50 protein-coding genes (2 of these 50 only partly in view) are annotated in these 57,671 nt (G+C 42.6%); 29 read left to right on the plus strand and 21 right to left on the minus strand.

Going from position 1 to position 57,671, the window contains the following annotated elements; translation table 11 throughout:
- Both DABAL43B_RS10760 and DABAL43B_RS10765 read right to left on the minus strand, forming a co-directional pair.
- Positions 1–654, minus strand: partial view of a porin gene (locus tag DABAL43B_RS10760; RefSeq protein ID WP_079692363.1) — the 5' portion only. It extends 411 nt beyond the left edge of the window; only the first 654 of its 1,065 coding nucleotides appear in the window; its start codon is at positions 652–654; its stop codon lies off the left edge, out of view.
- Between the two features lie 542 nt (positions 655–1,196).
- On the minus strand, positions 1,197–3,401 hold the full coding sequence (locus DABAL43B_RS10765) for a malate synthase G (RefSeq protein WP_079692364.1): 2,205 nt from the start codon (positions 3,399–3,401) through the stop codon (positions 1,197–1,199).
- 802 nt (positions 3,402–4,203) lie between these two features.
- Between DABAL43B_RS10765 and DABAL43B_RS10770 the strand changes: the two genes are divergently transcribed.
- Positions 4,204–4,971, plus strand: coding sequence for a tRNA-(ms[2]io[6]A)-hydroxylase (locus DABAL43B_RS10770; RefSeq protein ID WP_145952534.1), 768 nt, complete (start codon positions 4,204–4,206; stop codon positions 4,969–4,971).
- Between the two features lie 121 nt (positions 4,972–5,092).
- Here DABAL43B_RS10770 and DABAL43B_RS10775 read toward each other — a convergent pair whose 3' ends face one another.
- From DABAL43B_RS10775 to mtgA, 6 genes are all read right to left on the minus strand, one after another.
- Positions 5,093–5,299, minus strand: coding sequence for a hypothetical protein (locus DABAL43B_RS10775; RefSeq protein ID WP_079692365.1), 207 nt, complete (start codon positions 5,297–5,299; stop codon positions 5,093–5,095).
- Between the two features lie 93 nt (positions 5,300–5,392).
- On the minus strand, positions 5,393–5,941 hold the full coding sequence (locus DABAL43B_RS10780; RefSeq protein ID WP_227516679.1) for a hypothetical protein: 549 nt from the start codon (positions 5,939–5,941) through the stop codon (positions 5,393–5,395).
- A 115-nt stretch (positions 5,942–6,056) separates the two neighbouring features.
- Positions 6,057–6,338, minus strand: coding sequence for a hypothetical protein (locus DABAL43B_RS10785; protein WP_079692366.1), 282 nt, complete (start codon positions 6,336–6,338; stop codon positions 6,057–6,059).
- An 84-nt stretch (positions 6,339–6,422) separates the two neighbouring features.
- The gene (locus DABAL43B_RS14270; protein WP_171996348.1) at positions 6,423–6,593 is read right to left on the minus strand and encodes a hypothetical protein; all 171 of its coding nucleotides are present in this window, start codon (positions 6,591–6,593) and stop codon (positions 6,423–6,425) included.
- 328 nt (positions 6,594–6,921) lie between these two features.
- Entirely contained in the window at positions 6,922–9,177 is a 2,256-nt protein-coding gene (ppk1, locus tag DABAL43B_RS10790; protein ID WP_413771844.1) for a polyphosphate kinase 1, read from the minus strand.
- Positions 9,178–9,336: 159 nt separating this feature from the next.
- Positions 9,337–10,023, minus strand: a complete 687-nt coding sequence (gene mtgA / locus DABAL43B_RS10795) for a monofunctional biosynthetic peptidoglycan transglycosylase (protein ID WP_079692367.1) — start codon at positions 10,021–10,023, stop codon at positions 9,337–9,339.
- A 269-nt stretch (positions 10,024–10,292) separates the two neighbouring features.
- On the opposite strand from mtgA, the gene DABAL43B_RS10800 reads away from it, so the two are divergent.
- The 8 genes from DABAL43B_RS10800 (at position 10,293) to DABAL43B_RS10835 (ending at position 20,037) form a co-directional block, all read left to right on the plus strand.
- The gene (locus DABAL43B_RS10800; RefSeq protein ID WP_079692368.1) at positions 10,293–10,601 is read left to right on the plus strand and encodes a glutaredoxin family protein; all 309 of its coding nucleotides are present in this window, start codon (positions 10,293–10,295) and stop codon (positions 10,599–10,601) included.
- 200 nt (positions 10,602–10,801) lie between these two features.
- Positions 10,802–12,280 carry an FAD-linked oxidase C-terminal domain-containing protein gene (locus tag DABAL43B_RS10805; protein WP_079692369.1) on the plus strand — a complete coding sequence of 493 codons (1,479 nt, stop codon included), beginning with the start codon at positions 10,802–10,804 and terminating at the stop codon, positions 12,278–12,280.
- Entirely contained in the window at positions 12,277–13,335 is a 1,059-nt protein-coding gene (glcE, locus tag DABAL43B_RS10810; RefSeq protein WP_079692370.1) for a glycolate oxidase subunit GlcE, read from the plus strand. Before DABAL43B_RS10805 ends, glcE begins: the two co-directional genes overlap by 4 nt.
- Before the next feature lie 26 nt (positions 13,336–13,361).
- Entirely contained in the window at positions 13,362–14,570 is a 1,209-nt protein-coding gene (gene glcF / locus DABAL43B_RS10815; protein ID WP_079692371.1) for a glycolate oxidase subunit GlcF, read from the plus strand.
- 246 nt (positions 14,571–14,816) lie between these two features.
- Positions 14,817–16,574, plus strand: coding sequence for an L-lactate permease (locus DABAL43B_RS10820; RefSeq protein ID WP_079692372.1), 1,758 nt, complete (start codon positions 14,817–14,819; stop codon positions 16,572–16,574).
- Positions 16,575–16,776: 202 nt separating this feature from the next.
- A complete protein-coding gene (locus tag DABAL43B_RS10825; protein WP_079692373.1) occupies positions 16,777–17,985 on the plus strand; it encodes an alpha-hydroxy acid oxidase in 1,209 nt (402 codons plus the stop codon).
- 97 nt (positions 17,986–18,082) lie between these two features.
- Positions 18,083–19,096 (plus strand): rhomboid family intramembrane serine protease, encoded by a 1,014-nt coding sequence (locus DABAL43B_RS10830; protein ID WP_079692374.1) that lies wholly within the window; start codon positions 18,083–18,085, stop codon positions 19,094–19,096.
- 128 nt (positions 19,097–19,224) lie between these two features.
- Positions 19,225–20,037 (plus strand): MipA/OmpV family protein, encoded by an 813-nt coding sequence (locus DABAL43B_RS10835; RefSeq protein ID WP_079692375.1) that lies wholly within the window; start codon positions 19,225–19,227, stop codon positions 20,035–20,037.
- A 154-nt stretch (positions 20,038–20,191) separates the two neighbouring features.
- Here the strand turns inward: DABAL43B_RS10835 and DABAL43B_RS10840 are convergent, their stop codons facing one another.
- Positions 20,192–20,629, minus strand: coding sequence for a hypothetical protein (locus DABAL43B_RS10840; protein ID WP_079692376.1), 438 nt, complete (start codon positions 20,627–20,629; stop codon positions 20,192–20,194).
- Positions 20,630–20,930: 301 nt separating this feature from the next.
- Positions 20,931–22,334 (minus strand): class II fumarate hydratase, encoded by a 1,404-nt coding sequence (fumC, locus tag DABAL43B_RS10845; RefSeq protein WP_079692377.1) that lies wholly within the window; start codon positions 22,332–22,334, stop codon positions 20,931–20,933.
- Between the two features lie 197 nt (positions 22,335–22,531).
- On the opposite strand from fumC, the gene DABAL43B_RS10850 reads away from it, so the two are divergent.
- Positions 22,532–23,167, plus strand: a complete 636-nt coding sequence (locus DABAL43B_RS10850; RefSeq protein WP_227516680.1) for a 5-formyltetrahydrofolate cyclo-ligase — start codon at positions 22,532–22,534, stop codon at positions 23,165–23,167.
- Positions 23,167–23,400 (plus strand): hypothetical protein, encoded by a 234-nt coding sequence (locus tag DABAL43B_RS10855; protein WP_079692378.1) that lies wholly within the window; start codon positions 23,167–23,169, stop codon positions 23,398–23,400. Before DABAL43B_RS10850 ends, DABAL43B_RS10855 begins: the two co-directional genes overlap by 1 nt.
- Before the next feature lies 1 nt (position 23,401).
- On the opposite strand, the gene DABAL43B_RS10860 is transcribed toward DABAL43B_RS10855, so the two are convergent.
- Positions 23,402–23,698 carry a hypothetical protein gene (locus tag DABAL43B_RS10860; protein ID WP_079692379.1) on the minus strand — a complete coding sequence of 99 codons (297 nt, stop codon included), beginning with the start codon at positions 23,696–23,698 and terminating at the stop codon, positions 23,402–23,404.
- A gap of 106 nt (positions 23,699–23,804) precedes the next feature.
- The gene (locus DABAL43B_RS10865; protein ID WP_079692380.1) at positions 23,805–25,166 is read right to left on the minus strand and encodes a Na+/H+ antiporter family protein; all 1,362 of its coding nucleotides are present in this window, start codon (positions 25,164–25,166) and stop codon (positions 23,805–23,807) included.
- A 550-nt stretch (positions 25,167–25,716) separates the two neighbouring features.
- Between DABAL43B_RS10865 and lon the strand changes: the two genes are divergently transcribed.
- The 3 genes from lon to DABAL43B_RS10880 all read left to right on the plus strand — a co-directional run bounded on the left by lon (position 25,717) and on the right by DABAL43B_RS10880 (position 30,605).
- Positions 25,717–28,113, plus strand: a complete 2,397-nt coding sequence (lon, locus tag DABAL43B_RS10870) for an endopeptidase La (RefSeq protein ID WP_413771845.1) — start codon at positions 25,717–25,719, stop codon at positions 28,111–28,113.
- 133 nt (positions 28,114–28,246) lie between these two features.
- Positions 28,247–29,383 carry a hypothetical protein gene (locus tag DABAL43B_RS10875; protein WP_079692382.1) on the plus strand — a complete coding sequence of 379 codons (1,137 nt, stop codon included), beginning with the start codon at positions 28,247–28,249 and terminating at the stop codon, positions 29,381–29,383.
- Positions 29,384–29,438: 55 nt separating this feature from the next.
- Entirely contained in the window at positions 29,439–30,605 is a 1,167-nt protein-coding gene (locus DABAL43B_RS10880; RefSeq protein WP_145952535.1) for an META domain-containing protein, read from the plus strand.
- Positions 30,606–30,680: 75 nt separating this feature from the next.
- Here DABAL43B_RS10880 and DABAL43B_RS10885 read toward each other — a convergent pair whose 3' ends face one another.
- Entirely contained in the window at positions 30,681–31,103 is a 423-nt protein-coding gene (locus tag DABAL43B_RS10885) for a hypothetical protein (RefSeq protein WP_079692384.1), read from the minus strand.
- Positions 31,104–31,399: 296 nt separating this feature from the next.
- Between DABAL43B_RS10885 and DABAL43B_RS10890 the strand changes: the two genes are divergently transcribed.
- Complete coding sequence (locus tag DABAL43B_RS10890; protein WP_079692385.1) at positions 31,400–31,957, plus strand: superoxide dismutase family protein; 558 nt, start codon at positions 31,400–31,402, stop codon at positions 31,955–31,957.
- Between the two features lie 102 nt (positions 31,958–32,059).
- On the opposite strand, the gene topA is transcribed toward DABAL43B_RS10890, so the two are convergent.
- The gene (gene topA / locus DABAL43B_RS10895) at positions 32,060–34,738 is read right to left on the minus strand and encodes a type I DNA topoisomerase (protein ID WP_079693105.1); all 2,679 of its coding nucleotides are present in this window, start codon (positions 34,736–34,738) and stop codon (positions 32,060–32,062) included.
- Between the two features lie 279 nt (positions 34,739–35,017).
- Positions 35,018–35,614, minus strand: a complete 597-nt coding sequence (locus DABAL43B_RS10900; RefSeq protein ID WP_079692386.1) for a hypothetical protein — start codon at positions 35,612–35,614, stop codon at positions 35,018–35,020.
- A 422-nt stretch (positions 35,615–36,036) separates the two neighbouring features.
- Between DABAL43B_RS10900 and DABAL43B_RS10905 the strand changes: the two genes are divergently transcribed.
- On the plus strand, positions 36,037–36,576 hold the full coding sequence (locus tag DABAL43B_RS10905; protein ID WP_227516681.1) for a DUF2799 domain-containing protein: 540 nt from the start codon (positions 36,037–36,039) through the stop codon (positions 36,574–36,576).
- Positions 36,577–36,831: 255 nt separating this feature from the next.
- On the opposite strand, the gene DABAL43B_RS10910 is transcribed toward DABAL43B_RS10905, so the two are convergent.
- The 3 genes from DABAL43B_RS10910 to DABAL43B_RS10920 form a co-directional block, all read right to left on the minus strand.
- Positions 36,832–37,233 carry an ExbD/TolR family protein gene (locus DABAL43B_RS10910; protein WP_079692387.1) on the minus strand — a complete coding sequence of 134 codons (402 nt, stop codon included), beginning with the start codon at positions 37,231–37,233 and terminating at the stop codon, positions 36,832–36,834.
- Positions 37,234–37,336: 103 nt separating this feature from the next.
- On the minus strand, positions 37,337–38,026 hold the full coding sequence (locus DABAL43B_RS10915; protein ID WP_079692388.1) for a MotA/TolQ/ExbB proton channel family protein: 690 nt from the start codon (positions 38,024–38,026) through the stop codon (positions 37,337–37,339).
- Positions 38,027–38,134: 108 nt separating this feature from the next.
- On the minus strand, positions 38,135–38,989 hold the full coding sequence (locus DABAL43B_RS10920) for a TonB family protein (protein WP_171996350.1): 855 nt from the start codon (positions 38,987–38,989) through the stop codon (positions 38,135–38,137).
- A 495-nt stretch (positions 38,990–39,484) separates the two neighbouring features.
- On the opposite strand from DABAL43B_RS10920, the gene DABAL43B_RS10925 reads away from it, so the two are divergent.
- The 4 genes from DABAL43B_RS10925 to DABAL43B_RS10940 all read left to right on the plus strand — a co-directional run bounded on the left by DABAL43B_RS10925 (position 39,485) and on the right by DABAL43B_RS10940 (position 43,712).
- Positions 39,485–40,537 carry a siderophore ABC transporter substrate-binding protein gene (locus DABAL43B_RS10925; RefSeq protein ID WP_079692390.1) on the plus strand — a complete coding sequence of 351 codons (1,053 nt, stop codon included), beginning with the start codon at positions 39,485–39,487 and terminating at the stop codon, positions 40,535–40,537.
- A gap of 70 nt (positions 40,538–40,607) precedes the next feature.
- A complete protein-coding gene (locus DABAL43B_RS10930; protein ID WP_264753820.1) occupies positions 40,608–41,705 on the plus strand; it encodes an ABC transporter permease in 1,098 nt (365 codons plus the stop codon).
- A gap of 97 nt (positions 41,706–41,802) precedes the next feature.
- Positions 41,803–42,858, plus strand: coding sequence for an iron chelate uptake ABC transporter family permease subunit (locus DABAL43B_RS10935; RefSeq protein ID WP_079692391.1), 1,056 nt, complete (start codon positions 41,803–41,805; stop codon positions 42,856–42,858).
- Between the two features lie 95 nt (positions 42,859–42,953).
- Positions 42,954–43,712 (plus strand): ABC transporter ATP-binding protein, encoded by a 759-nt coding sequence (locus DABAL43B_RS10940; RefSeq protein ID WP_079692392.1) that lies wholly within the window; start codon positions 42,954–42,956, stop codon positions 43,710–43,712.
- Positions 43,713–43,736: 24 nt separating this feature from the next.
- Here DABAL43B_RS10940 and DABAL43B_RS10945 read toward each other — a convergent pair whose 3' ends face one another.
- Both DABAL43B_RS10945 and DABAL43B_RS10950 read right to left on the minus strand, forming a co-directional pair.
- Positions 43,737–45,107 carry a PepSY-associated TM helix domain-containing protein gene (locus DABAL43B_RS10945; protein ID WP_079692393.1) on the minus strand — a complete coding sequence of 457 codons (1,371 nt, stop codon included), beginning with the start codon at positions 45,105–45,107 and terminating at the stop codon, positions 43,737–43,739.
- Between the two features lie 154 nt (positions 45,108–45,261).
- On the minus strand, positions 45,262–47,328 hold the full coding sequence (locus DABAL43B_RS10950; RefSeq protein WP_079692394.1) for a TonB-dependent receptor domain-containing protein: 2,067 nt from the start codon (positions 47,326–47,328) through the stop codon (positions 45,262–45,264).
- Between the two features lie 679 nt (positions 47,329–48,007).
- Between DABAL43B_RS10950 and DABAL43B_RS10955 the strand changes: the two genes are divergently transcribed.
- The gene (locus DABAL43B_RS10955) at positions 48,008–49,420 is read left to right on the plus strand and encodes a uracil-xanthine permease family protein (protein WP_079692395.1); all 1,413 of its coding nucleotides are present in this window, start codon (positions 48,008–48,010) and stop codon (positions 49,418–49,420) included.
- 156 nt (positions 49,421–49,576) lie between these two features.
- Here DABAL43B_RS10955 and DABAL43B_RS10960 read toward each other — a convergent pair whose 3' ends face one another.
- Positions 49,577–50,242: a TetR/AcrR family transcriptional regulator gene (locus tag DABAL43B_RS10960; protein ID WP_079692396.1), complete on the minus strand. Its 666-nt coding sequence runs from the start codon at positions 50,240–50,242 to the stop codon at positions 49,577–49,579.
- A gap of 313 nt (positions 50,243–50,555) precedes the next feature.
- Between DABAL43B_RS10960 and uraD the strand changes: the two genes are divergently transcribed.
- From uraD to DABAL43B_RS11000, 8 genes are all read left to right on the plus strand, one after another.
- Positions 50,556–51,077 (plus strand): 2-oxo-4-hydroxy-4-carboxy-5-ureidoimidazoline decarboxylase, encoded by a 522-nt coding sequence (uraD, locus tag DABAL43B_RS10965; protein ID WP_079692397.1) that lies wholly within the window; start codon positions 50,556–50,558, stop codon positions 51,075–51,077.
- Positions 51,078–51,117: 40 nt separating this feature from the next.
- Complete coding sequence (gene uraH / locus DABAL43B_RS10970) at positions 51,118–51,486, plus strand: hydroxyisourate hydrolase (RefSeq protein WP_079692398.1); 369 nt, start codon at positions 51,118–51,120, stop codon at positions 51,484–51,486.
- Positions 51,487–51,692: 206 nt separating this feature from the next.
- Positions 51,693–53,027, plus strand: a complete 1,335-nt coding sequence (locus DABAL43B_RS10975; RefSeq protein ID WP_079692399.1) for a urate hydroxylase PuuD — start codon at positions 51,693–51,695, stop codon at positions 53,025–53,027.
- 218 nt (positions 53,028–53,245) lie between these two features.
- Positions 53,246–54,226, plus strand: a complete 981-nt coding sequence (gene puuE / locus DABAL43B_RS10980; protein ID WP_079692400.1) for an allantoinase PuuE — start codon at positions 53,246–53,248, stop codon at positions 54,224–54,226.
- 396 nt (positions 54,227–54,622) lie between these two features.
- The gene (locus tag DABAL43B_RS10985) at positions 54,623–55,183 is read left to right on the plus strand and encodes an ureidoglycolate lyase (RefSeq protein ID WP_079692401.1); all 561 of its coding nucleotides are present in this window, start codon (positions 54,623–54,625) and stop codon (positions 55,181–55,183) included.
- A 196-nt stretch (positions 55,184–55,379) separates the two neighbouring features.
- A complete protein-coding gene (locus DABAL43B_RS10990) occupies positions 55,380–56,216 on the plus strand; it encodes a bifunctional allantoicase/(S)-ureidoglycine aminohydrolase (RefSeq protein WP_079692402.1) in 837 nt (278 codons plus the stop codon).
- A 288-nt stretch (positions 56,217–56,504) separates the two neighbouring features.
- Positions 56,505–56,783 carry a Trp family transcriptional regulator gene (locus DABAL43B_RS10995; RefSeq protein ID WP_079692403.1) on the plus strand — a complete coding sequence of 93 codons (279 nt, stop codon included), beginning with the start codon at positions 56,505–56,507 and terminating at the stop codon, positions 56,781–56,783.
- A 54-nt stretch (positions 56,784–56,837) separates the two neighbouring features.
- A protein-coding gene (locus tag DABAL43B_RS11000) for an NADP-dependent oxidoreductase (RefSeq protein WP_079692404.1) crosses the window boundary here: on the plus strand, positions 56,838–57,671 show its 5' portion. It continues 78 nt past the right edge of the window; the window shows 834 of its 912 coding nt (coding positions 1–834); its start codon is at positions 56,838–56,840; its stop codon lies off the right edge, out of view.

A 57,671-nucleotide genomic window follows, 5' to 3' on the forward strand; every position in this document is an offset into this window, starting at 1 on the left:
TGTTTCGTATTTACCACCAAGACCGAATGCATCACGACCTAGTGTATCAGTACCGTTATCTTCGTCCATTGCGTACATTGCCATGAACTGCATGCCATTGATGCTAGGAGTAAAGTAGTTGAAAGTATTGTTAGTACGTGGGCCGTCAAAGCTAGCAAGTACAGCATCGCCACCTAGTACGCCACCTTGGGTAACGTTAGCAAAGTTAACGTAGTCATCAATCGCAGTCAAACGACCAGCAAGTAAAGTACCATATTGTGCATTTTTCACACCAAGGTAAGTATCACGAGAATAAAACTGATCTGATTTTTCCATACGGCCGCCACCGGCTGCATCTACAAAACGATCGCCAGCATCTATATCGATACCATATTCAAGTTGGTAAAGAAGATCGGTATTAGCGGTTAAAGCTTCTGAGCCTTTTAAGCCAATACGTGAAGCATTTGAGTTTAACTGGCTACGACCGTCTGCGTCTTCTGAACTTTTGACAACATTATTAACACTTCCATCAACGTTATAAGTCGTTGTCGTTGTATCAACGTCGCCAGTATTCAAATCTAAAGTTAAAAAACCTTTACCATAAATAGTAGGAGCTGCGTTGGCTGCAGATACAGATAGAGCAGCAATTGCTGTAGCTAGAAGTAGTTTTTTCATGGGTATATCTCCACTTTACAATTTTAGTAATGAACGAGCTATGATTAGCTGGTGCTCACAATGGTATCGTCACAAATCCTCAAAGATATAATGTGTAACTGGCTACCGATATTAGTCAGAAACAAGTGTGGCGAATTTTTGTTACCGTAAGATGAAAAAGCTATGGCTTACATAATTGCGATTAAAAAGTAACTGCCATGTAAACTTAGGTCTTTTTCACTCTATTGTGTAACATCCGTTACCAAACTCATACTTCAGCTACAAGCATAACAACTTTGACATAATTTGCAACATATTTTTCTATTTTTAATTACGATAATTGCTGAAGACCTTAGCTAATATAAGATTTAATCTGACTTTAAGTATAGACAAAAAAATACCCCTACTTACCATAGGCAAATAAGGGTGAGCTTATAAATATAAGTAATGGAATTTTAAATATTCCGTCATAAGGCGCGCTAAGCTTATAGATAACGCATTGCTGATCAATCAGCAACGCCAATCACCGTCAACGCTCGATTAGCACCGAATATAAGCATTATTTAGCAAGTAGTACTGGCTTTTAAATCAAGGCGTGCTTGATGCAGTAATGGCTCAGTGTAACCATTTGGTTGTTCGCGACCTTTAAACACCAAGTCACAGGCGGCTTTGAAGGCATAAGAGTTATCGAAGTCATTAGCCATTGGCTGATAGCTATCATCACCCGCATTTTGCTCGTCGACGACTTTTGCCATACGCTTCATAGTATCCATCACTTGCTGTTCGCTCACTACATCATGATGTAACCAGTTGGCAATATGTTGACTTGAGATACGTAAAGTTGCACGGTCTTCCATCAAGCCAACATCGTTGATGTCAGGTACTTTAGAACAGCCAACGCCTTGGTTTACCCAGCGTACGACATAACCTAAGATGCCCTGAGCGTTATTATCAAGCTCTTGCTGCTTCTCTTCATCTGTCCAATTGGTATCTTTTGCTAATGGAATGGTCAAAATATCGTCTAAGCTTGCACGCTCACGTGATTTTAGGCGGTTTTGAACCTCAACGACATTCACTTGATGATAGTGCATGCTGTGCAAGGTCGCGCCAGTCGGTGATGGAACCCATGCGGTGTTGGCGCCTGCTTGTGGATGGGCAGCCTTGGTATCCATCATCTCTTTCATCTCATCAGGCTTCGCCCACATGCCTTTACCAATCTGAGCGTGACCTTGTAGCCCAGTCTCAAGACCGATATCAACGTTCCATTGCTCGTAAGCTGGCTGCCACACTTGTGACTTCATATCACCTTTACGCACAAATGGTCCGGCGTTCATGCTGGTGTGCATCTCATCACCGGTACGATCCAAGAAGCCAGTATTAATAAAGATAACGCGCTCTTTGGCTTGGCGGATCGCTTCTTTTAGATTGACCGTCATGCGACGCTCTTCATCCATAATACCGATTTTTATGGTATTGCGTTCTAAGCCCAATAAATCTTCTGAGGCATTAAACAAGTCATTCGCCATTTTGACTTCTTCAGGACTGTGCATTTTTGGCTTAACGATATACATCGAACCTTTACGTGAGTTCGATAGCTCAGTTTTACCGTTAAGATCATTCAAAGATAATAGCGGCGTAATCAAGCCATCCATTAAACCTTCGAATATTTCTTCTTGACCGTTACCTAAATCGACTAAGATTGCAGGGTTTTGCATCAGATGACCGACGTTACGAATTAGTAATAGCGAACGACCTGGTAAGATTAGCGTACCGCCATCTGGTGTAGTGTATTCACGGTCTGGGTTTTGTTTACGCGTACGGGTTTTACCGCCTTTTTCAAAGGTCTCTTGCAAGTCGCCATTCATCAAACCAAACCAGTTGCGATAGACTTCGACTTTTTCTTCCGCATCGACAGCAGCAATCGAATCTTCACAATCTTGAATAGCAGTAATCGCTGATTCTAATAAAACGTCTTTAATATTTGCTGGGTCATCTTTACCAACGGGATGATTGCCATCGATTTGAATCTCAGCATGCAGGTTATTGTTCTTTAACAGTATACCCGTTGGGCTTTCGGCGTCACCAACGAAACCTGCAAACTGAGCAGAATCTTTTAGTTGCGTGCTGCTATCGCCTTGGGCAACTTCAAGCTTACCATCGACTACTTTAAAGCCAGTCGCATCATTGTACGAGTCTGATGCTAACGCAAAGTTTTCATCTAAGAATTTTTTGGCGTAAGCGACGACAGCTGCGCCACGCGTTGGGTTATAGCCACCTTTTGCTTCTTGACCATTTTCATCACTGATCACGTCTGTGCCATATAAAGCGTCGTACAAGCTGCCCCAGCGGGCGTTGGTTGCGTTTAATGCATAGCGAGCGTTACGCACAGGTACGACCAACTGCGGTCCGGCAATCTTTGCAATTTCATCATCGACATTTTCTGTACTTACTTTGAAATCATCACCTTCTGGTAATAAATAGCCAATTTCTTGCAAAAATGCTTTATAAGCTGGGTAATCAATATCGCCATTGTTGGCAGGGTGGTCCAAATGCCACTGGTCAATTTGTGCTTGGAGTTTGTCACGGGTCGCAAGCAGCGCTTTATTACGCGGGGTAAATTCTTTGACGACCTTTTCAAAACCTGACCAATAACTGTCTGAATCAACACCGACTTTCGGCAGCACTTCGTTTTCAATAAAATCGAACATCTGCTGATCGATAGCAAGAATGCCTTTCTGAATACGATTGGCGTTAGAAGACTGGCTCATATTGTTATCCTTATCTATTGGTGAGGTTTGTTGATGCTGGGCTGCCAAAAAACATAGTAGCCATGTAAACGGGTATGTAAAGCAGGCATGCAAAGTAATAAATACTGGATCTTAAAAGACAATTCAAGCGAATCTATTAGTACATTACATTGGCTGTTATGCCTTTAGCTGTTATTAGTCATTTATTTAACATTTTACTATCAGATAGTATCTAGACTGGTTTTAAGCAAAGATTACTTATAAACCTTAAATTTTGAGGCGGCATTGATAGTTGATATAATGCTAGCCATCCACTATTAACTGACCATCAATAGTAAGACAAAATATCCCAAAAGCAAAATATCATCCTACTATCAAATAATGAAATAAACAAGAAAAGCTCATTCAGCAAGTAAATACTTAGACTGTATATAAATGATACCCTATAAGCCATATGAGCTGGAAGCCATAAATTCTCAATCTAAACATGCTGGCCTAAAGGTAAGTATAAACTGTAAGTAATCATTACAGTACTAATTTATACGTAATGGTTATCTATCACACCAAGATGTGTAAGAAGGTTTGAATATATTCAGCTTATGATATGTCATTTAGTTAATATCGCTAAAAGCTCAAAATAGAGGCGTAATATGACAGCGTCGCACGCTTATTTACTCTTATTGTAGAGTCAGCTCAATCTAAAGAAGATAGACTCGTAGCACGTACAGCTAATATTGTTTTTACATTGAAGCGCTTATATGTCTTATTCTTTAGTTTAAATATCACTTTAAACATCCACTCGCAAATAAAGCCTAATTAAACTATGACCATAAATTCGCAAAACACTTCAATAATGCAGTCGCCAATAGCTAATATTAAAGAAGACATCTTTGAAGAAAACGAAACGCAAGAAGACAATGTTAAAGAAGACAATGCCAAAGAAGACAGCGTCGATATCGGACAACTACGGCCACCTTTAAAGGTAGACCTCTCTCCTATTTATAATTTTTTGGGGGCGCGCACCACGCAAGCCTGGGTAAATGCAGCCATTGTTGACTTGCCATTGATTATTCAAGATCATGCCAATTGCGAAAAAAAGGCCGCTGGTACGGCGATGAATTTAATATTTCGCTATGAATTTTCTTATGATTTGCAGCGTAAATTGGCACAGTTGATACGTGAGGAGATGCTGCATTATGAGCAAGTGCTCGGCATTATGCATGAGCGCGGGCAAGAGTGGGAATACCTAAGTGCGGGGCGTTATGCTAAAGGTATGCTCAAACATAAGCGTACCTATGAGCCAGCAGCGATGGTAGATGTGTTGATAATAGGCGCATTTATTGAGGCGCGCTCTTGCGAACGTTTTGCTGCGCTTGCTGAGGTCATCGATGATGAGCGTTTGGCAAAATACTATCGCTATTTACTAAAGTCAGAAAGTCGCCATTTCGAAGACTATTTGGCATTGGCACAATCTTTATCCGATGATAATATTGATGAGCGGGTCGCATTATTTAAAGAGGTGGAAGCAGAGTTGATAGTTAGCCCAGATCCTGAGCTACGCTTCCATAGTGGCACCCCCTGCTTCACATAACCTATTAGATTTTGTCTTAGATAAAATAAAAAAGTGCTGCAAACAATCTATTTAGCATAGGTGTTTACAGCACTTTTTTTGTCCAAGCCTAGTCATTCAAAATTCGTTTTTATGACAGTGGTTATTTATCATCTACCATTAATGCACTATCATACTGTTTATGATCTTTTGCTACGTGATGCGGATCATGGTCAGGTGTTAATTCTTCTGCGGCGGCTGGATTGACTTTCTGCAGTGCATCATCGGGAACAATACCATCGTTATCGTCTGCGTCTTTGAGCTTATAATTTTTCTTGTCGTCTACTGCTTCATCATCTGGCGTATTCATAGCGATTCCTTATGCTCGATACTTAATGCTTAAAACTTATTATTTCTTAAGTATTTAATAAATGACTTTTATCAACTGACCATTCAAAAACTATTAATCTTTTTCATCAGGATTTAATACACGTGTTTGAGCATTATCGACGTTTGCATAGCGGTTCAAATCGTTTATAGCGGCGCTTTTAGAAGCGTCGCTAACAGTAGTATGCTCATTGATACCTTCATCAAACGCACTGCCTTCTTGGTCACGGCGATCTGGCTGACGCGCGGCATTATCGCCAGTATTAACATGCTCTGAATTTACCACTCTCTCTTGATTTACAATGCTCTCTTGAAAGGTATCAGTGCCTTTATTGGTAGTGGTGTGATTTTCAATATCATCATCAGTAGACATCACGTTATAATTATTGTGATGAATGTCTTCATGCGTATGTTTACCATGGTCTACATCATCACTGACATATCTTGTGCCAATCACTGTTTCTTGAAACGTCTCTGTACCTTTAGGTATATCGTCATGATCTGCAATATTGTTGGCAATCGTATCATGACTGCTAGCAGGAGTATCGTCATTATCAATGCCAGTACCATCAATACGAGATTTAGTTAATTGAGGATCTTTGGTTTGCATATCTTTGTTTTGCATAGTGATATCCTTATTTTTTTAACTTGTTATTTTTTTAACTTATCTTTCTTGTTTTTTTGTTAGCCATCAGATGGCTATCGACTATCTAAGATAGAACGTTCACTCATATTGAAAGCTATTCATTACCTTTTTGGCTGAGGTCATAAGCATTCAGATCGCCGACATTTTTGCCGCCATCGGGTAAATTCTCTTCCTTGCGCGGATCAGAGTAAATTTCATCGGTTTCCTGCGATTCTTGCTGCGGTCCATCGATTTCTGGATCGTGCTTGCGTCCCTCATAACTGTCTCTGGTATTATCCGGCTCTAATGCTGCTGGATCATCAATAAATACGGGTTCTTCATTATTTGGATGGGTATTGTTTGGGTGGGTATTGTTTGGATGAGTATTATTTGACATGGCCTTTTCCTCACGTTTGGTAGTCTTGTATTTATTTAAATAGTAAGTAACTCAAATGATTATGGCCGTTAGCCAAAACAATTACTATTTATCTGTACGCAAGTCATCATCAATAAAAGAAGTTTGTTCTGCTTCGCTCAATTTTGCTGGCGCATCGACTTGTTTTTTATTTTCTAAGTTTTTCTCAATTTGCTGACTATCCGCTTGCTCTGCTGCTTTTTTAATATCTGAGGTATCGTTGTTAGTATTACTCATGATGACGTTCCTGTTTTTATCGTTTATTAATGGTTGCTTAGTACTTATATGTTCAGTGGTTATCAGCCGTCCCTAACTTATTGAGCTTATATTTACCCAACAACGATAAGACTGACTTTGATTATAAGTAGAAGTTTCGGTATCTCACCAGTGTACTGCGGTATCAATATGTGAATAAGTGTGAGGTTACAAGCCGGTTTGTAACTTATTGGCTGCATTTATCAGCATAAAAAAACCAAGCGTAGAGTGACATCTACGCTTGGCTTTTATTTTAACTGGACATTTTGATGCGATTAATAGGTCTCTGAGAGAGTATTAACCAAGTTAACTAGACAGGCTCACCCACTCCATTAATCATTTTTAACAAATGCTCCTGGGCAATATGTGGCAGCTCACCTGCTGCTGGCGCATTCTGTTTCCAAACACCATCACCGCTGAGCGTCCACGCTTGCGTGTTGTCTTGAAGATAATTTAATAAGCCATCTTGATAAATCTGCTTAGACAGTTTTTTATCTTCAATCGGAAACGCAACCTCTACGCGATGGAATAAGTTACGGTCCATCCAGTCGGCACTGCCGCAATACAGACGCTCATCACCATCATTATGAAAATAGTAAATGCGGGTGTGCTCCAAAAAGCGACCGATGACCGAGCGCACCGTGATGTTTTCAGACAGACCTTTTACTTGCGGACGTAGACAGCACATCGAGCGTAAAATCAGCTCGATTTTGACCCCCGCTTGTGAGGCGTCATATAGCTTATCAATCAAACGACGTTCGGTTAAAGCGTTCACTTTTATAATAATATGGGCGCGCTTGCCAGCTTTGGCATAAGCAATTTCATCATCAATAAAGCCCATCAATTTATCATGCAAAGTAAATGGCGCATGTAAGAGCTTTTTGAGGTTAGCAGGTTTACCCATACCGGTAAGCTCATTAAAAATCTTATGAACGTCTTCAGAGATATCAGGGTCAGCACTGAATAACCCATAGTCAGTATAAACTTTGGCATTGGCTGCATGATAATTACCGGTACCTAGATGTACGTAACGGCGGATTTTATCATTCTCACGACGCACGATGAGCATGAGCTTGGCATGGGTCTTATAACCGACAATACCGTATACCACGACCGCGCCTGCTTCTTGCAGATAATTGGCCACTGCGATGTTTGAAGCCTCATCAAAGCGCGCACGTAACTCGATGACGGCAGTGACTTCTTTGCCATTCCGAGCGGCAGCTGCAAGCGCTTGAACAATCTCTGAATTGGTCCCTGAGCGATATAGTGTTTGCTTGATAGCCAAAACTTTTGGGTCGTTGGCAGCTTGCCATAGTAGATTTACTACTGGTGAAAAGGCATGAAAAGGATGATGAACTAAAACATCGCCTTTACGCATAGCGGCGAACATACTGGTGGTTTTATCAAGCTTATCAAAATCACGGCGAAAGGGCTTAGGAACGATATGAGTAAACGGCTTATAGCGCAGCGCTGGAATATTAAAATCAAATAGCAGTCGCGTTAAGTTCACGGGTCCATTAACACGGTAGAGCTGGTTATCATGTAGATCAAACTCATCGAGTAGATAATCACTAATAGGCGTCGGACATTCTGTAGTGACCTCAAGGCGTACCTTGTCACCAAAGCGGCGGTTTTCAAGCTCGCCTTCCAGTGCCTTGGCGATATCTTCAACATCATCTGCCAAGTCTAAATCAGCATTACGTGTGAGCCTAAATTGATGACAACCGGTAACGTTGACTCCCGGAAACAGCTCACCAACGTGCTCATGAATCACTGCTGACAGCATAATATGATGCTCTTTGCCACCTGTCAGCTCATCAGGTAGGCGAATCACACGCGGCAAACTACGCGGTGCAGGGACAATAGCCAGATTGATATCACGACCAAAGGCATCTTTACCGTCTAAAGTGGCGATAAAGTTTAAGCTTTTATTCACCAGACGCGGAAAGGGATGCGCCGGATCGATGCTAATTGGGGTCAATACTGGGGATACTTGCTCAATAAAATAACGCTTCATCCATGCTGATTGCTCGGCATTAAGCTCATCACGTTTTAAATAACGAATGTCTTCAAGCGCCAGCGCTGGCAAAATATCTTCATTCAAAATACGGTATTGCTCATCGATGGCATCATGGGTCACCGCTGATATTTCATTAAGGATTTCACTGGGGCGCATACCGTGAACACTGGTCGATACATCACCTAGATTTAGTTTTTGCATAATACCTGCAACGCGAATCTCAAAAAACTCATCTAAATTCGATGAAAAAATCATCAAAAAGAATAGACGTTCAAGTAAAGGATGGCGAGGATCTGCCGCTTGTGCTAAAACGCGCAGATGAAACTGCAATAAAGACAAGTCGCGATTGATATAACTGCTAGGTGAATAGCTACCATCCTCCGAGCGTTGCCACTCAACCTCAGTTAAGTTAGGGCTACTATCGATAAGAAGATTGTTTATTTTCACAGCATTATTTGTGCCGCTCTCTGTATTGATATCATGGACGTCATGATTGGCCTCAATAATGTCATCAATCTTATGACTCGTATTGTGCTTACTATTCATCTCTGCCACGTTATTACTCCTTTATCATTATCGATATGCCATCATCTTTTATATTTGTCTTTATACTAAACGTCTCTTCTAACTTATCATTGTTATTTTTTATAAAATTGACTGCTACACCTCAAACCTACTGCCATTTGATTGCGTTCAATTAGCACTCTAAGCAGATTGTGGCAATACGGCATTTTTCATACGTTTTTTAATGATACGTTGTTTATTACGCAGGCGTTTGTCGCCTTGATTGTCTTCATAATATTTTGGATTGGTCAGCATTGCGATCAGTAAGGCTGATTCATCACGGTTCAGGTTGGCAGCTGATTTATCAAAATAATGCTGGGCTGCTGCCTCGACACCATAAACACCATTACCAAACTCCGCCACATTTAAATAAGCGGTTAAGATACGCTGCTTATCCCACAAGGTTTCAATCATCAATGTGATAATAGCCTCTTCGGCTTTACGTGTATAAGAGCGATGCGAGGTTAAAAACAGGTTTTTAGCCAATTGTTGGGTGATGGTTGAGCCACCTGCTGACATTTTACCAGTCGCTTCATTTTTCTTTTGTGCCGCTTTAATGCCCTTAAAATCAAAACCATCATGTTGGCTAAACGTTGAGTCTTCACTCACAATCGCCGCTTGCTTGGCAGACTTGGCAATCTGATCATATTCAACCCAAGTTTGGGTAACATCACCACCCGTCAAACGATGGGTCAGCATAAACATACTGTTATTAATCGGCTGGGTTTTCCAAATTAACAGTAGTCCGGCGACTAACACATGGAATGCGACGACCAATACCATAAAGGCCAAAATCAGTCGTTTGATAAATTTGCCAAAACTTGCCATGCGTGATATCCAAGTGATCGAAAAGATAATAAGATGAAGTAAGGAGCTGTCAGTAAAAAGCTGTCAGACAGTAGTTATGAACCGATAGCTATAAATCGATGATTATGAATCAGCAATGATAAATAGCAGCTCATCTTACCTAATCTCACAATCGCTGTCATTATTTACCCCACTTCTTTATCATGTCATAAAGGTTGAGCGATATTGACGTTTTTGATTGAAGTCTGAAAACAGGCACTTTGCAACAAGTATTAAATAAGAGAATCAATATGCAGGATGATAATAATATAACAGCATTACGGGCACGTATGATTGAAGCACAGCCCCAACTCGGCACTGCTATAAATCTTGATAAATGGTGGTTACTTGGGACTTCTGGCTGTCACTTATGTGACATCGCTGAGCAACTTATCATACAGTTTCAAGCGGTACAGCCTATTATTTATCAACATGTCGATATCGCCGATTTTGATGAGCTTCTCATGATGGAATTTGCCACTACTATCCCCGTGATACTGACGCCATCCAAACGTTTAAATTATCCATTTTCCGTTCTAGATTTGCAGCGTTTATTGTAACCCTACCAACGACTGCTCGCTTATTTAACACACCTGTGAAACAAACTTAATTCCTACTAATTTAAAACATTACATCTCATTTTATTCATTTTTAGCCAATATATTGATAGCTAACCTTTCCTGTTTTTGTTATAAGTTTAAGGTCGTCTGTATAATAATGCAGTGAGTATCGACAATTTAGTGAGCAAAGGAATGCCACCATGAATCAGATCCTAAGACCTGACAAAGCTACTCTAGTAGAGCTGTTTCGCGATTTTATTGAGCCTCAATACGTGATCAATGATGAGGAGACTCAAAAGCCTTTTGAGTGTGATGGCTTATCGGTGTATTGCGATATGCCGCTCATTACGGTGCTACCAAAAACTGTTGAACAAGTTTGCGAGGTGATGCGAATCTGTTATCGCTATCAAATCCCTGTGGTGGCGCGCGGTGCCGGTACGGGTTTGTGTGCAGGCGCGATGCCCAACCCTGATGGCGTCTTATTGGTATTGTCCCGATTCAAGCATATCCTTGATATTGACCCGCTTGCCCGTAGCGCGCGTTTGCAGCCAGGTGTCCGCAACCTTGCTATTAGTGAGGCGGCTAGTCAATATGGCTTGTACTATGGCCCAGACCCCTCCTCACAGATTGCCTGCTCCATCGGTGGCAACGTCGCCGAAAACTCAGGCGGCGTCCATTGTCTCAAATATGGTCTGACCACTCATAACTTGTTAAAAGTTGAGATGGTCACAGTCGAAGGAGATCTCATTACTATTGGTAGTGAAGGTCTTGATAGCAATGGCTTTGACTTGATGGCTTTGATTACCGGCTCTGAGGGTCTACTTGGGGTAATTACTGAAGTGACGGTCAAGCTGCTACCTAGCCCTGAAAAGGCTCAGGTCATTATGGCCGCTTTTGATAACGTTCAGACCGCAGGAGACGCGGTCGGCGGCGTGATTGCCAAAGGTATTATTCCAGCTGGACTTGAGATGATGGACAGTCCAGCCATCATAGCCGCCGAAGCGTTTGCTCATGCAGGCTACCCAATTGACGCCCAAGCATTGCTGCTGTGTGAGTTAGATGGTAGCGAGGCAGAAGTTCAAGAACAGATTGCAGAGGTTGAGCAGCTATTTATCGAGCTTGGCGCAACCACAACGCGTGTCTCACAAAGTGAGGCGGAGCGCGCCTTATTGTGGAAAGGTCGAAAATCTGCATTCCCCGCTGTCGGAAGAATATCCCCTGACTACTACTGCATGGATGGCACCATTCCGCGTAGCCAACTTGCCCACGTCCTAACAGAAATGCAAAAACTCTCAGAGCAATACGGTCTGCGCGTCGCCAACGTGTTCCATGCTGGGGACGGCAATTTGCACCCGCTTATCTTATTCGATGCTAATGTCCCAGGAGAGCTTGAGCGCACTGAAGAGTTTGGCAGCCGTATTTTAGAGCTTTGCGTCAAGGTGGGCGGCTGCATAACTGGTGAGCATGGGGTTGGGGTCGAAAAAATCCGCCAAATGACGATTCAGTTTAACGATCAAGAGTTGACACAATTTCATGCAATCAAGCACGCCTTTGATCCAATTGGTACGCTAAATCCAGGTAAGGGCATTCCAGTGCTCAAGCGCTGTCAAGAGTACCGTACGCTTGACAGACCACAACACAACCATGACTCTCAACCACAGCAAGGAGATCTGGCATGACAGACATCAGTCAAGAGCTGATTGCGCGGGTAAGACAAGCCAGCCATGACGGCACAGCACTACAGATCGTGGGCGGGGGCAGCAAGCAATTTATGGGACGTGAGCCAATAGGCGATCCCATCAGTCTTAGCGAGCACAAAGGCATCATCAGTTATGAGCCGATCGAATTGGTACTGACCGCCCGTGCTGGAACCCCAATTAATGAGATTAATAGCGCCTTGGCAGAACACAATCAGTGCTTAGCATTTGAGCCACCGACATTTAACGGACAAGCAACCTTGGGCGGCACATTGGCCTGCCATTTATCAGGCCCAGCAAGACCTTGGAGCGGCTCAATAAGAGACCATGTTTTAGGTATTCGCCTGATTAATGGCCGCGCAGAAGAACTGCGCTTCGGCGGTCAGGTGATGAAAAACGTCGCCGGTTATGATGTCTCACGGATGCAAGCAGGCGCTATGGGCACTTTGGGTATCATTACTGAAGTCAGTCTAAAAGTCATGCCTCAGCCTGCCACCACTGTCACTATCAAGCAGGAGATGGACGCTGCGACGGCAATTGAGACCATGAATCGTCTCTCAGGACAATCCAACCCCTTAACGGGAGCTTGTTGGTTCGACAATCATTTGTATTTGCGCTTGGCAGGCGCACGAAGTGCTGTAGATAGTACCGTCAGCCAGTGGCAAGGTGCGGCTTTAGAGGATACAGATGCGTTTTGGTCAACGCTCCGTGAGCAGCAATTGGATTATTTCTTAGACGCGTCCTCATTGTGGCGGTTTTCTGTCAAAAGTAGCGCGGCGCATATGCTACCAGAGGAAGATTGGCTGTTTGATTGGGGAGGTTCGCAGCGCTGGCTTCGTGGCGACTTTACCGTGGAAAAACTAGAAGCGCTCGCCGAGGCCGCAGGTGGTCAGGTCAGCCTTTATCGCGGTGGTGACAGGAGTCAGGAGGTCTTTCATACTCAGTCTGAGTCGCTCCAAAAGCTCCACCAGCGCCTCAAACATGCCTTTGATCCGAATGGGGTTTTCAATCCCAATCGTTTATACAGCTGGATGTAAATTGGCTCGATGACAAGGAAGTCATAATGCGAACTCAAATCAATGTAAAATATCTGGATCACCCAGATATTCAAGAAGCCGACGATATTTTGCGCACTTGCGTTCACTGTGGATTTTGTAATGCCACATGTCCGACGTATCAAGAGCTTGGCGATGAGCGTGACGGCCCTCGCGGTCGTATTTATTTACTAAAACAAATGCTTGAAACCGGTGATGTCAGCGAAAAATCCCAACTTCATTTAGACCGCTGTTTGACTTGTCGTAGCTGCGAGACCACTTGCCCCTCTGGGGTAAAATATGGTCGCTTGGCTGAAATCGGCCGCGATATTATGGAAAAACAGGTATCGCGACCTGCTGATCAAAGACTCAAACGCTGGCTTATCAGAAAGATACTGCCCTATCCGCACCGATTTGGGTTTCTTTTACGACTCGGACAATTGTTTCGCTCTTTTTTACCACGCGACTTAAAAGCCCAAGTCCCTGTTAAGCAAATCACCCGCCCGCGACCCTCGCAGCAACATTCGCGGCAAATGCTGGTGCTAGAGGGCTGCGCTCAACCTTCTGCCACCCCCAATACCAACAATGCCGCTGCCCGAGTACTTGATAAGCTAGGCATCAGCTTGATTGCTGCGCCAGATGCTGGATGTTGCGGCGCTGTGAGCTACCACATACCAGCCCATGAAAAAGGGCTTATGTTCATGCGGCGCAACATAGATGCGTGGTGGCCATATATCGAAGCTGGGGCTGAAGCCATTGTTATCAGTGCCTCAGGCTGCGGCTCGATGGTCAAAGAGTACGGCGAAAAACTCAAACATGACGACGCTTATGCGGCTAAAGCCAAACGTATTAGTGCGCTGACCCGAGACCTGAGCGAGATTTTAATCAAAGAGAACCTAGAGAAGTTGGTAGTGAAACAGACGAATCGCAAGACCGCTGTCCACTGCCCATGCTCGCTACAGCACGCTCAGCAGTTGGGCGGTCATGTTGAGCAGATTTTGCAACGCGCTGGGATTGAGCTCTCTAAAACCCAAAACGGACATTTATGCTGCGGCTCTGCTGGCACCTACTCGCTCCTTCAACCTAAGCTGAGCCAGCAATTACTCACCAATAAAATCATCGACCTTACCATCGATAACCCAGATCAGATTGTGACGGCCAACATCGGATGCCAACTGCATTTAGGCAGCCATGCGTCCGTCCCAGTCAAGCATTGGATCGAATTGTTAGACCCATAATAAAACCAACTATAATGAGTTGAATTGATTGTAAAGGACAATCATAATCAGCTCTTAGTCACTGTAACAAAGAATACAAGGTCTCACCTAAGTTTTGAAATAATTTCTTTATCGCCATTTGAATGACGCCCTCAGTACCAGAAAATTATGGGCTTCTTTTGGCTTAATACCTATAAAGAAAAGAGAAATGTCCTTCAATGATATTTCACAGATGACTTCAACTACATATACCAAGGAAGGTTTATTATGTACACTTTTTTGGCCTTAGCGCCTATTTTGGTCGTCCTCGTTTTGCTTGTAATTTTGCGGCTTCCTGCCAAGATTTCTATGGGCGTTGCATATTTAGTAACTGCGCTATTAGCATTGTTCGTTTGGCAAGCCAGTGGTGCCCAAGTAGCAGCCGCTACTGTAAACGGCATCATCGTCGCACTCACACTTTTGTTTATTGTATTTGCCGCTATTTTATTGCTGAATACTTTAAAGGAAGGAGGTGCTATTGTCGCTATCCGTAAAGGCTTTATGGATATCTCACCCGATAGACGCATTCAAGTTATCATTGTGGCGTGGTTATTTTGCTCGATGGTAGAAGGCTCATCAGGATTTGGTACGCCATCTGCTATCGGTGCACCGTTGTTGTTGGCTTTAGGTTTCCCAGCGATGGCATCGGTTATGGCTGTGTTAATTATTCAGTCGACGCCCGTATCATTTGGTGCCGTTGGTACGCCAGTATTACTTGGCGTTTGGACCGGTATCAATGATAAGCAAGACATAACGCAAGCGATTGCGCCACTCTCAGCTGAAAACTATCTATTACAAATTACGGGTAACATCGGTCTGATACATGCGCTGGTGGGTTTTTTAATTCCGTTACTTTTGAGTGGATTTTTGACCCGGTTCTTTGGTAAAAATCGTTCCTTCGTTGAAGGGCTCAAAGTATGGCCTTTTGCAATTTTTGCTGGTCTCAGCTTTACCGTCCCTTATTTTTTAGTGGCTAAATACCTAGGTCCTGAGTTCCCATCATTGGTTGGCGGTTTTATTGGTCTTATGATTGTGCTTCCTGCAGCAAAGCGCGGCTTTTTGATGCCTAAAGATACTTTCGATTTTGCGCCACGCGCTAAATGGGATAAAGACTGGCTTGGCTCATTACCTGAAGAAAAGTATGATGATTCCATTGCACCAAGATTTTCTTTAGTTCGGGCATTTTCTCCTTATCTCATCGTTATTGGCCTATTGATCATCACTCGAGTCATTGCACCGCTTAAAGCATTCTTGACTGGAGATTTGACCACTATAGAATTTACCAATCTTTTTGGTACGACTATTTCCAGTAAAGTACAACTTGCCTACTCTCCAGGCACCATTCTCATTATTGCTTCCTTAATTTGTATCTTATTGTTCAAAATGAACGGACAAGCCGTAAAACGTAGTTGGAGTAGTTCCGCAAAAACCATGGTAGCCGCCGCACCAGCCCTGCTGTTTTCGGTACCTATGGTACAAGTATTCATCAACTCCGGGTCAGCTGCTGAAGTAGTAAATTCGCTACCCGCTATGCCCATATTACTGGCTGAGAGTGCCGCTGGTGCATTTCAAAATGCCTGGCCACTCGTGTCTCCGTGGATTGGCGCGATGGGTGCATTCATTGCGGGCTCTAATACTGTCAGTAATATGATGTTCTCTTACTTCCAGTGGTCAACCGCTAGTCAAATTGGTTTCGATACCAACCTTGCTGCACAAGTAGTAGCACTACAAGCGGTAGGCGGCGCAGCTGGTAATATGATTGCGGTACATAACGTCGTTGCTGCTTGCGCGGTGGTTGGTCTGATGGATAAAGAAGGCTATGTCATTCGCAAAACCTTAGTAGCAATGACATACTATGTTATTCAGGCAGGACTGATCGGTATGGGTATTATTTTCGGTCAAATGTGGTGGTGGATCTTGGCTGTCATTTGGCCAATCGCATTTTTTGGAATTATGGCCATAACGAGTAAAAAAGCCATTGCTTAACATGAGCTAGCTATAATAGTAAACTAGTTTAATCCTATGAATCCACAATCAGCACTCAAACTGACGCTATTATATTAATTGTGATAGCGTCAGTTTTATTTCATGGTTAAAATAGTATCACTCAATAATCAACGACAGAACAGTAATGACCACAACATCATAATTAATAAACGGTTACCAAATAAGCATCAAGGAAGACCTTATGAAAAATTTGAGCAAAATTACTGAAATTGAAGATTTACGCCGTGTCGCCGAGCGCAAAGTACCACGCATGTTTTATGATTATGTCGACTCAGGCTCATGGACCGAGACCACCTATCGTAATAATGAAACTGACTTTGACCGTATCAAACTGCGTCAGCGGGTATTGGTCAATATGGAAGGACGCTCACTTACCACCGAAATGTTGGGCACGCCAGTAAAAATGCCGGTTGCGATTGCGCCAACAGGCTTTACTGGCATGATGTGGGCAGATGGAGAAATCCTCGCGGCACAGGCAGCAGAAAAATTTGGCGTACCGTTTTCACTATCGACTATGAGTATTTGCTCTATTGAAGATGTGGCAGAACATACCAGCCAGCCGTTTTGGTTTCAGCTATATATGATGCGCGATATGGACTTTATAGCCAATTTGATTCGCCGTGCCAAAGAAGCCAATTGTTCAGCGTTAATCCTGACCGCCGACTTACAAGTACTCGGCCAACGTCATAAAGACATCAAAAACGGTCTATCTGCGCCACCAAAACCAACGCTTGCCAATATCTTAAATCTGATGACCAAGCCAGAATGGTGTATGAATATGCTGGGTACCAAGCGTCGCACTTTTGGTAATATCGTCGGTCACGCTAAAAACGTCGAAGATATCTCATCGCTATCAGCATGGACAGCTGAGCAGTTTGATCCTGCGCTGAGCTGGGATGATGTCGCTCGTATTAAAGACATGTGGGGTGGTAAGCTAATTATTAAAGGTATCATGGAGCCAGAAGATGCCGTACTGGCAGCTCGTAGCGGTGCCGATGCGCTAGTGGTTTCCAATCATGGTGGACGCCAATTAGATGGTGCGCCCTCTTCCATTTCATCCCTAGCCGATATCGTACAAGCGGTGCGAGCTGAGGAAAGTCAGATTGAGATTTGGCTCGATAGTGGTATTCGCTCCGGTCAGGATGTACTTAAAGCGATGGCGCTTGGGGCAAATGGCACGATGATTGGTCGCGCATTCTTATATGGTCTTGGCGCGTATGGCGAAGATGGCGTGCGCCGAGCGCTTGAGCTGATTTATAACGAATGTGATATCAGCATGGCGTTTTGTGGTCATACCGATATCAATGAAGTGCGCGATGATATCTTAGTCAAAGGTACCTACGAGCATCTTAAAACTGCCTTGCCTTACGTAGCACCTATGCGCTGGTAAGTGTAGATAAGATAGCCGCTAGACTGGTTGGTCGCTTTCTTTATACTATCCATACCCTTTATACTCTACCTATATTCTTTGATTGATATCTCGTTTTATGACTATCCAGCAGCTGTTTAAAACCGCACCGGTCACTACTTTACTATTAATCAGCTTTATCGGACTGTATATCGTACAAGTGCTGACTGGCGTCGATGCCAATAATCCATCGACTGAGGCGCTGATAAAATGGGGTGCCAATGCGCTGCCCTACACCATGGACAGCGAGCCGTGGCGCTTGGTCAGTAGCGCGTTTTTGCACATTGGTTTGATGCACTTATTGTTCAATGGTTTTGCCATGTATTTCTTTGGCCAGATTGCCGAGCCCATGTTTGGTTCTGCTAAGTTTTTAGCATTATTTTTACTGGCGGCAATCGGTGGCAGCTTACTTAATAACTACGTCACGTGGCAGGGTATTTTGGATGGTACTGGACAACCCGGTATATCGGCGGGTGCGTCTGGCGGCATCATGGGTATTGGTGCGGCACTATTGATCGCCGCGCTGTTTAAGATATCGGTCAATGGCATGGTGCTCAATTTAAAAAGCCTGATATTGATCATGGGCATCAACCTTGTGTATGGTTTTGCCGTACCGGGTATCGATAATGCTGGACATATTGGTGGCGCGATTACCGGACTCATCATTGCACTGGCTTTCGCAATTGCTTACCGTCAGCGCATGGCAGCTGTTATACAGAATACTGCCATTAATCAAAGTAATTATTTACCGCATTATCAAAGTGAGCAACAAGACGAATACCACACCACTTATATTAATATGCCAGTGAATAACGATACTGGTTTTAATAACGATTCTAATTTGAATGATGCTCGTTTAAATAATGCCAGTTTGTATAATGAGAGTCATGTGGATAATAATATTGGTGTAAACTCAAACATCAATATCATCCCTAATTATCCGATTCTAAGCGCAGAAAAAACCCCGCCTAAATCTATGCTTATTTGGCAATTGCTGCCATGGCTAGTGATGCTACTTCTTAGTATTGGCTTTATTTGGTGGTGGCAAGATATTCATCAGCAGATATTACAAGTACTAGCAGCCATTGAGTAAGGTGGCTGAGTAAAGCATCACCGTTATTTATTATTGTTAAAAGGTTCGATCGCTCACACAAATTAATTTTGGCTTTCCTTACTCGACTATTTTTACCCATCTATTCTACCCACTTATGAGAGCAAATCATGTTTAAATCATCAGCGCTATCCAATTCCGCTACGCGCACTTTGCTTGGCGCACTAACGGCTACTGCCTTATTTAGTGTCTCCAGCCTATCGAATGCTGCTCTATTTAATAAAAACCTGCCGACTGATCCAGACGCTCAACTAAGTGTCGGCGTCAACGTCCTAGCGGTAAATTCAGCCTATGACTTGGAAGATAGTACTGATGTGCTGGTATTACCGGGTGTGTTTTATGATAATAATAGAATATATGCGCGCGGTGCTCAAGCTGGTGCTTATATCATTAATGATGGCACCAATCAGTTAGCTGCTTACGCTCAGCTGGCTGGTAGCGAGTTTGACCCTGATGATGCCAATGGTGCACTTCAAGGTCTTGATAAGCGTAAAGCATCTGCTGCTGCAGGTTTAAGTTATCAGCGCCGTACTCCGATTGGTGCCTTTCGCGTCCAATATGCGACTGATATTTTAGATAATAGTGGTGGAAATACTGCTCGCTTGTCTTATCTTGCCAAAATCACCAAAAACAAGATAACGGTCTATCCAAGCGTTGGATTTGAGTATCATGATAACGACTACAATCAATATTATTACGGCGTGAGCGATACAGAATCAACGAAAACAGGCATTGCAGCTTATACTGCCAATTCAAGCCTAAATCCATATATCAATATTAGTGCCAACTATGATTTTAATGAGCGCTTTGCAGGATTCTTTAATCAAAGCTTAAGCTACCTGCCAAACGAGCAATATGACAGTCCAATGGTTGACTCACGTACTGACTCAACGACGACGCTTGGGTTGCTTTATAAGTTTTAGAACTTAAGAAAGAATGATGAGAAAAAAGCTGGGCATTTTGCTCGGCTTTTTTGTGGGAATTAATTGAAATAGAGTGTCGTTTGTAAATGTTGCTATTTACAATGGTGCGCGGGGCGACACCCTACGTTTAATAAAAATCATAGCTATCCTCTTGTTATCTAATTTTAATCTTACTCTGTTCAATGTAATAACTCCAAACCGTAGCTATAAACAAAACTCCATACGAGGTGACCCAGAAGCCAAACCCCCATACCTTCAACTCAATATCAGAGTCATAAACTCCTTTATCACCTGACGCTATAACTCTTGTAATAAAAAAGGACGATAACCCAAGTATAAAGGTGAAAGCTGCTAACTTAATCGGGTTTTTTTGATGCTTAATCATATAGATAGCCAGCAAGAAAGACAGATTGCTATAAGCTTGAAATACTAAACCAAGCCAGCCAAACGTAATCCCTAAAACTAAAGTTTCATAGCCAAAATAGGTTTCATTATCATAATGTAGGGCGGGTAAACATAAGGAAATGAGCCATAAATATGGAGCTATTTTAAATAATACTTGTGGTGTTAAATTAGCACTGTTAAAACTCATTAATTAACCTTATCGTAAACTTGAAAATGACATTCATCATATTTAGTAATTTCAAATATACTTTAAGAGCTAATCATGATTTGCGAAAAAAGTATGGATTTTATCCCTAATAGCTATTAACCCAAAAATTTTGGTTTTCTATAATACAAAAAAAGACCTTGCCACATTACATGACAAGGTCTTTTTATAAGTCAAAATATCAACTTTAAAAACTTGAGTAGCGAGGAAGACAAACGCAAGCACTACTAATAACTGTAGGCTCAGCTTGTCTGACAATGCTAATCAGATTTTTAGATTGATATTAAGAAGGATGCACCATATCAGCAGGAAGAACCCACTCATCAAACTGAGCTTCAGTTAATAGCTCCAATTCAACCGCAACTTGCTTCAAAGTTTTATTTTCTTTATAAGCAGTCTTAGCGATTTTGGCTGCGTTTTCATAACCAACATGACGGTTAAGCGCAGTGACCAGCATCAATGAATTATGCAAGAAGTCATCGATTTTGTCTTTTACTGGTTCGATACCAACGGCACAGTTTTCGTTAAAGCTATTGCACGCATCACCAAGTAGCTTGATAGATTGCAATAAGTTAAAGGCGATTACTGGCTTATAAACGTTTAGCTCAAAGTTACCTGACGCGCCTGCCATGCTGATAGTGACATCGTTACCCATGACTTGCGCCACAACCATCGTCATTGCTTCTGACTGGGTTGGGTTTACTTTACCCGGCATGATAGAAGAGCCTGGCTCATTTTCGGGAATGGTCAATTCGCCCAAACCACAACGAGGACCTGATGCTAACCAACGTACGTCGTTAGCAATTTTGTTTAAGCTACCGGCTAGGGTTTTTAGTGCGCCAGAAGCAAATACTTCCGCATCACGAGCAGCTAATGCTTCAAATTTATTCGGTGACGTCACAAATGGTAGACCAGACAATGTCGCCAATTGCTCAGCTGATTTTACCGCATAATCAGGATGGGCGTTTAGACCGGTACCAACTGCCGTACCGCCTAGTGGTAATTCATACAAACCTTGTAGCGCATTATCAATACGTACCAGTGAGTGATCAAGTTGGCTAACATAGCCGCTAAACTCTTGACCTAATGTCAAAGGCGTGGCGTCTTGCAAATGCGTACGACCGATTTTAACAATGCTATCGAATTCTTTCGCTTTAGCATCCAAGGTATCACGTAGCGCTTTGACTGCTGGAATCAATAAACTATTGATTTCACGCGCTGCTGCCACACGAATAGCTGTTGGGAAGCTGTCATTGGTAGATTGAGCATGGTTGACATGGTCATTTGGGTGAATCGGCGTATAGCTACCGCGCTCATTACCAGCGATTTCGTTGGCACGATTGGCCAGTACTTCGTTCATATTCATGTTTGACTGGGTGCCAGAACCGGTCTGCCAAACGACTAGCGGGAACTGATCGGTTAGCCCACCGTTGATAACTTCATCAGCAGCTTGAACGATTAAGTCGCGATTATCATCTTCAATACGCTCAAGGCTAGCATTAGTAATCGCAGCGGCTTTTTTGACCAGTGCCATCGCTTCAATCATCGGACGCGGCAGGGTTTCGCCACCGATTTTAAAGTTTTCGCGGCTACGCTGGGTTTGTGCGCCCCAATAAGCATCAGCTGGGACTTCCACGTTGCCCATGGTGTCTTTTTCGGTACGAGTTGCCTGATTCTGTGTCGACATAACTACCCTCTTCGATGGTTTGTTGGTAAATGCTTTATCATAAAAAGTGCAACGCCTGCTGCACATAAAGAAAAATACGATATAAAGTGGCGTTATGATAGCATGACTAGGGCGTGTTGAATATTGACAAATAGCCATTGCGGCTGTCTAAAAGCACCAGTCACCATCAATTTAATACATTATCGGATAGTCTATCTATGCATCCTGAGCTAAAAAATATTGAGACAATTGAACTTAAAGTTAGCAATCCGCCTAGACGCCATTTTACTCGCCAGCGTCGCCAGTTAAGTGCAGGCGCACGCCGCCAATTGGCAAATTCAGCAAGCTTGCATTTGTTTAAGCTGCAGCAGCGTTTGCCGCCGCGTGCGCGTATTGGCTTATATTATGATGGCTTTGCTGAGCTGCCTACTCAGCCACTGTTAGATTGGTGTCAACGCTTAGGCTATGTGCCGTATTTACCAGTGGTCGGTTCATTGGGAAATGATGATAAACGCCTACGCTTTGTACCTATTTATCATGCAAAATTATTAAATATACCGACGCGCATTCATAGCTTAGGCATGAAACAAAATCATCATCGCAGATTATTGTGGGCACGCGAGTTGGATGTGATTATCTGTCCATTAACGGCAGTTGATAAAAATGGTAACCGTATGGGTATGGGTGGCGGATTTTATGATACGACGCTTGCTAAAAGCTATCAATCAGGGGCAAAAAAACCACTAAAAATTGGCTGGTGCTATGATTTTCAAGTGATTGAGCAATTAGAACGTCAGCCTTGGGATGTGCCCTTAGATGGTTTGATTACGCCAAGTGGCTTGAGGTGGTTTTGATGGAAAATGATAAACAATCTATCGAAGCTAACTCTAGCGCAGAGAATGTCGAACAACATTTACAAGAGTTAGAAAAAGCGGATTATGAGCTTCTATATTATAGCCAGGAGCAGTCTTTTAGCGCTAATGAGCTGGGAAGAGTGATTAATGAAGAACGTTTAAATGAGTTAATGGCGCAAAGTGATGCGTTTTTAAGTAGTTTGAATGGTGAAATTAAGGATTTTGATAAATAATTTAGTATTTAAAGATTTTTTTGCCAAACCTCTCAAAATCATGCATTGAATCTAAACAAGGTTTTCCCCAGTCGCTATCTGTCTCTAAAAAAGCTCGTGATAAAGATGACAACCCATGAAATCTCAGTTTTAACTTTTCTACATCATTATTATGAAAGTTATCCAAAAAACTTTCATACAATAAAGCATACTCTTTTAAAACATCTGACTGTTGATAATTTGGCTCGCTTTTTATAGACTTAACTGCCATAGAAGCTAGATCTACTAAGTGCTGTAACTCGTTATTATTAACATTCATAGATGTAGCCTCGCGTTAAAAGCATGATTTAAACTTCAAAAAGGCGAGCATACTTTATAACTATACTCGCCTTTTCTATATTAACTTTAAGAGTCTATATGACTAATTAAAGCACCATCGCCGCAATCCAACCAAATATCAATAACGGAATGTTGTAATGAATAAAGGTTGGTACTACGCTGTCTTTGATATGGTCATGCTGTCCATCAACGTTGAGACCAGAAGTGGGTCCAAGCGTCGAATCTGACGCTGGAGAACCGGCATCACCAAGTGCGCCAGCCGTTCCGATAATCGCCACCGTAGCGAGTGGCGAAAAGCCTAGCGAAATACATAACGGCACATAAATAGCGGCAATAATTGGGATGGTTGAGAATGATGAACCAATGCCCATCGTAACGACTAGACCTATGCTTAACATGACTAAAGCAGCAATGGCTTTATTACCAGCAAACAAGTTCGTCGCCCCGTCGATAAGTGGTGCAATCTCACCAGTAGCTTTCATTACCTCGGCAAAGCCCTGCGCCGTAATCATAATAAAGCCAATCATCGCCATCAGCTTGATACCATCGTTAAACACCGTATCAGCTTCACGCCACTTAACCACACCCGTCGCCATAAAAACGCCAAAGCCAAACATCGAGCCAAGCAATAGCGAGTCAGTATAAAGCTGCACTACAAAGGCTGTCACAATCGCAGCAATCGCCACCAGTGTTTTGAGCTTACTTTGCGTTTGTGCATCAGCCGCGGTTTTGCTCAAGGCATCACCTTCTACAACCACATCATGCGCTTCTCTATCGATTGCAAGCTGCTGATATTGACGAGGTTTACGATAGCTGATAAATACTGCGATCAGTAAGCCCACGAACATACCCAAGGCTGGAATCGCCATCGCTTTGGTGACCGAAATATTGCTAATATCAATGCCCGCTTCACCAACGTTTTTGAGCATAATTTGATTGAGATAAATATCGCCAAAGCCATAGGGAATAAACATATAAGTGGTGACAAGCCCAAAAGTAATCAGACAAGCAATCAGGCGTCTATCAATCTGCATGCGGTTAAAGGCGAGTAATAATGGTGGTACCAGCAAGGGAATAAAGGCGATATGAATAGGGATTAAGTTTTGGCTAAAGCAGCTCATGGCGACCAAGCCTGCAAACAGCATATACTTAATCATGCCACTGGTGCCACCAGCATCGATACGTTTGATGACTGCACCTGCTAAAGACTGTGGCAATCCAGAATGTGCAATCGCGACCGCAAACGCACCTAGCAGCGCATAAGATAACGCAATTTGTGCACCGTTTTTAATCCCTTCTTGAAAGGCGTTCAAGGTATCGGTCATACCGAGACCAGCGATGAGTCCACCTGCCAGCGCACCGATTAATAAGCTGAGCACCACGTGTACTCGCGCTAGTGACAACCCCAGCATGATGACAACTGCCAGTAGCACCGCATTGATAGCCATATTCTTGCCCCTTACCCTATATTTTGTAGCCTGTTATCGACCCATTTTGACATGCTGCCAATCTACTTATTACGCCCTAGCCTCTTGATTCACCCAGCCGTTATTTAGACCGAGTGGTTAAGACGCGCGTCAGTTTACCTGATTTTGCACATAAAACCCACGCGCAGAACCGAGTAGATATAAGAGAAAGCGCAAATAAACCCGCAATATTCTCTCTCCTGCTAGTGAGTAAGCCTTGCAATTTTATATAGCAGCACCATTTATCTAAACATGAACCACGAACTTGACTTTACAAGTCTGGTGAACGAGGAAAGAATATATGAGTGAACATAAAATTGACCAAGACAATATCGACATCGATGTCGACATTTCATCTACCGTGGCTGATGATAGTACGTTAGATAATAGTACGTTAGATAATAGTGCTGTAGATAATGCTGCTTTAGATAATGTCGCTTTAGATAATGCCAGTGCTCAAAATGATGAGCATTCAGCAGACAATAAAAAAGAGCAGGCAAAAGATAATGCTGCTGAAAACTATCTACCGTTATTGGCACTGCGTGACGTTGTCGTTTATCCGCATATGCAAATTGCCTTGTTTGTCGGGCGTGAACCTTCAGTCAAAGCTGTCGAATTGGCACAAGCCGAGTACGGCAACAAAGTACTGGTTCTTGCCCAAAAAGACTCGCTCACCGAAGATATTGATCACGACAACTTGTATCAATACGGCACGGTATGTCGCATCGTCAGTACCATGCCGCATGATAGCGATGAGAATTGCATCAAAGTATTGATTGAAGGGCAATATCGAGCGCGCGTAGATTCAATAGAGAGTCATGACGAGCTATTGATGGCAAGCTTTGAGCGTGCTGATCTTGACGTCAGTATGGATGAGAGCCAGCAGAAAAACACTATACAAGCTTTGACCACGCTGTTTGAAAGCTATGCGGATGCGCGTCTGCGCAATGCGCGTGAGCTAACGCGCGTCGCAAAGCGTATCGATGACTTGCTTGAGTTGGTCTATTTTATCTCAACTCGTGTGTCGATGGATCTTGATATCAAACAGTCATTTTTAGAAAAAAATGATATCAAAACCCATATCAATACTTTGACCGAATATTTGGTCAAGCAAAGTGCTGAGCAAAACATCGAGCAAGATATCCAAGAAGCTGTCCGTCAGCAAATGGAAGACAATCAGCGCGAATACTTCTTAAACGAGAAGATGAAAGCCATTAAAAATGAGCTGTCAGATATGAATGACGGCGCGTTCGATGGTGATGATGATGTGGCTGAGCTTGAACAACGTTTAGATAAAGCTGACCTGCCGGAAGATGTGCGCAAAAAAGCCGAGCAAGAGATGAAAAAGCTCAAAATGATGCCGCCAGCGTCCTCTGAGTCTTCAGTAGTCCGTAACTATATTGAATGGATTTTGGATACGCCGTGGAATGCGACGACCAAAGTTTCTATCAATTTGGATAAAGCTAAAACGGTTTTAGACGAAGACCATTATGGCTTGCAAGATGTGAAAGATCGCATCTTAGAGTACCTCGCCGTGCAATCACGGGTGAAAAAACTTCGTGGTCCGATTCTATGTCTTGTCGGTCCTCCTGGTGTTGGTAAAACCTCATTAGGCGAATCGATTGCTCGTGCCACCGGTCGTAAGTTCGTGCGTATGGCGCTTGGCGGCGTACGTGATGAAGCTGAGATTCGTGGTCATCGCCGTACTTATATCGGTGCGATGCCAGGTAAAATCGTCCAGTCACTGGCAAAAGTCGAAGTGAAAAACCCGCTATTCTTATTAGATGAAATCGATAAGATGGCGCAAGACTTCCGCGGTGATCCAGCATCAGCATTGCTTGAAGTATTAGATCCATCACAAAACGATACTTTTAACGACCATTATTTAGATATGGATTTAGACTTATCGCAAGTGATGTTTATCTGTACCGCTAATAGTATGGATATTCCAGCAGCGCTACTTGACCGTATGGAAGTCATTCGTCTACCGGGTTATACCGAAGCAGAAAAGGTTAATATCGCGCAGAAGTACCTTGTGCCAAAAGCCATTAAAAATAATGGTCTTAAAGAAGGCGAGATTGAGATTGTTGAGGCGGCATTGCATAGCATCGTACGTAGCTATACCCGTGAAGCAGGTGTGCGTAACCTTGAGCGTGAAGTCAATAAGATTTGCCGCAAAGTGGTTCGCGGCTCGGTTGAAACGCATGGCGCTCGCGCTCCGAAAAAAGCAGAACGTCAACTGGTTGTAGTCGATGACAAAAATATCGATGACTATCTGGGCGTCCATCAATATGACTATGGCTTAGCTGAAGAAGAGCCTGAGATTGGTCGTATTACTGGGCTTGCTTGGACACAAGTCGGAGGTGAGCTACTGACCATCGAAGCGGTAGCGATGAAAGGTAAAGGCGAGCTTATCTTTACCGGTTCACTCGGCGATGTGATGAAAGAGTCTATTCGCGCTGCAATGAGTGTGGTACGCGCCCGCGGCGATAGCTTAGGGATTGACTACGAGACCTTTAAAACGACTGACGTCCACGTACATATGCCAGAAGGTGCGACACCAAAAGATGGTCCATCTGCTGGTGGTGCACTAACGACAGCGCTGGTCTCTGCTTTAACTGGTATTGCTATTCGTCCTGATATTGCCATGACAGGTGAGATTACGTTACGCGGTAAAATCCTACGTATCGGTGGTCTTAAAGAGAAGCTGCTAGCTGCTCATCGTGGCGGTATCAAGCATGTCTTGATTCCAGATACCAACGAGCGAGACTTGGCGGATATCCCTGATAACGTCAAAGAAGGCTTAACCATTCAGCCAGTCGCGACGATTGATGAGATATTAAAAGTAGCATTGGTCAGAATGCCAGTGCCACTAAAACCTGTCAAAGTAACGGTTGATAAGACCAAAGGTAAAGCGTTGCACAATTAATTAAATCACTGACAGTTCAATATTAAAAAAGCCGCTTACAGCAATGTAGGCGGCTTTTTTTTGGCAATAATAAGCAACAATCTAAATAAAACCTTGTGCTATATTTTAGACAAATGTTTATTTAGTGATTATCATGATTTTAAACCGCTTAACTTTATCCTTATTGCTCGCTATCTCGCTTCCGGCAGCGTTAGTAGGCTGTCAGTCTAATATTGCGAAAGATAATTCTATACCTACTAACTCAACGGTGACTGGCTTTAGCACTTCTGCCCCGATATCATATCAGCCCATCATAAAAACTGAAAAGCTAGAAGAAGAAATTGTAGTGGTAGCTAATGAAACAGCTAATGAAGCTACAACGCTGCAATGGGCAAGTAATTATCATTGGCAGTTAACACAAGTTAAAGACAAGAAAAATAACGCCATTAATATCGATACTGATACACCGATTACTTTAGAAATCGCACCCAGTTCATTGAGTTTATCTCAAGGCTGCCAGCATTTTTCAATCGACTTTGGATGGATGGATGCGCCACCTTTTGAGTATGGTAGCGATCTTAGGAAAAAACCCTTTGACTGTAAAAACACCCCTAATGATAAAATGGGTAAAGGCGATATAGAAGCGCTATTTCCTAAAAACGGCATATTAAAATTAGGCATTACGCTGTCAGCAGTAGCAAAAAATGAACCCGATAATACTCAAATGGCACCGAAAAATTTGATGGTCAAAATCGAGAATGGCAATACATTAATGTTCACGGGTAAGTCTATAGCCTTTAAAAAACCAACGGGATTGCCGATAGATAAGGCATTACTAGAGCGCTATGACTGGGAGCTAAAGAGCGCCGTTCGTAATACTTTTGATGGTAATGGAAAGGTTATATCTCGACAGTCTATTGGTCATTTTTATCATCCAGAGTTTCCAGTATCGTTACGATTTAGAGGGTATGACGATAGTCAATACGCATTTTTTAGTTCTAGCTGCAATGGTATCTGTGGTCCTTATATATTGATGAAAGATTATACCTTGCTAGTTGGCTCAGGACCGCAAACAATGATGGGCTGCGGTGTTACTGGTAATAGAATTGAAAATGAGCTTTCTAAGCTTGTCAGTAACAGTAAAAGCACCCTTAGCTTAAGTTTACAGCCTTCCTACCCATCAGAAGCTCAGTCAAAAAACCAAACTGATTTCCCACGCTACAACCTATTGCAAACGATGGCATCAGGTGAAACCTTAGTTTGGCAAAACGAAATAAAAGAGACGCCTTAACGATATCTAAAATATTTATATGGATCTACATTTAATATAAAAACGGATAAGTATTATGACCCTTTCATGCCATTTATTGATACCAGCTCGTACACTTACTTTTATAAGCATGTTGGGGGTGACAGGCTTAGTCGGCTGTCAGACTATAGAAAATAGCACAATAGAACCGATAATTGCTAAAGCTTCAAAACCAGTAGATACCGATGAAAGAATTATCACATTTCCACAAAGCGAAGATAATGAATATATTGGCTCATGGAAATTGCCTGAGCTGCCAGTTGAAAGTCTTAATCGCTTTGATTGGAAATTGGTGCGCTGGATAGATAATGAAGATGTGGTCACTCATGTTGATTCTGATGTTTATGCTGGGGGCAATACGGTGCCACCATTGATGCTTGATGTGCGCCCTAGTAATCTAGTGTTCAAATACGACTGTCAGCGTTATAGCCTGCATCATGATGGCTACCATGATTATACGTATAGCTCCTATGGCGTAACGACCACCACGCCAGCATCTTGCTTAATAAACGATACGCAAGCGGCTAGCGATGTCTCGGATTATTTGACCCAGCTGTTTCCTAAATATGGCAGAGGTCGCTTTAACCTTAAAGTTATCTCAACGCCAAAACAACTGCCATCAAAACAACAATCACTAAAACTATCATCTTTCCTAAATAAAACTACTTCAAAACAATCAATTCCTTATGAATTGGCCGTAAACGCCCAAGATAAACAGTTTATCTTTGAAGGTACCCCGAAAAAACTACAACCAACTTCTGGTTTACCGATTACTTATGAGTTTTTAAAAACCTATCAATGGCGACTCGTTAGCGCGGTCGATAGTGATAATAAAGCCATTACGGAAATTAGTCGTCCAGGCTTTCCAGTCACTGCCTATTTTGGTTACCCTATATATAACGAGGAACATCACGTTGGCTTTAGCTCTGACTGTAATGGCGTTGGTGGCCCCTACATTTTGACCGCTGATAACATACTATTAATCGGTTCAGGGGCACAATCGATGATGGGCTGTGGTCCGAAACGCGAGGCTGCGGAAGATAAAATCCGTGAGCTTGAACAATTGAGCAAAAGCCAGCTGACCTTACAACAACTCTCAAATAACAATGTCGATAGCCCAAGCTTGCCTTATTATCTGCTCACCCAAAAGCTTGATACAGGTGAAACCTTAATCTGGAAAAATAAAAAGACGGTCACTCGTTAATATAAATTCAAGGCACAAAAAAGCCAAGCATCACTCACTTGGCTTTCTATATTAAAAACTAACCACTACAGACCATTATTTAATCGTAACCGTCATATAATATGGCTTTGGCGTATTACCTTCGCGAGCTTGATTGCGCGGTTGTAGTACACGAATGGTTTGCTCACCAGTTTTATCCAATGTCACCGTTTCAGTGCTGATATCTGGCGAATTAGTGCCATAAAGTACAGGGTATAAGTCATCGCTACCAACGATAGTTGCGCTTACCTTTTGACCCTTTTTGGCATAAAACTGATATTCGCAGAAGCTGCTGCCTTTAACCGCACCAGCACGATTCACATCGTAGCTGCCTTTTGCCATGCGCAGCTCTTTAACACCACAATCGGCATTATAGTGTAAGTCGCCCGTTTTCGATGCGGCTTGCGCCGTCATCGTGCCCACGCTCATGATACCTAAAACAAGGGCTGTAGACCCAGCCAACTTAGACAATGTTTTCATATAAAAACCTCACATAAATTATTATTAAAAATCTAATTATTGAAATCGATATTTCTTACCGCTGCTATTTTGCATTACCGCTCAGCGATTGACCGTTTCATTTCGTCATCTTATTTTATCATCTCGTTATGTTAACTTAAGCGAATGTTAAGCCCGTCTAATTATATGTTCTATATAGGACTTACATATATTAACGCTTTGTTGCGCTTTTAATGGATATCTGCCGACGAGGCTTAGCTATACTAAAGACGGGATTAACAAAACTCGATAAATTTTAAATATAAATGGAGATAATAATGAATAAGACGATGATTGCCAGTGCCCTATTATGTGGTTCAGCCTTAGCGATGACAGGTTGTCAGACGGTAGAAGGTCAAATGCAAACGGGCAACCCTTTAAACCAGCCTGCTTTGAAGTCGACAATCAACGCGGTTGCTGGCAACAAAAATGAAATTGGACAAGTTTTCTTACGTCCAGTTGATGGCGGTGTACAAGTTTACGGTAAGCTCATGAATTTGCAGCCAGGTAAAACAGTATCTTTGCATATTCATGAAACGGGCAGCTGTGGCGATATGGGTAAAGCAGCAGGTGGACACTTTAATCCAGACAATAAACCACACTCTAACCCAGATGACATGAATGGTCATGCCGGTGATTTGCCAAACTTAACTGCCAATGCAAATGGTGTTGCTACTATCAATTATGTAAATAAGAAAATCTCTGCTGCTGAAGCCGGTAAATATAGCGTTAACCGTTTAGCCTTTATCGTTCATGGCGGCGTTGACGACTACACCAGCCAACCAGCAGGTAACGCAGGGGATCGTGTCGCTTGTGGTATTATCGAAAAGAACTAATAGCATTTAATACAAAGCTTTATTTTTGATATAAAAAAAGCGATACAAAAAAACCTCTTAGATTATCTAAGAGGTTTTTTTTGGCTTAAGGGTAAAGGAATTTTACTCCTCTACCCACTTGCCGTTACGCCAGTACACACCCCAACGTGTGGCTTTACCATTTTTCTCAGAGCCAATATACTGCTCTTTTTTCTTACGCGACCAACGCAGAATAGTCGGATTACCATCCGGATCTTCATCTGGTCCTTCAAACAGATACTGGAATTTATCTTCCATCTTATCTTTGATTTCGCGTAGCTCAGCAAGCTTTGGCGGACGCGTTTCCCGCACTTTAGGAAACTTAGAAGCTGCTAAGAACATACCAGCAGCACCTTCACGTAAGATAAAATAATCCTCATGCTTAACTGATTTTAGCTCCGGCAGATGGATGGGGTCCATACGTGGTGGCGCAGCCTCACCCGTTTTAAGCACTTTACGTGTGTTGTCGCATTTTTGACAAGCAAAGTAAGGACCAAAGCGTCCGGTCTTAAGCTCCATTTGTCCATCGCACTTATTACAGTCAATGGTTGGAGAATCAGAGCCAGGCACTTCAAACTTACCTTCTTCTAAGATATAACCATCACAATCAGGATTATTACCACAAACATGTAGCTTAAGACCGCCATCGACGATATAACCATTCATTGCCGTACTACATTTCGGGCAACGCTTTTTCTCCATCAAATCTCGGACTTCTGCCGCTTCATCATCGCCTTCCGCCTCATCAAGATTGGCAAAAGCTTCGACTGGCATTAAGTTCTTGGTGCCTTTACAGCGCTCTTTCGGTGGTAAGTTATAGCCTGTACAACCTAAGAAAACACCCGTTGAACCGGTACGCAGTTGCATCGGACGATCACAAAGATCGCAATGTACGTCTGGTACATCGGTCGGGTCATTCGGACGCATGCCGTCTTTTTCTTTGGCACGATCGAGGGTAGTTTTAAACTCGCCATAGAAGTCATCAAGCACATCTTTCCAATCTTGCTCGCCTTCTGCAACATGGTCAAGCTTGTCCTCTAATGCAGCAGTAAAGGTATAATCCATCAAGTCTGGGAAACTTGCTGTCAGTCTGTCGGTGACGATATCACCCATCTTTTCAGCAAATAAACGTTTGTTTTCAAGCTTCACATAACCGCGATCTTGAATGGTCGAGATGATAGAAGCATACGTCGATGGACGACCGATGCCTTTTTTCTCAAGCTCTTTAACTAGGCTGGCCTCAGTATAACGTGGTGGCGGCTTGGTAAAGTGTTGACTCGGATCAAGCTTATCTACGGTTAATTTATCGCCTTTTTTGACATCAGGTAATAAGGTATCGTCGGTCTTGGCTGGTGGCATAACTTTAGTATAGCCATCAAATACCAAAGTACGACCGCGCGCTTTGAGCTCGACATCATCAGCGCCAACGAACAGATTTACGGATAGATATTTTGCTGGTAGCATCTGACAAGCCACAAACTGACGCCAGATTAGCTCATACAAACGTATCGCATCACGCTCAACAGCTTTAAGCTGGGTTGACTTCATATTGACATTAGACGGACGAATGGCTTCATGCGCCTCTTGTGCGCCTTGTTTATTACCGTAGAAATTCGGCTTTTCTGGTACATATTTTGCGCCATAGCTGTCTTCGATGTAGCCACGTACAGCAGCAAGCGCATCACCAGATAAAAAGGTCGAATCGGTACGCATATAAGTAATATGACCCGCTTCGTACAAACGTTGCGCCAAAATCATGGTTTTCTTAACCGAAAACCCCAATCGTGTACTGGCTGCTTGTTGTAGGGTCGAGGTAATAAATGGCGCGCTTGGGCGTGATTGCGTTGGTTTCTCTTCGCGTTCTTTAACGATAAAGTCGCTTGCTTTAAGAACCTCTAATACTTTATCGGTCTGCTCTTTATTAACGAGCTTTAGCGTTTTTCCGCCTTGTTTGGTGGCTTCTAAACGAATAGCAATTTGCTCAGCGTCTGTGACTTTTTTGGCTTTGCTATCAGCAATATGGGTATCTGCATGAATCTGCCAATACTCTTCTGGAATAAAGGCGCGGATTTCATGCTCACGCTCAACGACCAAGCGCATGGCAACGGATTGCACACGACCGGCAGACAAGCCGCGAGCCACTTTTTGCCACAGTAGCGGCGATACCATAAAACCAACCACACGGTCTAAAAAGCGCCTTGCTTGCTGGGCATTAACGCGATCGATATCGAGTTTAGATGGTTGTTTAAAAGCATTTTGAATGGCAGATTTGGTAATCTCGTTAAAGACCACGCGCTCGTATTTACTATCTTCGCCGCCGATAACTTCTTTAAGATGCCAAGCAATCGCCTCTCCTTCTCTATCCATATCCGTTGCGAGATAGATTTTGTCAGCGTCTTTGGCTAAGGCTTTAAGCTCTTTAATGACCTTGGTTTTATTTGGCAGTACTTCATAAACTGCTGCCCAATTATGCTCAGGATCAACGCCCATGCGCCGTACCAATGCTTGCTGAGTTTTTTCTTCTTTGGTCAGACTGTCATCTTTTTTAGTCGTCGTCGGTTTCTTTGCGCTTTTGCTCGCGCCAACGGGTAAATCTCGGATATGACCGATACTTGAGCGCACGATAAAGTCATCACCAAGGTATTTATTAATGGTTTTTGCTTTGGCGGGTGATTCGACAATTACCAAAGACTTACCTTTTGGGCTGCCTTTGGGTTTGTCAGCAGCGGGCGCTGCGCTTTTTTTAGTTGTGGGTTTTGTCATATGTGACGACACCATAATAAGTAAATTAAAATAAAAGTTGTCTAGCAGCATGCCATTTATAGGTTTGGTTATAAGGGCATGGCAAATTATTGTAGTAATGGCTGCTAGTAAAATTGGTTATAAAACAAACGATAACCATAACGAAAGAATTCAGTTATAAAGACGTTACACTGCTAAGGCTTAAACTGTCAACTGCAAATGACTGACCGTATGTCAAAAGCACTTGCATATCGTCCGTTTATGGAGACGAAAAAACAATTTGCTACCTTGTAGCGATATTTATAGGCTCTTCTGCATCTGTAGCGCCCATTGCTCAAGCTTTTGTTTAAGCAATAATAAATCGCTCTCAATCAATTTCTGCTGATACGCAGGATTGGTCGATGGGCGTACATAAGCAATATCTTCCCAATAAATAACAATGCTATTAGCCTTAGTCAATAAGCCCTTTACATGTGGCTCAATACTGACTGGCAAATCCAGTGCTACCTTGTCCAAACTGAAATTGGTCTTCTTAACAGTCGTATGAGTATTGCTTTGACTAGACCGAATGGCACTTGGAATACTAAGCTTAGTAGCATCTGTAGTGGTATCGACAAAGTTGCTATCTGGGCGCCATTGCCCATCAATCACTTGATAGCGTGTATATGGCAGCTGCGTATCTTCTAGTACTAAGCAATACTGACCCATCATCCCGCGACCATACTCGTTGTCTTTACCCTTTATCCAGTCAGGACAGCTAATGAGCTTTGGATTCAACTGTAAGCGGCGCGCAGTCATGCGCAGCTTATCCAAACGCTGATCAATACCGTTAGGTTTGAGCGCCATCATACTCCCTAATACGAATAGTACAATGGCGATAGCAATCCACATTCCCATGACAATCTGACCTTTTTGCTAAAGTAAACCGGTGCAAGTCGCACATAAAAGTCGTTATTTTTTATAGGATTGACCTTTATATAAGTGCTTAATATTATGAGTACTAAATATATAGCTACTTAATATATAGGTACTTATAATGCGCACGAACCATTAAAAATCAAGCTGACTCAAATTAATAACGCCTTAGTATCCCATTTATAGTTAATTAAGCATTTATTAAGCATTTATTAAAAATTTATCAAACATTTATGAAAAGCTACTTGATGAGCAATCGCCTCATCTGTAAAACCATTAACATTTATAGTGCTATATCAGAGGTTTAATATCCTAAACTAGCCATTCGATAACAAGATGCAAAAAGTTGTACGTATAAAAAAGTGCTATGATAAACCATAATTTTAAACGCGCGCAGGTTTATTATGAATAATATTATTAAGCGAAACTCATCGACCGTTATTTTTGCTACTCAATTGGTCAGTAAAGTTATGAGTAAATCCAGTATTACCTTATCGCTGATGGGCGCGGCTTTGTTCACTTTATCGGGCTGTGCAACGACCCAAAGCCTAACGCCGCAGCAGTGTCAAAGTAGCAACTGGCAAGAAGTGGGCTATGCTGACGGTATCCGTGGACGCTCAGGCGCTTACTTTGGTCATTATGCCGATAGCTGCGCAAAGGTAGGCAGTCCAATGCCTAATCGTATCCAGTGGGAACAAGGACGCCAGCAGGGACTTAAAAAATACTGCACTGAGCTCAATGCTTATAAACTTGGTCGCGAAGGTTATGACTGGCAGCCTGTTTGCCCACTTGAGGGTATCGAAAAGCTTGAAGAAGCCTACGCACAAGGACGCTACTACTATATCCGCCAACGCGACCTTGATTACTTGCGTTCGCCTTATCCATTTGGTTATGGTCCTAGACCCTTCGGTTATGGCTATCGTCCATTTGGTTATGGTTGGTAATGACTTAGGCAGGACAATACCTTATATAAATGTGATTAATTTTGACTGAGTTTGAGAGCAGTTATTGTAAGCATTAAGTCGGCGATAAAATAAAGGGATTTTATATAAAGGAATCTTACATAAAGGAAACCTCACAAGGTTACCCATGCGAGGCCGGAGGAAAAATTTATTATTTTAATTATTCTTCTTATTATCTTGGTTGTTTTTTTATTGATAAGCGTTCTGGTATTTTTAGCAGGCTTGTGGCCTTAACGGTTATTCATTAACAAACGCTATTTTACTCAGCCCTGCTTGACTGGCAGCCGCTAATACTTGCGCCACGGTATCGTATTTCCCTTCTTTATCCGCGCGCAGTTGTACCGAAGGATCTTTACCCGCTGCACTTTGTTGTTGCAAGCGCATCTCCAGCTCTTCCATACTAATGGGATCACTGTCCCAAAATACCCCTGAATCTTTATCGATACTGATTTGAATCGCCTCTGGCGGTGTCTCATTTAACTCAGCGCTGGTTTTTGGTAAATCTAATGGCACGGTCGGGTTTAGCACGGTCGCCGTCAACAAAAAGATAATCATCAATACCAGCATGACATCGATCAACGGAATGAGGTTCATCTCATTCATACTTTGACCATCATCATCACCCAATTGAAATGCCATAATTATTCTCAATACGTTTTTTTATCATCATTGCAGCTATTACTTTCTAGCTTATCTATAGCTTTGTTTTCTTTTAACTTACTACCCTATCAATGAATAAGGGTTACAGCTGCGATGGCGCTGATTTATGATAATGTTCTGTTTGTTGAGTGGCTTGGGTATCTACATTAATACCTTTCGCTAACTGAGCTTGAATAGCGGTAGATTTACTGTCTATTGACGGCTGTTGTGTGGCTGCTAGCTCAGTAGATTGCGCCAATAAATCATGCGCTCTATCATTGGCATGGTACATGACGCGGCGATTGATACGCACTGCCAGGTTATAAAACACCACTGCTGGAATCGCTACTGCAATCCCCAAACCCGTCATAATAAGCGCTTCGCCAACTGGCCCTGCCACTTGTCCCAATCCTGCCTGCCCACTCACACCAATATTATGCAGGGCATGAAAAATGCCCCATACCGTCCCAAACAGACCAATAAATGGCGCAATCGCTGCCGTCGTACCAAGGATAGGTAATCCACGCTCACTGGCAAAACGGTAACGACCAATATGCTTCAGCAGGGTCTGCTCTATCACCAAACGCCTCGTTGCGGCATCTGCGTCCCTCAATTCTGAGCGCTTGGCTTGAATTTGCTGACTCAAATCGTCGGCAACATTGGCAGCCAATTTGCGGCTTTGTAGTATCCGTATGATACCGGTTACCCAAGAGATAATAGATAAAGCAAGTAGCAAAAAGAACAAGGTTCTGGTCACCATATCGCTATATTGCCAGTAGGTTGTAAAGTCCATGTCAGACTCCTTGATGTTTGGATGATCCTCAATACTTATGTATTTCTTAGTTTGATGAATCTATATTTATAAAATTACTACTCATGCCGTTTTGAATCATATCTATCATTATAAATTCATCTCAAATGGTAAGATGGCTGTACTTTTAGTGGGGATGTTGTCTCTTGTAGCTGGATTAAGTTTAGCTTTTGATAATGCTCTTATAAAATCTGTATCAAACTTATTTTTACCTGAAGACTTAGATATTTTTATGTTTCCTATGTTGCCATTTGAATCAACCGACATGCTTACAGTAACTGAAGCTTTAGTTCCTTGGAAACCGTAATCTTTGTCTCTAATAGAGGTAAATATAGGTTCTCTCAACCAACTTGATTTCCCTATGTTGCCATAATTAACAGGTTCATTACTTGCGGCTGCGGCAGCTTTAGCCTTCGCATCAGCTATTTCTTGAGCTTTTTTGGCATCTGCTTTAGCTTGAGCATCTCGGCCAGCTTTGGCGTCAGCTAATGCTTGCGCCTCCCTTGCGGTTTTAGCATCAGCTAACCTCTGCGCTTCTTGTGCTGCTTTTTCAGCTTGTGCTGCCAATATTTTACGTTCGTTATCAGCGGCTAAAGCATCCGCTTGCACTGTTGATATTGACTCTTGCGGTTTTACTTTATGTTTAAAAGGTTCGTTTTCTACAGCCTTGGTTGTATCAGGTTGCGTCTTCGTTTTAGGATTTTCTGATGTTGCCGCTGGTTTGGCAGCTGGCTTAGTCTTCGCTAGCGGCTGAGATTCTTTCGCTATTTTAGGTTTAGTGGTAGCGACAGATTTAGGCTGTGGCTGTATAGGTTTTACAGGCTCAGCTGTATCCATCGCAACCTCTGGCTCTTTAATCTCGGCAGGCAGCGTCACCATTTGTATCTCAATAGGTGGCGTTTCTTTTGGTAACGCCACTTTAGGTGCCGATGGTTTTATCGCCACTAGCGCGACCGCCGTGAGCACGTGTAGTCCCACCACTATGATAATAGCCATGAGTACTGATCTAAGTGGTGGCGCGTCTAAATCCGTTGAACTCATAACACCCTAACATTTAACCGTCATAGAATGATGGTGATAATAATGCAAACGATAACTATTATCAATAGTAAATTTCTAATATTTCAGCAATTGCATACGATTTCTTGGACTAAAACCAAGTTTGGCATAGGTTTTTATAGTGATACCTACCCTTGATAACGATCACTGTTAATAAAAATCATTATCATTGATATTGATAATAAGTCTCAATTACTTTACTATGGCTGCTCGTTTGTTATTCCAATTACAAATGAATCGTCGAAAAAATTAAGACTATAAAATGTCTAACCATCGATGAAAGTCAGCATAAAAAAACACTTTATTAGCGTCAAACAAACTATTTTTTATCTAGCAGATTTTATAAAAAACTGCTCAAACCTATGATATACCGAGTTATTTATGTCTACTACCCTCTCTTCTAGCCACAAAGCTACCCCTGTTTTTAAACGTCCCTTATTGGCTGCCATGATGACCGCACTCGTTGCTACTATCAGTTTGGCAGGTTGTAGCTCACCTGAGTCAAACGACTCTGAGCCAGCAGATGCCAAGACTGAAAACCAAACGGCTGATAATGCCTCGAATGTCGCCAATAATGACGCTGTTTCTGTGGCAACTATCGCCGTCGATACGGTGAAAGGAGATGTCGAATTAGCAATGAATCCATCACCGCTGGTGGTCTATGACATGACTTTAATGCAGGACTTAGCAGCACTTGATGTCGCTGTCGATGGCATGCCAAGCGGTCTAAAATTAGATAACTTACATTCTAAGACACAGCCTGAACCAAAAGATGTCGGTACGGTATTTGAGCCAAATCTTGAAGCGTTAAATGCGATGCAGCCACAAGCTATCTTGGTCGGCTCGCGTATGGCAGAAAAATACGATGCGCTATCAAGCATCGCGCCGACGTTGGATATGAGTATTGATACTGCAAATATTTATGCATCAAGCAAGCAGCGCTTACATGATTTGGGCGCATTATTTGGCAAAAGCGATCAAGCGGCTAAGCTGCAAGGAAATATCGACGGTCTCATTGATGAGACTAAAACCTTGACTAAAGAAAAGGGTAAAGGCTTAGTCGTCATGGTCAATGGCAATAAGCTATCCACCTACGGTGACAAGTCGCGCTATGGCTTTATTCATACGGTACTCGATATCCCAATGGCAGATGACCAAATCTCAGATGCGCGTCACGGTCAGCCCATCTCTTTTGAGTATATCCAAAAAACCAATCCAGACTGGCTATTTGTCATCGATCGCAGCGCAGCAATTGGTGAAGATGGCGCCGGTGCCAAAGCAGTATTGGATAATCCATTGGTCGCGCAGACCAATGCATGGAGTAAAGATCAAGTGGTTTACCTTAGCCCAGACTCTTACCTTGCGTTTGGTGGCTATTATCAGTGGATGCAGGATTTAACCACGATTAAAAACGCCTTTGCTAGCGCTAAATAAACGCTATTACTTTTCGGGCAGCTACTATTAATGTCAGTTGCCACTCCTTATTTTTAAGCCAGTAGCCGTTATGTCGTTATTTTCACCTCGTGCTCACGCCAGCGCTGCTTTGCCAGCCGCTTCGTCAAGTTGGCAAAGCACCAGCAATAGCAATAGCAATAGCATTAATCCCAAACATCGACGTGCCGCCATACCGCCGTGGCTGATAAATACCGCTAGCCTCATTATTATGGGGCTATTGGTGTTATTAAGTTTATCAATTGGCGTGGCGGACTTTTCGTGGTCGGGTATATGGCAAAGTCTTATCAATCATAGCGCCAACTCCGACAGCTCACTGCTGCTGGTCAGCCGACTACCACGTACTATTGCGATCATTTTGACCGGTGTTTCCATGGCGGTTGCTGGGATGATTATTCAAGTGGTGTTAAAAAACCGCTTCGTTGAGCCATCGATGGTCGGTGCAACCCAAAGCGCTGCGCTAGGATTATTAGTGGTCAGCTTGCTGTTCCCAGCCAGTGCGCTCATTGTCAAAATGGGCGTGGCAACCATCGCTGCCGTATTTGGCATGATGCTATTTATGCTATTAATCCACCGCATTCCGCCGACTGATTTTTTGATGATTCCACTGATTGGGATTGTCTTTGGCGGCATTATTGAGGCGGTGACGACCTTTATCGCCTACCAAACCGAATCGCTACAAATGCTAAGCGTTTGGCAATTTGGTGACTTCTCTGGTGTCTTAGCAGGTCGTTATGAGCTGCTATGGCTGACAGGTGGGCTGTGTGTCATCGCTTATATTATTGCCGACAAACTGACCATCGTCGGTTTGGGCGATAATATCGCGCTGAATTTAGGGATTAGTAAACGGCAAGTCACGTGGATGGGTGTCGGCATGGTAGCAATGATGAGCGCTGTCGTCGTCGTGACGGTTGGCATGATTCCTTTTATTGGTTTGGTCGTACCCAATATTGTCAGCCGATTGATGGGTGATAAATTACGGCGTAGCTTGCCAGCAGTCGCGCTATTGGGTGCCTCCGCTGTTTTGCTCTGCGATATTATCGGGCGCTCCATCCGCTATCCATTTGAAGTCCCTGTTGCTACTGTTTTTGGGGTGGTCGGCACGGTATTGTTTTTATGGCTGTTATTACGTGCTCCTGCGGAGTCATAATTTTTATAACGGGCTCATTATAACGGGCTCATAGTTTTTGCCATAACTATGACACTTTGATCATCTTACTTGCCATTCTCTTTTATAAGATTAGCGTATGCTTTTACATTCTGCCTCCACCACCACAGATACGGATACTCATAGTGAGTCATCAGGGCATGCCGAATTATCATTTTTAGCAAGGCTGTGGTTACGACTTTGGACAACAGTCACTCAACATCCAAAATCCATTGGTACCATTATCTTACTCATCTCAGCTATTTTATTTTTGACTGTTAACGTCAATGGCTATTGGGATTTTGCTTTGCCGCTACGGGGTAAAAAACTGCTGGCTTTAATGGTAGTTGGCTATGCAATTGGCGTATCAACCTTATTGTTTCAAACCTTGACCCACAATCCTATTTTGACGCCCTCTTTATTGGGCTTTGACTCGCTATATGTCTTGCTACAAAGCTTATTGGTGTTTTTCTTAGGCGCGATTAGCTTTACCAGTCTCAACCCCATCGCTAAATTCTCGCTTGAAATACTCTTAATGTTTGGCGCGTCATTGTTGTTATTTCGAGTGCTGTTTTCAAAGAGCAGTCAGGATTTGACGCGGCTGATATTAGTAGGCGTTATATTTGGGGTATTATTTCGCAGCCTATCCGCACTGATTGCACGGCTGATTAATCCTGATGACTTTGTGGTGGTGCAATCTGCCAGTTATGCACAATTTAATACGGTCAATCCGCAGCTACTGGGTATTAGTATTTCTATTTGTGTCATTAGTGCGCTGTTTATCTGGCGCTGGCGCTATCAATGTGATGTATTGATGCTTGGCAAGGCACAAGCGATTAATTTGGGTATTAATTATCAGCGCTTAGCATTTGGGCTGTTAACCGTCATTGCAGTATTGGTCGCCACTGCCACCGCATTAGTCGGTCCAGTGACGTTTTTTGGGCTATTAGTCTGCGCACTGACCAATCGACTTGCCCGCCACATGTATCATAGTGAACGGCTGATATTGGTCAGCTTGGTGGCGATGATTTGCTTGGTACTTGGTCAGACCATATTTGAGCAAGTACTGGGCATGGCAGGCGTATTATCGGTCGTCATTGAATTGGCAGGCGGCTTGGTATTTTTATTATTAATTTTTATGACCCAACGTCGTTAATGGTTAATCATTAACAGTCAGAATAAAAACCACAAATTTGACCTTTTCTAAAGATGGAAACTCTAAAGACGGAAGTTCTAAAGACAGAAACCACTATGATTAAATTAGATAATATCTCGCATCACATTGGTAAACAGCAAATTCTTCATGACATCAGCTTATCGTTGCCAAGCGCACAAGTGATTGCCCTTATTGGCCCTAATGGCGCTGGGAAATCTACCTTGTTTTCACTAATGGCACGCCTGCAACCATTGCAGTCTGGACAAGTGCGCTTTGCTGAGCATGATATCGTCAGCTGTCATGCGCGAACATTGTCTAAAACGGTGGCAATGCTTGGGCAAGACAATCAAGTGCAAGGGCGACTGCGCGTGCATGAGCTATTGATGTTTGGGCGCTATCCGTATCATCAAGGGCAGCCAACAGCGAACGATCAGCAAAAAGTGCAAGAAATAATCGAACGCTTTGAGCTTGAGCCACTTGCCGAGCGCTTTTTATCGTCCTTATCAGGTGGACAACGGCAACGGGTGTTGATTGCGATGATTGTCTGCCAAGATACGCCGTATTTATTGCTCGACGAGCCGTTGAATAATTTAGATATGTATCATGCTGGCCGCTTGATGCGTGAGCTGCATGAGTTAAGTCATCACCAGCAAAAAACGGTGGTGATCGTCTTACATGATATCAACCAAGCCGCACAGTTCGCCGATACGGTAGTGACGATGAAAGCAGGTAAAGTGATGGCAGTCGGTCGACCGGTTGATGTCATCACGCAAGCAACGATGAAAGAATTATACAATGTTGACGTTACGGTGCTGAATCATCAAGGGCGTCCAGTGATTGTCGATAGTTTTTGATGAATAGCTAGGTGTTGAATAACGCTATACATCAGTAATTTTTATTATACTTTTCTTTATATCTCGCGACATTTTTAAGCGTTGTTGTCGTCCTTTCCACCACAAATAAACCCCAGTAGCTGACAATATAATGACGGCTAAACCAATTACTGCTAAGAAAATCTGATATAGCAGATGACCAACGCCATAACTGATATGACCCATATGCAATGTTGACAGCCATTGATCGGTTTTACTGCCAAACGAGCTTTGATAACCAAAATTAACGCGCTCGACGTTGCCTGTTTTTGCATTGACCGTGATAGATGACGCCCCGCCTTTTTTGCCGATGTCTTTGTTGGTTTTAAAGCGCATTTGCCATTGATTGTCCTCTTCTACCCAGCGAATACCCAATAGCTGTTGTATTTCTACGCCATTTTTTTGGGCAGCAATATCTGCTTGCCTGCTTAAATAGGCAATACTATTGGCTTTAGTAACCATGTCGGCTGCGACAGTCTCATCATTAAACGGCTTAGCATCTGGTACAGACTGTGTGCTTGGTTTACTGAGCTTGCTGGACTTCTCTTCTCGCCCCTCAAGTCCCACTACTGCTTGCATGACTGGCTGATAAACTTGCTTTAAGTTAAAACCAACACTTGACCATGCAATTACAAATAGCATCACCCACAGCCACAAGCCAAACGCCTGATGCACATCATAATTGAGCTTAAAAGCATTGGTTTTAGTACGGATTTTCCAAGCAGGAAGCCAACGTTTAAAAAAAGAGGCGCGTTTTTTATTGGTCTGCTTATTCTTAGCTTTATTATTCTTATTGCTATTTTTAACGGCTCTTGGAAAAGTTAAATAAAAGCCAATAAAGCAATTAATCGTCCAAACTAACGCCACAATGCCTAATATTAACTTACCGATATCACCTAGCAGTAAATCTCGATGCAGCCAAAATACCTTATACATGGTATTACGCCACGCCCATTCATCCTTATCGCGGGTACCAACGATATGACCATTGTAAGGATTAACATAGACTTCTTGAAACTCTGATAGTGGCTGATTTTTTGACTGGGCTTTGGGCTGTTTTTTCGCCCCTTTATCTCGTACTCTATCAACTGTAAAGACTGCCGATCTATCAGGCTCAATGGAGGTCGGCATACTCGAAAAATCATGTTTTGGATAAGCGCTAATAACGGCGTCATGAAGGACGGCAATCGGTAGTTGCGGTGTGTCTTGGTTGTCTATATAAGCCAGTTGATGATTAAACACCTCATCAAGCTCATGATGAAATGCCAATAGCGTACCGGTAACTCCAGCAATAATTAAAAAACCTGCCATCGCAAGTCCAGTATAACGATGAACCCATAGGCAGGTATGACGCAAATTAAATGGGGATGAAATCATTGATATTGGTTCTTTATTATTTGTTATTTTGATTGGCGGTTAAAAATGGTTTGTTATTGCTGTTAGCACAGATTTGGAAACTCACTGGCAATAAAAAAGCCAGCGCTCATATAAAGACAGCTGGCTTTTTACATACAATCAAATTTTAATATGCTTAGAATTGATACGTTAAAGACGCTTTGATATTGCGACCCATGTCAAAGTCAGTACTCTCATCTTTAATAGCGTTGTAGCGAGATGAGTGACTTGCATAAGTTTCATCAAACAGGTTGTATACTCCAACTGTTGCTTTTACGCCCTCAAGCTGACGTGGTGAATAGTTCATATACACATCGTGCACATCATAATTTGGCTTAGTATCTCCATTATTATCTGTAATTGATGCTACGTAAGTACTGCGCCAGCCTAGACCAACGACATCACTTGGCTCATAATTTAAGTTCACCATGTAACGATCGCCTGAGTCAGCACTACCGCCACTCACTGATGGAATGCTATTGCCTGTTTCACTGCCTTCACTACGCGCTCGCGAATAGCTTAGACCCATACCAAAGTTACGAGTGCTATAGTCGGCTGCTAGCTCAACCCCTTTAATCTCATAATCTTCAGCGCTATTATATATACCTTGGCAATCACCGCCTATTGCACCGGTCTCACAATCAAGCCCTTCTCTACCCGGTCGATTACCTGTGCGCATAAACTGCTGAAAGTTTTCAATATTCGACTTAAAGTATTTTGCGCTTAACTGCAGAGCATCATCAGCTATAGTTAACCCTCGCAGTGTCGTCGCAACACCCACTTCAGAGTTATAGCCTTCTTCTGGCTTTAGGTCATTATTGACATAAATACCATCACCATTGCTATTAAATGTAGCTTGTCCTAAGTCTGGGCCATTAAACAACTGCGTATAGCTAGCGAAAACCTGTGTACTCGGTGCAATCTCATAACTGGCCGCTAAGGCACCAACCACATTATCATAGGTCTTACCACCAGCCACATATTCAGGTGACTCGTAACGATCATAGCGAACGCCTGGCGTTAAGCTAAACTTACCCATCTGCCACTGATCTTCTAGATATACTGACGTATTTTTTGCACTGTCGCTACCCTGACTCTGATTATCTCGTGACATATCAGATTCTTTTTTATAATGCTCCGCACCTGCAATTAGCTTATGACGGCCCGTAGTAGTATCAACAATACTGGTATTTTCAACTTTGGCGCCCGTGGTTTTTACTTTAGCGTTCCAGTCGTAACCTGGCGATATTTTGGGTTTGTTATCACGTGAAATTTCTGTTTCAGTTTTGTAGATATCTACATCTACATCTACCAGCGAACTTGACGGGTTAAAGTTGTAATCAAGCGTATAAGTATCTCGATTTACCTTTTGCGGTATTGGGTCATCGGTTAAGCTCGGAAAGTCTGGACGAAAGGGAAAGATACCTTCTTTATCAGTACGACTGAAGCTTGCGCCTACGCGGTGATCATCGGCAATATAAGCGCCAGCTTTTAGCAAAATATTTTCGCCTTCGCTGTCTTCAAAAAGCTCACGACCTTCACCGTCTTCGCCAGAATTTGCATCACGCTTACCATAATAAGCAAGCAAATCAATATTATCAGTTGGTGCGGCATAGACGGTTGCAGAAGTTAATAACTCATCATTATTGCTGGCATAACCTGCGTGTAGTTTGGCACCGATTTTTTGACCTGGTTTCAAAAGATCAGCAGCATCCACCGTCTCAAAGGCGACAGCACCGCCTAAAGCGTCATTACCTAGCGTCACTGAGTTATTACCGACTGATACTTTTGCCGCTTTTAGCAAGTCAGGATCGATAGTGACATCGCCCATATGGTAGAACAATGCGCCTTCTTGACGCGCACCATCAATCGTTACTTTTAGGTTGGTATCATCCAGGCCGCGTACACGTATACGCTGATTGATTGACGAGGTACCACCCACAGTGACCCCTGGCACAACATCCAAAAAGTCGTTCAAGTGACTCGCTTGTGCAGCTGGCGTATAGTCATCTATATAAACAGAATCCGCTTGCACGCTATCACGTACCGAGCGATTGGCTGTTACCGTGATGGTTTGTAATGTGGTACTAGGCATATCTTCTACAGCGGCTGCACTCGCCGCTTGCGAGCCTTGTGACCATAGTACCGCTGCCACGCCCATGGACAATACGCTCAATCGACTAGAAAACTTTACTTCACGCATAACACACTCACTTTATCTACTATCAAAAATTAGGATTTTAAGAACGACGTTTGAAAATTAATTTCAAAACCATCTATCAATGGTCTGTACCAAAACAACCTTTTAAAAGGTTGGTGTTTGAATAAAAACTAAGCTTGGTATTTAAGTAATAGCCAAGGCAATACGCGAATAACATTATTAATGTTAATGATAATGATTAGCGTTTAATAATGAGAGGCATAATAACGAAGTATTAACAATTTGGCAATAATTAATGTCAGAAATTTATATCGATAAATTATGTATGCTTTTTACTTTGTCTCTGCTAGATATGTAAACCTTTAAGATACCGCTCTCTCAGTGATTTTAGCCACCAACAAGTTGTGCTAATCCATCAGTCAATTTCGATCAATAAACCTTTTATATAAAAAAATCATTGCAATATGCGGTCGTTTGCCTATACCCTTAGATAGTTGACTAATTAGTCAGGTTTAAAATTACGACTATTAGTCAGATTAAAAAACAATAGCTATCTGCTTATATTTATTAACATCAAGATAAGTGCAACGCTTTGGTAGATGGATTAGCAATGTGTATCTTTAGAGAGCTAGCAATTTGCCTATCTCATTTGTTTATTCGAAATTTTGCTTAATTATCTGCACAGAGTTTGGACTAAAACTCACTTTACAAGGAAGTTAAGATGAGTGAACATACTCAAGGGAACCCCGATTTACTGTATGGACTGCATGACCGTCCTGCCCCCGCCAAAGCATTTTTAGGTGCTATACAGCACGTACTCGCCGCTTTTGTCGGTATTATTACCCCTTCTTTAATCATTGGCGGTGCCTTAGGCTTAGGGGAACACATTCCCTACTTGATCAGTATGTCTTTGATGGTATCTGGGGTTGCAACCTTTATTCAGACACGTAAGGTTGGTCCGGTAGGTTCCGGCCTTATGGCACTACAAGGCACCAGCTTTGGTTTCTTAGCCGCCGTGCTTGCCGCTGGCTTTGTGGTAAAAAATAAGGGTGGTAGTCCAGACGAGATTCTCTCTGTCATCTTTGGGGTCTCATTCCTTGGCGCATTCATTGAGATATTCTTAAGTCAGTTCATTACTAAGCTTAAATCGTTGATGAGCCCTATCGTGACCGGTTGTGTCATTGTCACTATTGGTCTGTCATTGACCAAGACTGGTTTGACCGATTTGGCAGGGGGCGTTGGTGCTGAGAACTTCGGTAGTATGGAAAACCTATTACTAGGCGGTGGTGTACTGGTGAGTGTGGTACTGATCAGTATCATCGATAACAAAGTCATTCGCTCTAGTGCTATCTTTATTGGTCTGATGCTAGGCTTAATCGCGGCAATGTTTATGGGACGTATTGACTTCTCGTTAGTCTCTGAAGCACCTTTACTTACTATACCAGTGCCTTTTAAATTTGGTTTTGGCTTTGACTGGCAGGCGTTTATTCCTATCGCCTTTATGTATGTCATCACTAGTATTGAGACTTCAGGCGACTTGACCGCAACCTCAATGATTTCAGGCGAACCTATCAAAGGTCCGGTATACGAAAAACGTATTAAAGGCGGCGTATTAGGTGATGGTGTTAACTCTTTGATTGCTGCCGTATTTAACACTTTCCCAGTGACTACTTTTAGCCAGAATAACGGCGTGATTCAAATGACTGGTATTGCCAGTCGCTATGTTGGTCTTTATGTCGCTGCTATCATCTTCACGATGGGTCTGTTCCCTGTCCTTGGCGCTATCTTTACCCAGTTGCCAAAACCAGTGGTTGGTGGCGTGACGCTATTAATGTTTGCCACCGTAGCTACTGCTGGTATTCGCATTTTATCAACGGTTGATTTTACCCATCGTAATATCTTGATTATTGCGACCACACTAGGTCTAGCAATGGGTATTGCCTTTGTCCCTGATGTATTCGCCCAAACGCCGCAGTTGTTCCGTAATATCTTTGGTTCAGCCGTAACGATGGCAGGTGTAGTTGCTATCACCCTTGATATGATTTTACCGAAGAACTATGGGTCTGAATACGATACGCCAGAGCAAAATGCTAAAGTTGAAGAACAGATAAATATTCTCAAAAAAGCCTCTTAAAAAAGTATCCCAATAGCAGTTTTATCCATAAGATAAAATAAAGACTCAGCAGAATATCCTGCTGAGTCTTAAGCTCTACTTTAATGATATCAATCTTAATAAAGCTTGTATCATTAAAGGGGTTTTAGGATAATTATATATAATAAGCTTATAAACTTATTCGATGCCACAACCGCGTAAGATAAACGGTACTAAAAAGTCAGCAGCACGGGCTTCATCTTGCTCATCGTAAGCCTCTTTTTGCATCAAGCCGACGATTTCTGTTTCAAACTCTGCATATCGCTGTGTCGTTGCCCAAATTAAAATCAATAGCTGCAACGGGTCGGCAATAGCGATTCTGCCTTGCTCGTGCCATGTTTTCATTACCTGTGTTTTATCAAGCGCCCAGTCTTTCATCACCGTTGACATGAAATCATGTAAATGCGGTGCCCCACCGATGACCTCAAGGGCAAACAGCTTATGGCGATTTGGATTGGCAAACGCTTGATGTAATTTGGTACGGACGAACTTTTCAATAACCGTTTTTGGATCACTATCCACCGTCATCGTCACCAACCCCTCATTCCATTCTTGAATAATAGAACGCAAGACCACTTTGTATAGATTTTTCTTATTTTTAAAGTAATAATGAATATTGGCTTTTGGTAGCCCTGCTCGATCCGCGATACCTTGCATCGTGGCACCGCGATAACTTTGCAGCACGAACTCTTCTTCAGCGGCTATCAAAATCACCGCTTGATTTTGTGCACGAATATCCTGCTGATTACGATGAACGGTATTCTCAGAGGAAGTAGGTGGGTTTTCTTTGCAATTTTGAGTCATGGAATAAACCGTTAGACATTATGGTGAATAAACGACCATATTCCAGTATATTATTAGGACAGACAGTAAATTATCGTCCTAATTTTATGAAATATAGCCAATAACAGAAAATATTTTGCATAAAGTAGTTGACCATTTGGTCAGGTTTAAGCAGAATGGTTAATATTAAACCAATTAGCACTGAATCGATACTACTTTAGCATGGGTTTCTCCCCTCATTTATATAATCAAGAGACATCACCTTCTCTTTGTAAATTCATACTAAGCAATTCATACTAAGCAAAATGCTTTATCAAAAAACAAGGATGTTACCGTGAGCTTATCACTATCGCAATTTAATGCCCTCTCGCAAGCCGATGCGACCTCACAATTATTGACCTGTTGTACCAGCACCAGCTGGGCAAATACTTTAGCAGATGCACGTCCGTTTGCAGATCTAGACGCTTTACTTACCTCTAGCGATGCGGCATGGCAGCAAGCGCAAACAGAAGAAGGCAATTTGCTAGAAGCCTTTGATGGCCATCCACAGATTGGTAATGTCAATTCATTAAAAGAAAAATATCGCAATACGCAAGACAGCGCGGCGCATGAGCAATCAGGTGCCAATGACGCTGATGACGCTGTGATTGAAGCGTTGGCGCAAGGCAATCAGGATTATCTCGATAAATTCGGCTTTATCTTTATCGTCTTTGCAACAGGTAAGAGCGCCCAGCAAATGCTGGATTTACTGCAAGCACGTTTGCCAAACGATCGCGATACTGAACTATTAAATGCAGCCACTGAACAAAACAAAATCACGCGTTTGCGTTTACAAAAACTGCTGAGCGCCGCTTAAATCTTGCTCAATTAGACCAACACATATAAAAGGAATTATCATGTCAGGTACTCTCTCATCACATATTTTAGATACCCATCTTGGCAAACCTGCCGCTGATATCGCAGTGACGCTACATCGCGTGAGCGCTAGTGGCGAGCCGTCATTATTGGCAAACGGTGTTACCAACGCTGATGGTCGCGTGACTACCGACGGTTGGGTATTTAACCCAGAAATTGATATTGCCGAGTATCATTTAGATATCGGTCGTTATACGCTGACCTTTGATACCCAAGCGTATTTTGATGCACAAAAACTAACGGTATTTTATCCGCAAGTGGTCATCGATTTTATGATACAAGATAATGGTCACTACCATGTGCCGCTACTGCTTAGCGCACACGGCTACGGTACTTATCGCGGATCATAATTTTATAGCTTTATTACTCGAAGCCTTATAAAAATAAGGCTAAACGAGCGCTGGAAAATTAAACGTCTGACAGTGAGGTCAGTGGTTTAAGACCAAATAAATAATGCTGGTATCGCTACGTTGTATCACAATCTTTTATAATAACGAAGGTGAGCAAAAGTCGTTACGAGTTACCAAGATATAATAATATAAAGGACATTGACAACATGGGTGCATATCTTCTCGATTGGCTAAGTTTATTCTTCCGCTGGTTTCATGTTATCGCTGGTGTGGCGTGGATTGGCGCATCATTTTACTTCGTATGGCTAGACATGAGTCTTCAGAAGCCACCAGAATGGAAAGCCAAAAAAGGTATTTCAGGTGATCTTTGGGCAGTTCATGGTGGTGGTTTTTATGAAATTGCCAAATACAAGCTCGAACCTGAAGAGATGCCAAAAACCCTGCATTGGTTTAAGTGGGAAGCCTATACCACTTGGCTGACCGGTATGGCGATGCTCATTATCGTCTACTACATCAATGCGACGGCTTACTTGATTGATCCGAGCAAAGTTGATTTTGGTAGCAACGTTGGTGCTATATCGACCAGTCTACTGTTTTTATTTGGTAGTTACTTTATTTATGAAGTCATTGTACGCAGCAATGTCGGCAAAAATAAACTGGCATTTAGTATCACTATCTTTATACTAATGATCATTGCCACCTGGGGTTCTTATCAGCTGTTTAGTGATCGTGCTTCCTTTATCCATGTCGGTGCCATTTTAGGTACAATCATGGCAGGTAACGTTTTCTTTGGGATTATGCCTGCTCAGCGCGCCTTGGTAGATTGTGTACGTCGTGGCGTAAAACCAGGTCCAGATGTAGCAGCTTTAGCATTGATGGCTAGAAACCGCTCATTGATGAATAACTACTTTACCCTACCGCTAATTTTTATCATGATTAGTAATCACTATCCAATGATGTATTCACATGCGCATGGTTGGTTGGTATTGGTATTCGTCGGTATCATCACTGCAACGGCTCGTCATTACTTCAACGAAAAACACTTGGGTCGCCAAAAACCAAAATTCTTAGTAATTCCTGCGATAGCAACCGTATTATTGATTATTTGGATGCGTCCAGAACCTATTAAGCCATTGCCAGTTCCTGTCATACCTGTGGCATCTGCAACAGAAACTGCTGCTCCAGCACCGACAGATACGCCACCTGCTGTAGCCGGAGATACAGCCGCCGTAGCACCTGCTGCTGGTACTGCTCCTAGTACAGATACGACTGCCGCAGTGGTACCTGTTGCATCATCAGCTGACGACGCTATCATGGGAATTGTACATACAAAATGTAGCGTTTGTCATGCTGCGCAGCCTACCCAACCCGGATTTTCAGCGCCACCACTCGGTTTTATTGTACAAACGCCAGAAGATATGAAAATCAATAAGGCAAAAATAGTCACTGCATTGCAAACTAACTATATGCCACTGGGTAACATCACTCAGCTAAGCGATGAAGAGCGTCAGCAGCTTATCGCTTACACTTCAGGTTTATAGTAAATACTGTATCCATGCTTAAGGCAGTGATTGTAAAAACGATGTTTATAAAGACAATGTTCTAATGATTGGTAACGCTGATTTTTAAAAGTCAGCGTTACCAACAGCCATTTTATCGATATGTATCATTCAATGATTACTGCCCAAGCAACAACGGTATCCCCTGCCCCAGCTTTACCTTATTTCGTTTCAGCTTTCGTTTATCTAGGATAATGACAATGACAAAAAAAATAACCAGCGACTTTGATCAAGCGAGCTATCCGCGTGATTTAAAAGGCTATGGCGACAATCCACCAAAAGCCAATTGGCCGGGCGGCGCTAAGATTGCCGTACAGTTTGTGCTAAATATCGAAGAAGGCGCAGAGAACAGTGTCTTGCATGGCGATGGTCAATCAGAGCGTTTCTTATCAGACGTTTTAGGTACGCCAGAATTTAACAACCGTCACCAGTCAATCGAATCAGCTTTTGAATACGGTAGCCGTGTTGGCGTTTGGCGCGTCTTAGACACCTTTAAAGAGTATGGTTTGCCCATTACTACCTTTACTTGTGCTGCCGCTGCTGAAAAAACACCGCATATCGTCGAGCGCATATTAGAAGACGGTCATGAGATTGCCAGCCACGGACTGCGCTGGATTACCTATCAATATATGTACCGCGAAACTGAGCGTGAGCATGTACGCCGCGCCACTGAAATTTTCGAGAGCATGGTCGGCAAGCAGCCACTTGGCTGGTATACCGGTCGCGATAGCCCAAATACTCGCGAGCTGGTCGCTGAACAAGGCGGCTATATTTATGACTCTGACTCTTATGCGGATGAACTCCCTTACTGGCTCAATGTCAAAGTAGAAGAAGGCAATAAAATTGCTCGCAAACCGCATTTGGTCATCCCTTATACGCTTGAGACCAATGACATGCGGTTTTCTTCAAGTCCTGGGTTCACCAATGCCGAACCTTTTTATCAATACCTAAAAGACAGTTTTGATACCTTGTATGAAGAAGGTCAAGACACGCCAAAAATGCTAACCATTGGTTTGCATTGCCGCATCATTGGTCGTGCTGGTCGCATTAAAGCGCTCAAACAATTTTTACAATACATCACCAGTAAACCCGATGTTTGGATATGCCGCCGCGATGAAATCGCCAAGCACTGGTATGAAAATCATCCAGCAACGGCTGATAACACCGCCAACTGGATGTAACCGTAACAATCATAAGACGTATCATCATATCAATCAGCACCTACGTAGTAGCAACCACGTAAGCTAACCGATGATACGCTCAAGGCAGTTTATTACCTCAGCTATTTCATTGCGCCAAAATCATATCTTGTGTCCTGTATTTGCCTCGTTTAAATCAGTAAGTGCTAGCGACACTGGGTTTGATTGTTTGTTACTATAAATATCAAACGGCGGATAAACTGCCTAACTGTCTTGCTGCCTAACTGTCTTGCTAACTAACGATAGCAATCGTGAAGCGCTAGAAAAAGCTCACGAATAAAAACATAGTGCCATTAGCGACCGCTGCCGGTCTATCACTTAATAAGTTACTAAAACAACTGAATAAATGATATTACTAACTAACATAAAGGTGAACTTATGAAAACCACAATAATTGCTCAACCTTTAACTAAAGCTGCTTTTGCTCCTTATGGCTCAGTTATCGAGCCTTATGATGATCAAGAAAAATGTCCTGAAAACAGCTGGGATATTAACCGTGGCTTTGCCTGTCGTCATGATTCTATCTCAAAAGTTCAAAATGACGGCGGTGAAGTTGGCTTTAGTATTTTCCGTACCAAAAGACGCGATTGTCCGATTACGCTATCGGTTATGGAATACCATCCATTTGGTACGCAAGCCTTCTTTTCTATGAATAGCACAGACTATATAGTCGTGGTGGCAAAAGCTGGCGAGCCACCAAAATCAGCGGATGATTTAGAAGTTTTTTATGCCCGTTCGTATCAAGGTGTACAGTATGATGCCAATGTTTGGCATCATCCGCTACTGGCGCTAAAAGCTGATTGTGACTTCTTAGTGGTCGATCGCATCAATGGTGATGGTAATAACTGCCATGAGTTCGAAATTGATAATTGGGAAGTTTGCGTTGATGTCTCTACTGAGGAAGCTAAGTCAAATAGAGCAAAGGCTAATGCTGTTTAGAAGTTATATAAATAGTATTTTGATTGTACTTTAATTTGACTGTGCTCTAATTTTATTGTGCTCTAAAAAGCTCACTGGTAGCAGACATAGCAACAATCGATATAAAAGAATATTAAATAAAATTCTCTAGAATGATTATCAAGATTTTTAGAGAAACAACACTCTGTTTTAACGAAGACAACAAGGAAATCCAATCATGTCAACTAAAAGTACTTATTACGCACCTACAGGCGGCTTGCCTCCTCAAACACAATTACTATCCGATCGTGCTATCTTCACCGAAGCTTATGCGATTATTCCTAAACGTGTACTAACCGACATTGTAATTAGCTATCTGCCTTTTTGGACAGGTATGCGCATGTGGGTGCTTGCACGTCCACTTTCAGGCTTCTCTGAGACCTTTTCACAGTATATCGTCGAAGTTGAACCTAATGGCGGCTCAGAAAAACCTGAGCTAGATGCAAATGCCGAAGGTGTTGTATTCATCGTTGAAGGTGAAATGGATATGACGATCGAAGGTGAGACGCATCATCTCGAATCGGGTGGTTATGCATTCTTACCGCCTGGCTGTAAATGGTCATTGAAAAACAATAGCGACAAGCATGTTAAATTTCATTGGATACGTAAAGCTTATCAACACTGTGAAGGTATTGATGTGCCTGAAGCATTTGTAACCAGCGATCATGATGTTGAAGCGATTGAGATGCCAAACACAGGCGGCGTATGGACAACCACTAGATTCACAGAGCAGTCTGATATGCGTCACGACATGCATGTAAATATTGTGACTTTCCAGCCAGGTGGCGTGATTCCATTTGATGAAACTCATGTTATGGAACATGGTTTGTATGTACTAGAAGGTAAAGCCGTCTATCACTTAAACGGTGAATGGGTAGAAGTTGAAGCAGGCGACTTTATGTGGCTACGCGCATTTTGCCCACAATCTTGTTACGCCGGCGGACCTGGTCCATTCAGATACTTACTATATAAAGACGTGAATCGTCATATGCCGTTTATTCGTCCAGTAAAATAAGCAATCTAGAATAATGACCAGAACAATAATAAATAGTATAGAAGCATAATCGTTAATTCGAACACGTCATTTATTGTTTTTAGAACACCACCAAAATTTTTAATAGTAAAGCCAGCTAATTGAGATTAGCTGGCTTTTTATTTTTATGTCAAATTGAATATTTTTAAATAGAGCGTTAATAATGCAATGCTAAAAAACCCATTCACTGTACTTGTTTTTTATGTACTATTGTACTAGAATACTGAAACAAGATAGCTATTTATCTCTTTTTTTTGAAGATTAAATATTATGAGTACTGACCCTTATCACAGTTTATTAAACCATTTAGCCAGTTGCAGTGACAGCACCGATATCGAAATGCTGCTCAATGCACTGCTAACAGATAAAGAGCAATTTGAGATTGCCAACCGTATTCGTATTTTTGACTTATTAGAGCGCGGCGTTACCCAACGTGAAATATCTGAACAGTTAGGCGTCGGTATTGCAACGGTCTCTCGCGGTGCTAAAGCGATGCAAATTCACGATGTTAGTGCTTTATTAGCGACGCATCGAGAAGTTAATGGCTAATTAATAAATAGCATGTTGGTAAAAAATTGAATTTAAAAGAGGGAGTGTGGGCAAATGAAAGCTTATGTAAGAACAAACGCACAATCTATGGAGGTAGAATTACAAAATATTGCGGTGCCTGAAGTTGCTGAGCAAGAAGTACTCGTTGAGATGAGTGCCTTTGGTGTCGGCATTCATGACCGCTACTTCATACCAAGCGATGCTAACTTTCCTTATACGATTGGTTTAGAAGGGTCAGGTGTCATCAAAAAAATCGGAAATGGTGTCAAGGATTTTGTCATTGGCGACCGAGTTATCTTGAACAGCAGCAGTCTTCCTAAAGGAGGCTGCTGGGCTGAATATACCGTCGTACCAAGCGATATGCTCATACTCCTACCTGAATCGATGGACTTTAATGAAGGAGCTACCATCTCTGTCGCAGGAAAAACAGCGATGGAATGCATGGGCGCACTTAATTTGAACGAAGGAGATACCCTATTTATTGCTGGCGCTTCAGGAGCAATCGGCAGCTTGGTCATTCAGCTTGCTACCGATAAAGGGGTACGCGTTATCGCTTCTGCGTCCAAAAACAATCATGCTTATATGCATGCGCTTGGAGCCGACATAACGGTTGATTATAAAGATGCTGATTGGAAAGAATCTTTATTAACAATCTTGCCAAACGGTGTCGATATCGCGCTTGCCATTCAACCTAATACCGCGAAGGATAGTATGGACGTTGTAAAAAACAGCGGCACGGTTATTACGGTTTCTGGCGATTCAATAGCTGCAGAACGCGGCATTACAGTATCTCAATTTGAACACCTCCTCAGATGGCAAGAAGCCCTTAATGGTTTAATTGGTAATATTACTGCTGGAAAAGTAAAAATTATTATCGAAAAAGTTTAT

Source organism: Psychrobacter sp. DAB_AL43B (assembly GCF_900168255.1).
Classification (GTDB): domain Bacteria; phylum Pseudomonadota; class Gammaproteobacteria; order Pseudomonadales; family Moraxellaceae; genus Psychrobacter.

What these genes read in the sequence shown, in the direction of transcription:
- DABAL43B_RS10765 (WP_079692364.1), bottom strand. Translation starts at nt 3,401, where the DNA reads ATGAGCCAGTCTTCTAACGCCAATCGTATTCAGAAAGGCATTCTTGCT.
- DABAL43B_RS10770 (WP_145952534.1), top strand. Translation starts at nt 4,204, where the DNA reads ATGACCATAAATTCGCAAAACACTTCAATAATGCAGTCGCCAATAGCT.
- DABAL43B_RS10775 (WP_079692365.1), bottom strand. Translation starts at nt 5,299, where the DNA reads ATGAATACGCCAGATGATGAAGCAGTAGACGACAAGAAAAATTATAAG.
- DABAL43B_RS10780 (WP_227516679.1), bottom strand. Translation starts at nt 5,941, where the DNA reads ATGCAAAACAAAGATATGCAAACCAAAGATCCTCAATTAACTAAATCT.
- DABAL43B_RS10785 (WP_079692366.1), bottom strand. Translation starts at nt 6,338, where the DNA reads ATGTCAAATAATACTCATCCAAACAATACCCACCCAAACAATACCCAT.
- DABAL43B_RS14270 (WP_171996348.1), bottom strand. Translation starts at nt 6,593, where the DNA reads ATGAGTAATACTAACAACGATACCTCAGATATTAAAAAAGCAGCAGAG.
- ppk1 (WP_413771844.1), bottom strand. Translation starts at nt 9,177, where the DNA reads ATGAATAGTAAGCACAATACGAGTCATAAGATTGATGACATTATTGAG.
- mtgA (WP_079692367.1), bottom strand. Translation starts at nt 10,023, where the DNA reads ATGGCAAGTTTTGGCAAATTTATCAAACGACTGATTTTGGCCTTTATG.
- DABAL43B_RS10800 (WP_079692368.1), top strand. Translation starts at nt 10,293, where the DNA reads ATGCAGGATGATAATAATATAACAGCATTACGGGCACGTATGATTGAA.
- DABAL43B_RS10805 (WP_079692369.1), top strand. Translation starts at nt 10,802, where the DNA reads ATGAATCAGATCCTAAGACCTGACAAAGCTACTCTAGTAGAGCTGTTT.
- glcE (WP_079692370.1), top strand. Translation starts at nt 12,277, where the DNA reads ATGACAGACATCAGTCAAGAGCTGATTGCGCGGGTAAGACAAGCCAGC.
- glcF (WP_079692371.1), top strand. Translation starts at nt 13,362, where the DNA reads ATGCGAACTCAAATCAATGTAAAATATCTGGATCACCCAGATATTCAA.
- DABAL43B_RS10820 (WP_079692372.1), top strand. Translation starts at nt 14,817, where the DNA reads ATGTACACTTTTTTGGCCTTAGCGCCTATTTTGGTCGTCCTCGTTTTG.
- DABAL43B_RS10825 (WP_079692373.1), top strand. Translation starts at nt 16,777, where the DNA reads ATGAAAAATTTGAGCAAAATTACTGAAATTGAAGATTTACGCCGTGTC.
- DABAL43B_RS10830 (WP_079692374.1), top strand. Translation starts at nt 18,083, where the DNA reads ATGACTATCCAGCAGCTGTTTAAAACCGCACCGGTCACTACTTTACTA.
- DABAL43B_RS10835 (WP_079692375.1), top strand. Translation starts at nt 19,225, where the DNA reads ATGTTTAAATCATCAGCGCTATCCAATTCCGCTACGCGCACTTTGCTT.
- DABAL43B_RS10840 (WP_079692376.1), bottom strand. Translation starts at nt 20,629, where the DNA reads ATGAGTTTTAACAGTGCTAATTTAACACCACAAGTATTATTTAAAATA.
- fumC (WP_079692377.1), bottom strand. Translation starts at nt 22,334, where the DNA reads ATGTCGACACAGAATCAGGCAACTCGTACCGAAAAAGACACCATGGGC.
- DABAL43B_RS10850 (WP_227516680.1), top strand. Translation starts at nt 22,532, where the DNA reads ATGCATCCTGAGCTAAAAAATATTGAGACAATTGAACTTAAAGTTAGC.
- DABAL43B_RS10855 (WP_079692378.1), top strand. Translation starts at nt 23,167, where the DNA reads ATGGAAAATGATAAACAATCTATCGAAGCTAACTCTAGCGCAGAGAAT.
- DABAL43B_RS10860 (WP_079692379.1), bottom strand. Translation starts at nt 23,698, where the DNA reads ATGAATGTTAATAATAACGAGTTACAGCACTTAGTAGATCTAGCTTCT.
- DABAL43B_RS10865 (WP_079692380.1), bottom strand. Translation starts at nt 25,166, where the DNA reads ATGGCTATCAATGCGGTGCTACTGGCAGTTGTCATCATGCTGGGGTTG.
- DABAL43B_RS10875 (WP_079692382.1), top strand. Translation starts at nt 28,247, where the DNA reads ATGATTTTAAACCGCTTAACTTTATCCTTATTGCTCGCTATCTCGCTT.
- DABAL43B_RS10880 (WP_145952535.1), top strand. Translation starts at nt 29,439, where the DNA reads ATGACCCTTTCATGCCATTTATTGATACCAGCTCGTACACTTACTTTT.
- DABAL43B_RS10885 (WP_079692384.1), bottom strand. Translation starts at nt 31,103, where the DNA reads ATGAAAACATTGTCTAAGTTGGCTGGGTCTACAGCCCTTGTTTTAGGT.
- DABAL43B_RS10890 (WP_079692385.1), top strand. Translation starts at nt 31,400, where the DNA reads ATGAATAAGACGATGATTGCCAGTGCCCTATTATGTGGTTCAGCCTTA.
- topA (WP_079693105.1), bottom strand. Translation starts at nt 34,738, where the DNA reads ATGACAAAACCCACAACTAAAAAAAGCGCAGCGCCCGCTGCTGACAAA.
- DABAL43B_RS10900 (WP_079692386.1), bottom strand. Translation starts at nt 35,614, where the DNA reads ATGGGAATGTGGATTGCTATCGCCATTGTACTATTCGTATTAGGGAGT.
- DABAL43B_RS10905 (WP_227516681.1), top strand. Translation starts at nt 36,037, where the DNA reads ATGAATAATATTATTAAGCGAAACTCATCGACCGTTATTTTTGCTACT.
- DABAL43B_RS10910 (WP_079692387.1), bottom strand. Translation starts at nt 37,233, where the DNA reads ATGGCATTTCAATTGGGTGATGATGATGGTCAAAGTATGAATGAGATG.
- DABAL43B_RS10915 (WP_079692388.1), bottom strand. Translation starts at nt 38,026, where the DNA reads ATGGACTTTACAACCTACTGGCAATATAGCGATATGGTGACCAGAACC.
- DABAL43B_RS10925 (WP_079692390.1), top strand. Translation starts at nt 39,485, where the DNA reads ATGTCTACTACCCTCTCTTCTAGCCACAAAGCTACCCCTGTTTTTAAA.
- DABAL43B_RS10930 (WP_264753820.1), top strand. Translation starts at nt 40,608, where the DNA reads ATGTCGTTATTTTCACCTCGTGCTCACGCCAGCGCTGCTTTGCCAGCC.
- DABAL43B_RS10935 (WP_079692391.1), top strand. Translation starts at nt 41,803, where the DNA reads ATGCTTTTACATTCTGCCTCCACCACCACAGATACGGATACTCATAGT.
- DABAL43B_RS10940 (WP_079692392.1), top strand. Translation starts at nt 42,954, where the DNA reads ATGATTAAATTAGATAATATCTCGCATCACATTGGTAAACAGCAAATT.
- DABAL43B_RS10945 (WP_079692393.1), bottom strand. Translation starts at nt 45,107, where the DNA reads ATGATTTCATCCCCATTTAATTTGCGTCATACCTGCCTATGGGTTCAT.
- DABAL43B_RS10950 (WP_079692394.1), bottom strand. Translation starts at nt 47,328, where the DNA reads ATGCGTGAAGTAAAGTTTTCTAGTCGATTGAGCGTATTGTCCATGGGC.
- DABAL43B_RS10955 (WP_079692395.1), top strand. Translation starts at nt 48,008, where the DNA reads ATGAGTGAACATACTCAAGGGAACCCCGATTTACTGTATGGACTGCAT.
- DABAL43B_RS10960 (WP_079692396.1), bottom strand. Translation starts at nt 50,242, where the DNA reads ATGACTCAAAATTGCAAAGAAAACCCACCTACTTCCTCTGAGAATACC.
- uraH (WP_079692398.1), top strand. Translation starts at nt 51,118, where the DNA reads ATGTCAGGTACTCTCTCATCACATATTTTAGATACCCATCTTGGCAAA.
- DABAL43B_RS10975 (WP_079692399.1), top strand. Translation starts at nt 51,693, where the DNA reads ATGGGTGCATATCTTCTCGATTGGCTAAGTTTATTCTTCCGCTGGTTT.
- puuE (WP_079692400.1), top strand. Translation starts at nt 53,246, where the DNA reads ATGACAAAAAAAATAACCAGCGACTTTGATCAAGCGAGCTATCCGCGT.
- DABAL43B_RS10985 (WP_079692401.1), top strand. Translation starts at nt 54,623, where the DNA reads ATGAAAACCACAATAATTGCTCAACCTTTAACTAAAGCTGCTTTTGCT.
- DABAL43B_RS10990 (WP_079692402.1), top strand. Translation starts at nt 55,380, where the DNA reads ATGTCAACTAAAAGTACTTATTACGCACCTACAGGCGGCTTGCCTCCT.
- DABAL43B_RS10995 (WP_079692403.1), top strand. Translation starts at nt 56,505, where the DNA reads ATGAGTACTGACCCTTATCACAGTTTATTAAACCATTTAGCCAGTTGC.